At 71.3% G+C, this 57,063-nt stretch carries 49 protein-coding genes, 3 pseudogenes and 1 riboswitch (1 of these 53 only partly in view); of the genes and pseudogenes, 32 read left to right on the top strand and 20 right to left on the bottom strand.

What is annotated here, in order from left to right:
• From ACIRPU_RS33155 to ACIRPU_RS33135, 5 genes are all read left to right on the top strand, one after another.
• Window positions 1–73, top strand: the 3' end of a protein-coding gene (locus ACIRPU_RS33155) for a TetR/AcrR family transcriptional regulator (RefSeq protein ID WP_403874002.1). It extends 563 nt beyond the left edge of the window; only the last 73 of its 636 coding nucleotides appear in the window; the start codon falls outside the window, past its left edge; the stop codon is at window positions 71–73.
• A gap of 232 nt (window positions 74–305) precedes the next feature.
• On the top strand, window positions 306–482 hold the full coding sequence (locus ACIRPU_RS33150; protein WP_020126694.1) for a hypothetical protein: 177 nt from the start codon (window positions 306–308) through the stop codon (window positions 480–482).
• A 100-nt stretch (window positions 483–582) separates the two neighbouring features.
• A complete protein-coding gene (pgm, locus tag ACIRPU_RS33145) occupies window positions 583–2,223 on the top strand; it encodes a phosphoglucomutase (alpha-D-glucose-1,6-bisphosphate-dependent) (RefSeq protein ID WP_403873999.1) in 1,641 nt (546 codons plus the stop codon).
• Between the two features lie 26 nt (window positions 2,224–2,249).
• Window positions 2,250–2,381, top strand: a complete 132-nt coding sequence (locus tag ACIRPU_RS33140) for a hypothetical protein (protein WP_403873997.1) — start codon at window positions 2,250–2,252, stop codon at window positions 2,379–2,381.
• 92 nt (window positions 2,382–2,473) lie between these two features.
• Window positions 2,474–3,589 carry a substrate-binding domain-containing protein gene (locus ACIRPU_RS33135; RefSeq protein ID WP_403873995.1) on the top strand — a complete coding sequence of 372 codons (1,116 nt, stop codon included), beginning with the start codon at window positions 2,474–2,476 and terminating at the stop codon, window positions 3,587–3,589.
• Here ACIRPU_RS33135 and ACIRPU_RS33130 read toward each other — a convergent pair.
• Complete coding sequence (locus ACIRPU_RS33130; RefSeq protein WP_403873993.1) at window positions 3,546–4,022, bottom strand: MarR family winged helix-turn-helix transcriptional regulator; 477 nt, start codon at window positions 4,020–4,022, stop codon at window positions 3,546–3,548. The two genes, ACIRPU_RS33135 and ACIRPU_RS33130, sit on opposite strands and share 44 nt — an antisense overlap.
• Window positions 4,023–4,284: 262 nt before the next feature.
• Between ACIRPU_RS33130 and urtA the strand changes: the two genes are divergently transcribed.
• From urtA to ACIRPU_RS33090, 8 genes are all read left to right on the top strand, one after another.
• Window positions 4,285–5,541 (top strand): urea ABC transporter substrate-binding protein, encoded by a 1,257-nt coding sequence (urtA, locus tag ACIRPU_RS33125; protein ID WP_403873991.1) that lies wholly within the window; start codon window positions 4,285–4,287, stop codon window positions 5,539–5,541.
• Window positions 5,542–5,718: 177 nt separating this feature from the next.
• Complete coding sequence (urtB, locus tag ACIRPU_RS33120) at window positions 5,719–6,603, top strand: urea ABC transporter permease subunit UrtB (RefSeq protein WP_384118743.1); 885 nt, start codon at window positions 5,719–5,721, stop codon at window positions 6,601–6,603.
• The gene (gene urtC, locus ACIRPU_RS33115) at window positions 6,600–7,697 is read left to right on the top strand and encodes an urea ABC transporter permease subunit UrtC (protein ID WP_403873989.1); all 1,098 of its coding nucleotides are present in this window, start codon (window positions 6,600–6,602) and stop codon (window positions 7,695–7,697) included. Before urtB ends, urtC begins: the two co-directional genes overlap by 4 nt.
• Window positions 7,694–8,491 carry an urea ABC transporter ATP-binding protein UrtD gene (urtD, locus tag ACIRPU_RS33110; RefSeq protein WP_403873987.1) on the top strand — a complete coding sequence of 266 codons (798 nt, stop codon included), beginning with the start codon at window positions 7,694–7,696 and terminating at the stop codon, window positions 8,489–8,491. Before urtC ends, urtD begins: the two co-directional genes overlap by 4 nt.
• Before the next feature lie 5 nt (window positions 8,492–8,496).
• A complete protein-coding gene (gene urtE / locus ACIRPU_RS33105; protein WP_385562756.1) occupies window positions 8,497–9,219 on the top strand; it encodes an urea ABC transporter ATP-binding subunit UrtE in 723 nt (240 codons plus the stop codon).
• A 200-nt stretch (window positions 9,220–9,419) separates the two neighbouring features.
• Window positions 9,420–10,268, top strand: coding sequence for a PP2C family protein-serine/threonine phosphatase (locus ACIRPU_RS33100; RefSeq protein WP_403873985.1), 849 nt, complete (start codon window positions 9,420–9,422; stop codon window positions 10,266–10,268).
• A 99-nt stretch (window positions 10,269–10,367) separates the two neighbouring features.
• Entirely contained in the window at window positions 10,368–11,411 is a 1,044-nt protein-coding gene (locus tag ACIRPU_RS33095) for an MASE1 domain-containing protein (protein ID WP_403873983.1), read from the top strand.
• A 116-nt stretch (window positions 11,412–11,527) separates the two neighbouring features.
• A complete protein-coding gene (locus ACIRPU_RS33090; protein ID WP_403873981.1) occupies window positions 11,528–12,982 on the top strand; it encodes a WGR domain-containing protein in 1,455 nt (484 codons plus the stop codon).
• Window positions 12,983–13,098: 116 nt separating this feature from the next.
• Here the strand turns inward: ACIRPU_RS33090 and ACIRPU_RS33085 are convergent, their stop codons facing one another.
• The 8 genes from ACIRPU_RS33085 to ACIRPU_RS33050 form a co-directional block, all read right to left on the bottom strand.
• Entirely contained in the window at window positions 13,099–13,923 is an 825-nt protein-coding gene (locus tag ACIRPU_RS33085; RefSeq protein ID WP_403873979.1) for a DUF1684 domain-containing protein, read from the bottom strand.
• The gene (locus tag ACIRPU_RS33080; protein ID WP_403873977.1) at window positions 13,920–15,692 is read right to left on the bottom strand and encodes a dipeptide ABC transporter ATP-binding protein; all 1,773 of its coding nucleotides are present in this window, start codon (window positions 15,690–15,692) and stop codon (window positions 13,920–13,922) included. Before ACIRPU_RS33080 ends, ACIRPU_RS33085 begins: the two co-directional genes overlap by 4 nt.
• A complete protein-coding gene (locus tag ACIRPU_RS33075; RefSeq protein ID WP_403873975.1) occupies window positions 15,674–16,645 on the bottom strand; it encodes an ABC transporter permease in 972 nt (323 codons plus the stop codon). The genes ACIRPU_RS33080 and ACIRPU_RS33075 overlap by 19 nt, the downstream gene beginning before the upstream one ends.
• Window positions 16,642–17,601: an ABC transporter permease gene (locus ACIRPU_RS33070; protein ID WP_403873973.1), complete on the bottom strand. Its 960-nt coding sequence runs from the start codon at window positions 17,599–17,601 to the stop codon at window positions 16,642–16,644. The genes ACIRPU_RS33075 and ACIRPU_RS33070 overlap by 4 nt, the downstream gene beginning before the upstream one ends.
• Before the next feature lie 8 nt (window positions 17,602–17,609).
• On the bottom strand, window positions 17,610–19,232 hold the full coding sequence (locus ACIRPU_RS33065; protein ID WP_403873971.1) for an ABC transporter substrate-binding protein: 1,623 nt from the start codon (window positions 19,230–19,232) through the stop codon (window positions 17,610–17,612).
• A gap of 203 nt (window positions 19,233–19,435) precedes the next feature.
• The gene (locus ACIRPU_RS33060; RefSeq protein WP_020126662.1) at window positions 19,436–19,552 is read right to left on the bottom strand and encodes a putative leader peptide; all 117 of its coding nucleotides are present in this window, start codon (window positions 19,550–19,552) and stop codon (window positions 19,436–19,438) included.
• A gap of 34 nt (window positions 19,553–19,586) precedes the next feature.
• Window positions 19,587–19,696, bottom strand: a riboswitch (SAM riboswitch).
• Between the two features lie 155 nt (window positions 19,697–19,851).
• Entirely contained in the window at window positions 19,852–20,667 is an 816-nt protein-coding gene (locus ACIRPU_RS33055) for an SAM-dependent methyltransferase (RefSeq protein WP_403873969.1), read from the bottom strand.
• 200 nt (window positions 20,668–20,867) lie between these two features.
• Window positions 20,868–22,175: a PP2C family protein-serine/threonine phosphatase gene (locus ACIRPU_RS33050; protein WP_403873967.1), complete on the bottom strand. Its 1,308-nt coding sequence runs from the start codon at window positions 22,173–22,175 to the stop codon at window positions 20,868–20,870.
• A gap of 351 nt (window positions 22,176–22,526) precedes the next feature.
• Here ACIRPU_RS33050 and ACIRPU_RS33045 point away from each other — a divergent pair, with 351 nt between their 5' ends.
• Both ACIRPU_RS33045 and ACIRPU_RS33040 read left to right on the top strand, forming a co-directional pair.
• Window positions 22,527–23,084 (top strand): YciI family protein, encoded by a 558-nt coding sequence (locus ACIRPU_RS33045; RefSeq protein ID WP_403873965.1) that lies wholly within the window; start codon window positions 22,527–22,529, stop codon window positions 23,082–23,084.
• A gap of 48 nt (window positions 23,085–23,132) precedes the next feature.
• On the top strand, window positions 23,133–23,558 hold the full coding sequence (locus ACIRPU_RS33040; RefSeq protein ID WP_403873963.1) for a VOC family protein: 426 nt from the start codon (window positions 23,133–23,135) through the stop codon (window positions 23,556–23,558).
• Window positions 23,559–23,614: 56 nt separating this feature from the next.
• Here the strand turns inward: ACIRPU_RS33040 and ACIRPU_RS33035 are convergent, their stop codons facing one another.
• Window positions 23,615–23,938 carry an antibiotic biosynthesis monooxygenase gene (locus ACIRPU_RS33035; protein WP_355708032.1) on the bottom strand — a complete coding sequence of 108 codons (324 nt, stop codon included), beginning with the start codon at window positions 23,936–23,938 and terminating at the stop codon, window positions 23,615–23,617.
• Window positions 23,939–24,216: 278 nt separating this feature from the next.
• Between ACIRPU_RS33035 and ACIRPU_RS33030 the strand changes: the two genes are divergently transcribed.
• A complete protein-coding gene (locus ACIRPU_RS33030) occupies window positions 24,217–25,494 on the top strand; it encodes a ricin-type beta-trefoil lectin domain protein (protein WP_403873960.1) in 1,278 nt (425 codons plus the stop codon).
• Complete coding sequence (locus ACIRPU_RS33025) at window positions 25,395–27,692, top strand: RICIN domain-containing protein (protein ID WP_403873958.1); 2,298 nt, start codon at window positions 25,395–25,397, stop codon at window positions 27,690–27,692. Before ACIRPU_RS33030 ends, ACIRPU_RS33025 begins: the two co-directional genes overlap by 100 nt.
• Window positions 27,693–27,712: 20 nt before the next feature.
• On the opposite strand, the gene ACIRPU_RS33020 is transcribed toward ACIRPU_RS33025, so the two are convergent.
• The 3 genes from ACIRPU_RS33020 to ACIRPU_RS33010 form a co-directional block, all read right to left on the bottom strand.
• Window positions 27,713–28,633 (bottom strand): class I SAM-dependent methyltransferase, encoded by a 921-nt coding sequence (locus ACIRPU_RS33020; protein WP_403873956.1) that lies wholly within the window; start codon window positions 28,631–28,633, stop codon window positions 27,713–27,715.
• Window positions 28,634–28,730: 97 nt separating this feature from the next.
• A complete protein-coding gene (locus tag ACIRPU_RS33015) occupies window positions 28,731–29,336 on the bottom strand; it encodes a helix-turn-helix domain-containing protein (protein ID WP_403873954.1) in 606 nt (201 codons plus the stop codon).
• 183 nt (window positions 29,337–29,519) lie between these two features.
• Window positions 29,520–30,365: an oxidoreductase gene (locus tag ACIRPU_RS33010; RefSeq protein ID WP_403873952.1), complete on the bottom strand. Its 846-nt coding sequence runs from the start codon at window positions 30,363–30,365 to the stop codon at window positions 29,520–29,522.
• A 106-nt stretch (window positions 30,366–30,471) separates the two neighbouring features.
• Between ACIRPU_RS33010 and ACIRPU_RS33005 the strand changes: the two genes are divergently transcribed.
• Complete coding sequence (locus ACIRPU_RS33005) at window positions 30,472–31,407, top strand: LysR family transcriptional regulator (RefSeq protein ID WP_403873950.1); 936 nt, start codon at window positions 30,472–30,474, stop codon at window positions 31,405–31,407.
• 55 nt (window positions 31,408–31,462) lie between these two features.
• On the opposite strand, the gene ACIRPU_RS33000 is transcribed toward ACIRPU_RS33005, so the two are convergent.
• The 3 genes from ACIRPU_RS33000 to mmsA all read right to left on the bottom strand — a co-directional run bounded on the left by ACIRPU_RS33000 (window position 31,463) and on the right by mmsA (window position 35,504).
• Window positions 31,463–32,572 (bottom strand): substrate-binding domain-containing protein, encoded by a 1,110-nt coding sequence (locus ACIRPU_RS33000; protein WP_403873948.1) that lies wholly within the window; start codon window positions 32,570–32,572, stop codon window positions 31,463–31,465.
• Between the two features lie 86 nt (window positions 32,573–32,658).
• Window positions 32,659–33,957, bottom strand: a complete 1,299-nt coding sequence (gene mmsB / locus ACIRPU_RS32995; protein ID WP_403873946.1) for a multiple monosaccharide ABC transporter permease — start codon at window positions 33,955–33,957, stop codon at window positions 32,659–32,661.
• Window positions 33,954–35,504: a multiple monosaccharide ABC transporter ATP-binding protein gene (mmsA, locus tag ACIRPU_RS32990; protein WP_403873944.1), complete on the bottom strand. Its 1,551-nt coding sequence runs from the start codon at window positions 35,502–35,504 to the stop codon at window positions 33,954–33,956. The genes mmsB and mmsA overlap by 4 nt, the downstream gene beginning before the upstream one ends.
• A gap of 244 nt (window positions 35,505–35,748) precedes the next feature.
• On the opposite strand from mmsA, the gene ACIRPU_RS32985 reads away from it, so the two are divergent.
• From ACIRPU_RS32985 to ACIRPU_RS32965, 5 genes are all read left to right on the top strand, one after another.
• The gene (locus ACIRPU_RS32985; protein WP_403873942.1) at window positions 35,749–36,987 is read left to right on the top strand and encodes an ROK family transcriptional regulator; all 1,239 of its coding nucleotides are present in this window, start codon (window positions 35,749–35,751) and stop codon (window positions 36,985–36,987) included.
• Between the two features lie 51 nt (window positions 36,988–37,038).
• Window positions 37,039–37,797: an IclR family transcriptional regulator gene (locus ACIRPU_RS32980; protein ID WP_384123091.1), complete on the top strand. Its 759-nt coding sequence runs from the start codon at window positions 37,039–37,041 to the stop codon at window positions 37,795–37,797.
• Window positions 37,798–38,026: 229 nt separating this feature from the next.
• Window positions 38,027–39,070 carry a PP2C family protein-serine/threonine phosphatase gene (locus ACIRPU_RS32975; protein ID WP_403874155.1) on the top strand — a complete coding sequence of 348 codons (1,044 nt, stop codon included), beginning with the start codon at window positions 38,027–38,029 and terminating at the stop codon, window positions 39,068–39,070.
• Between the two features lie 395 nt (window positions 39,071–39,465).
• The gene (locus ACIRPU_RS32970; protein WP_403873940.1) at window positions 39,466–40,572 is read left to right on the top strand and encodes an NAD(P)/FAD-dependent oxidoreductase; all 1,107 of its coding nucleotides are present in this window, start codon (window positions 39,466–39,468) and stop codon (window positions 40,570–40,572) included.
• A gap of 212 nt (window positions 40,573–40,784) precedes the next feature.
• Window positions 40,785–41,606: an SAM-dependent methyltransferase gene (locus tag ACIRPU_RS32965; RefSeq protein ID WP_403873938.1), complete on the top strand. Its 822-nt coding sequence runs from the start codon at window positions 40,785–40,787 to the stop codon at window positions 41,604–41,606.
• 290 nt (window positions 41,607–41,896) lie between these two features.
• On the opposite strand, the gene ACIRPU_RS32960 is transcribed toward ACIRPU_RS32965, so the two are convergent.
• Window positions 41,897–42,295, bottom strand: a complete 399-nt coding sequence (locus ACIRPU_RS32960) for a hypothetical protein (protein WP_403873936.1) — start codon at window positions 42,293–42,295, stop codon at window positions 41,897–41,899.
• A gap of 50 nt (window positions 42,296–42,345) precedes the next feature.
• Window positions 42,346–43,599: a glycosyltransferase gene (locus ACIRPU_RS32955; protein ID WP_403873934.1), complete on the bottom strand. Its 1,254-nt coding sequence runs from the start codon at window positions 43,597–43,599 to the stop codon at window positions 42,346–42,348.
• Window positions 43,600–44,186: 587 nt separating this feature from the next.
• On the opposite strand from ACIRPU_RS32955, the gene ACIRPU_RS32950 reads away from it, so the two are divergent.
• Entirely contained in the window at window positions 44,187–46,010 is a 1,824-nt protein-coding gene (locus ACIRPU_RS32950; RefSeq protein WP_403873932.1) for a glycoside hydrolase family 15 protein, read from the top strand.
• Between the two features lie 12 nt (window positions 46,011–46,022).
• Here ACIRPU_RS32950 and ACIRPU_RS32945 read toward each other — a convergent pair whose 3' ends face one another.
• On the bottom strand, window positions 46,023–47,087 hold the full coding sequence (locus tag ACIRPU_RS32945) for an amidohydrolase family protein (RefSeq protein ID WP_403873930.1): 1,065 nt from the start codon (window positions 47,085–47,087) through the stop codon (window positions 46,023–46,025).
• 158 nt (window positions 47,088–47,245) lie between these two features.
• Between ACIRPU_RS32945 and ACIRPU_RS32940 the strand changes: the two are divergent.
• The 7 genes and pseudogenes from ACIRPU_RS32940 (at window position 47,246) to ACIRPU_RS32910 (ending at window position 55,479) form a co-directional block, all read left to right on the top strand.
• Window positions 47,246–48,857 (top strand): annotated as a pseudogene (locus ACIRPU_RS32940) (bifunctional 3-(3-hydroxy-phenyl)propionate/3-hydroxycinnamic acid hydroxylase).
• Window positions 48,858–48,868: 11 nt separating this feature from the next.
• Window positions 48,869–49,753 carry an alpha/beta fold hydrolase gene (locus ACIRPU_RS32935; RefSeq protein WP_403873928.1) on the top strand — a complete coding sequence of 295 codons (885 nt, stop codon included), beginning with the start codon at window positions 48,869–48,871 and terminating at the stop codon, window positions 49,751–49,753.
• Window positions 49,750–50,805 (top strand): annotated as a pseudogene (locus ACIRPU_RS32930) (VOC family protein). The gene ACIRPU_RS32935 and the pseudogene ACIRPU_RS32930 overlap by 4 nt, the downstream one beginning before the upstream one ends.
• Window positions 50,806–51,026: 221 nt before the next feature.
• The gene (locus ACIRPU_RS32925; RefSeq protein ID WP_403873926.1) at window positions 51,027–53,207 is read left to right on the top strand and encodes a SpoIIE family protein phosphatase; all 2,181 of its coding nucleotides are present in this window, start codon (window positions 51,027–51,029) and stop codon (window positions 53,205–53,207) included.
• Between the two features lie 150 nt (window positions 53,208–53,357).
• Complete coding sequence (locus tag ACIRPU_RS32920; RefSeq protein ID WP_403873924.1) at window positions 53,358–54,209, top strand: restriction endonuclease; 852 nt, start codon at window positions 53,358–53,360, stop codon at window positions 54,207–54,209.
• A gap of 141 nt (window positions 54,210–54,350) precedes the next feature.
• Window positions 54,351–55,016: an alpha/beta hydrolase gene (locus tag ACIRPU_RS32915; protein ID WP_403873922.1), complete on the top strand. Its 666-nt coding sequence runs from the start codon at window positions 54,351–54,353 to the stop codon at window positions 55,014–55,016.
• 223 nt (window positions 55,017–55,239) lie between these two features.
• A complete protein-coding gene (locus ACIRPU_RS32910) occupies window positions 55,240–55,479 on the top strand; it encodes a hypothetical protein (RefSeq protein WP_355708070.1) in 240 nt (79 codons plus the stop codon).
• A 186-nt stretch (window positions 55,480–55,665) separates the two neighbouring features.
• Here ACIRPU_RS32910 and ACIRPU_RS32905 read toward each other — a convergent pair whose 3' ends face one another.
• Window positions 55,666–56,571: a LysR family transcriptional regulator gene (locus ACIRPU_RS32905; RefSeq protein WP_403873919.1), complete on the bottom strand. Its 906-nt coding sequence runs from the start codon at window positions 56,569–56,571 to the stop codon at window positions 55,666–55,668.
• A gap of 139 nt (window positions 56,572–56,710) precedes the next feature.
• On the opposite strand from ACIRPU_RS32905, the pseudogene ACIRPU_RS32900 reads away from it, so the two are divergent.
• Window positions 56,711–57,063: pseudogene (locus ACIRPU_RS32900) on the top strand (3'(2'),5'-bisphosphate nucleotidase CysQ); the annotation flags it as partial.

Below are 57,063 nucleotides of genomic sequence, written 5' to 3'. Positions count from 1 at the left end.
GCTGCGCATGCTGGGCGTCCCCCCGGAGGACGCCCGCGACGTCGCCCGGCGCCCGCTGCCCGACCTCGGCTGACGACGGGACGCGCACCGCTGTCGTCCCGCCGTCGCGGTGGGGGTGTCCGTCGGCGCAACGGTCGGCCGCGGTCGACGACGACCCGGCGTCGGAACGCGCGCCGAACCCTCAGGGCCGAAGGCTCCGCCGCTCCGGCCATCAGGGTGAAAACCCCGTGGTGTTCACGGCCCGGTCGGGGGCATCCGGTGAGCAACGTCAACGAACGAGCCGACACCCCGAAGGGACGGACCCCTTGCTCGCCATCATCTCGGCAGTGCTGTTCTTCATCGCCTTCCTGATCAACGCGGCAGAGATCTCCACCAACGACACCTTCACCTCCACCAACCTCATGCTCCTCGGCCTGACCGTGCTCGCCCTGCACGTCGCGGGCATCGGCAGCGGCTGGTCGGTGCGCGGCCGCCGGCGCTGAGCGCGCCGGGCGGAAACCGGCCCGTACTCGCGGACGGCCGCCACCACAAGGGAAGATGGAAGGCGCAAGCCATGATCGACCGATGTGGAGGAGCGGGCACATGCAGCACGAGCGAGCGGGCAGGAAGGCCGGCCCCGAGGATCTCGTCGACGTCGCCCGGCTGGTAACGGCGTACTACGCGCTGCACCCGGACCCGGCCGACCCGGGTCAGCGCGTGGCGTTCGGCACCTCGGGTCACCGTGGATCCTCGCTGAACACGGCGTTCAACGAGGACCACATCGCCGCCACCAGCCAGGCCATCTGCGAGTACCGGGCCGCCCAGGGCACCGACGGGCCCCTCTTCCTCGGCGCCGACAGCCACGCCCTGTCCGAGCCCGCCCGGGTCACCGCCCTGGAGGTGTTCGCGGCCAACGGAGTGACGGTGCTCATCGACAGCGACGACGGCTACACGCCGACGCCCGCCGTCTCGCACGCGATCCTCACCCACAACCGCGGCCGAACCGCCGCCCTCGCCGACGGCGTGGTCGTCACCCCGTCGCACAACCCGCCCGCCGACGGCGGCTTCAAGTACAACCCGCCGAGCGGCGGCCCCGCCGGCTCCGACGCCACCTCCTGGATCCAGGACCGGGCCAACGAGATCATCGTGTCCGGCCTGAAGGACGTACGGCGCGTCCCCTACACCCGGGCCCTCGCCGCGCCCACGACCGCCCGCTACGACTTCCTCGGCACGTACGTCGCCGACCTCCCAGGCGTCCTCGACCTGGACGCGATCCGCGCCGCCGGTGTCCGTATCGGCGCCGATCCGCTGGGCGGGGCGTCCGTCGCCTACTGGGGCCGGATCGCCGAAGAGCACCGGCTCGACCTGACCGTCGTCAACCCGCTCACCGACCCGACCTGGCGTTTCATGACGCTCGACTGGGACGGCAAGATCCGCATGGACTGCTCGTCGCCGTACGCGATGGCCTCGCTGATCGACCAGCGCGACCGCTTCCAGATCGCGACCGGCAACGACGCCGACGCGGACCGGCACGGCATCGTCACGCCGGACGCCGGGCTGATGAACCCCAACCACTACCTGGCCGCCGCCATCGCCTACCTCTACGCGCACCGTGAGCAGTGGCCGGCCGACGCGGGGATCGGCAAGACGCTCGTGTCGTCCTCGATGATCGACCGGGTCGCCGCCGACCTCGGACGCCGCCTCGTGGAGGTGCCCGTCGGCTTCAAGTGGTTCGTGGACGGGCTGGTCGGCGGCTCCCTCGGCTTCGGCGGCGAGGAGTCGGCGGGCGCCTCCTTCCTGCGCCGCGACGGCTCCGTCTGGACCACGGACAAGGACGGCGTCATCCTGGCGCTGCTGGCCTCCGAGATCACGGCGGTCACCGGGAAGACCCCCTCCGAGCACTACGCCGCCCTGACGGACCGCTTCGGCTCACCCGCCTACGCGCGCATCGACGCCCCGGCCACCCGGGAGGAGAAGGCGCTCCTCGGCAAGCTCTCGCCCGCGCAGGTCACCGCCGACACCCTGGCAGGGGAGCCGGTCACCGGCGTGCTCACCGAGGCCCCGGGCAATGGCGCGTCCATCGGCGGCATCAAGGTGACCACCGCCAACGCCTGGTTCGCGGCCCGCCCCTCGGGCACCGAGGACGTCTACAAGATCTACGCCGAGTCCTTCCTCGGCCCCGACCACCTCGGCCGGGTCCAGGAGGAGGCCAAGGACGTGGTCGACGCCGCACTGGGCGGCTGAGCCGTCCGGGACGGACGGTCGTCCGTGTGACGCGCGCCAAGCCCATGCTCCGGAACCCGTTCGGCGGCCGCTCCGACCACGCCGACGGCGTCGTCCGCATCACCTACGCGGCCGAGCCCCTCGCCCAGGGCCGGGAGGCCGAGGCCGCCGAGCGGTGACGCGCGTCCGGCCCCGGCCCGCATGCGCACGAATGGGTCTCGATCCGGGCCGCGGCTTGGGCCGCGGGGGTGGGGCGGCAATCATGGGGGCCATGCACCGGCCCGTCCGTCTCCGTACCCATGAATGGTTCACGGTCGACGACTCGACCCTGAACGTCGCGCTCGTGTACCCGATGCAGGGGCCCGCCGGGGTGTTCGGGCCCACCTGCGAGAGCTGCGCCCGGCTGGCCGCGGAGGAGATCAACAAGACGGGAGGAGTGCTCGGCAAGGAGCTGCGGCTCATCGAGGTCGACGGGGGCGCCGAGCCGCGGCAGGTCGCGAAGGACGTGGAGGCCCTGGTGGCCACCGGCGCGGTGCAGGGGGTCACGGGCTGGCACATCTCCTCGGTGCGGCAGGCGATGGCCCCGCGGATCGCGCACCGGGTGCCGTACGTGTACACCGCGCTGTACGAGGGCGGCGAGCGCACCGACGGCGTCTACCTGACCAGTGAGACCCCCGCCGGGCAACTGCTGCCCGCCATGCGGCTGCTCACCGAGGCCCGGGGAGTGCGCCGCTGGTTCGTCGTCGGCAACAACTACGTCTGGCCCCGGCGCACCGCCCGGGCCGCCCGCCGCTACGCACGCGACTCCCGCGGCCGGGTGTGCGGCGAGGCGTACCTCCCGCTGGGCGCCGACGACTTCCAGGACGTGCTGGGCCGGATCGAGCGGGCCGACGCCGACGCCGTGCTGATGCTGCTGGTCGGCAGTGACGCGGTCCGCTTCAACCGGGCCTTCGCCGCCGCCGGGCTCGACCAGCGCTGTCTCAGGCTGAGCACGCTGATGGACGAGAACATGCTGCTGGGCAGCGGCCCGGAGGCCACCGTCGACCTCTACAGCACGGCCGGGTTCTTCGCCTCACTCGCCGACCAGAACACCATGGACTTCCACGGCCGGTACGCCGATCGCTTCGGGCTGGCGGCCCCGACTCCGGGCAGTCTCGGCGAGTCCTGCTACGAGGGCGTGTTGCTGCTCGCGGCGCTGATCGAACGGGCCCGCACTCTGGACGTGGCCGCCATCGGGGCCACCGCCGACACCGTTTCGTACGAGGGTCCGAGGGGTCTGCTCGGCCTCGAGGGCCGCCATGTACGCCAACGTATCTACCTCGCGCAGGCGGACGGTCTCGACTTCAACGTCCTCGCTCAACTGCGCGCTCCGCACCAGCTGTCGTGACACCGTTTCCGTCCGCGAGCACTTCCGCCAGCCGGTCCAGCAGGACTTCCAGCCGTTCTCCCCGCTCTTCCCCCAGCAGCGGCTCCCACTTTGCGCGGTCGGCCCGCACCTCGCGGTCCAGTCGCTGCCGGCGCTCCATGCCCCGCGGGGTGAGGTAGGCCAGGACGCGGCGCCGGTCGGCGGGGTCGACCCTGCGGAACACCAGGTTCTGGTCCACGAGTTGGTCGATCAGCTTGGTGGCGCTCGGGGCGGGCATGGAGGCGTGGTCGGCGAGGGCCGTCATGTGGTGTCCCTGCCCGTCCGCGAGCAGGTCCAGCACCCACCACGCCTCCACCGAGCAGTCGAACTCCGCCAGCACGGACTGAAGTCGGCGTACGGCGAAGCGCTCGGCCCGGGTCAGCAGACGGAGTAGTTCCTGCGGTCGCCTCGCCATCGCGCTCCTCCGCTCGAAGTCCTGGTTCCCCGTGCGGGGTTGGCCGGGAGCCTACCGCAAAAGGTCCTTTCCCCAGGAAGTATCGACGCCCGTTCTATTGCTTCCACCAGAAACTGTTCATCAATTGCGCGGAAACGCGGCGGAAACAGTTTCCTCGCAGGCTGTGCGCCAACGCCGCGGCTAGGGAAGCGCGTTGTATCCCCTTCCTCCCCAGAGTCCTTCCGCTCTCTTCGCACCGCCCCTCGGGGCATGGAGGTTTTGTATGTCAGGGCTCAGCATCAGCAGGCGTGGCCTGCTGGCCGGTATCTCGGCGGTCGGCGCCTCCGCCGCCCTCAGCGCCTGTGGCGCCAAGACCGGTGAAGGCTCCTCGACGGACGCGGCCGGCGCCTCCGCCGACACCTCCGGCAGCACGGTCAAGGTAGGTCTGCTGAACTCCCTGTCGGGCACCATGGCCATCAGTGAAGTCACCGTCCACAACGCGCTGTTGCTCGCCATCAAGGAGATCAACGCGGCCGGCGGGGTGCTCGGCAAGAAGCTCAAGGCCGTCAGCCAGGACGGCGCCTCCGACTGGCCCACCTTCGCGGAGAAGGCGGAGGCCCTGATCAAGGACGACAAGGTCGCGGCCACCTTCGGCTGCTGGACCTCGGCCAGCCGCAAGGCCGTCAAACCGGTCTTCGAGCGGTACAAGTCGCCGCTGTTCTACCCCGTGCAGTACGAGGGCCTGGAGGAGTCGCCGTACATCTTCTACATCGGCGCCACCACCAACCAGCAGATCGTCCCGGCCCTCGACTATCTCAAGAAGCAGGGCCTGACCAAGCTTTATCTGGTCGGCAGCGATTATGTGTTCCCGCGCACCGCCAACAAGATCATCAAGGCCTATGCGAAGGCCAAGGGAATGACGGTGGTCGGCGAGGACTACGCGCCGCTCGGTTCCACGGAGTTCGGCACCATCGTCAACAAGGTCAAGGACTCAGGCGCGGACGCCGTGTTCAACACCCTCAACGGCGACAGCAACGTGGCTTTCTTCAAGGAGTACAAGTCCTCCGGGCTGACCGCGAAGAGCATGCCCGTCCTGTCGGTCTCCATCGCCGAGGAAGAGGTGAAGAGCATCGGCACCCAGTACCTCCAGGACCAGCTGACCGCGTGGAACTACTACGAGACGACGCCCGGCGCGGCCAACACCACGTTCGTGGCGGCCTACCAGGCCGAGTACGGCAAGGACAAGCCGACCAGCGACCCGATGGAGGCCGCCTACATCTCCGTGTACCTGTGGAAGGCGATGGTGGAGAAGGCCGGCTCCTTCGACGTCGCCAAGGTCAAGGCGGCCTCGGACGGCATCACCTTCGACGCCCCCGAGGGCAAGGTCACCGTCGACGGCGCGAGCCAGCACGTCTACAAGACGGCCCGGATCGGCAAGGTCGGTGCGGACGGCCTGATCACCGAGGTCTGGAACTCGGGCGGCCCGATCAAGCCGGACCCGTACCTCAAGGGCTACGACTGGGCAGCCGGCCTTTCGTGAACCCCGGCCGGTCGTGACCGCCGGCCTGCCGTGACCCCCGGCCCCTGGCCTGTCCCGATCAGGCCCGCTCGCTTCCCGCTTCCCGCTTCCCGCTCCCGTGGTGGGACCCGGCCCCGTCCAGGGGCCGGGTCGCGCCCATGGGCCGCCCGCACCCCGTCCCCGACCAGGAGCCGCTTCATGACGGTCATCCTCAACCAGTCCTTCACCGGCATCAGCATCGGCGCAGTCCTCCTGCTCATCGCGCTCGGCCTGACCCTGACCTTCGGTCAGATGGGCGTGATCAACATGGCGCACGGCGAGTTCATCATGACCGGCGCCTACACCACGTACGTCGTCCAGAAGTCCATCAGCGGCGCGGGCGTCTCACTGCTCGTCGCCCTGCCGGTGGCCTTCCTGGTGGCCGGCGCCATGGGCGCGCTGCTGGAGTGGCTGCTCATCCGGCGCCTCTACACCCGCCCGTTGGACACCCTGCTGGTCACCTGGGGCGTCTCGCTGATGCTCCAGCAGCTCGCCCGGGACGTCTTCGGCGCCCCCAACGTCCAGACCCACGCCCCGGACCTGCTCACCGGGAACATCTCGATGGGCGGCGTCACCTTCGCCAGCAGCCGCCTGTTCATCCTCGGCCTGGCCCTGCTCAGCGTCCTCGTCCTCACGGTCGTCCTGCGGCTCACCCCGCTCGGCCGCCGGATCCGGGCCGTCGTGCAGAACCGCGACCTCGCCGAGGTGTCCGGCATCGCCACCGGCCGGGTCGACCGCGTGACCTTCTTCATCGGCTCGGGCCTCGCGGGCGTGGCGGGCGTCGCGCTCACCCTGGTCGGCCCGATCGGCCCGACGATGGGCACGAACTACATCGTCGACGCCTTCCTGGTCGTCGTCGTGGGCGGTATCGGACAGCTCAAGGGCAGCGTGCTCACCGCCTTCGCGCTCGGCGTGCTCCAGTCGGTCCTCGAGTACTCGACGACGGTCAGCGTCGCCAAGGTCATCGTGCTCGTGGCGATCGTCGCCTTCCTCCAGTGGCGACCCCAGGGCCTGTACACACTGCGCACCCGGAGCCTGGCATGACGACGATCACCGAGACCCCGTCCGCCCCGCTGTCGGCACGCCTGCGCGTCCCCGGCGCCTTCGTCCTCGGCGCCGTACTCCTCCTCGGCGTGGCCCCGCTCGCCCTCTCCGACTTCCGCCTCTCGCTGCTCGCGAAGTACCTGTGCTACGCGATCGTGGCCGTGGGCGTGAGCCTCGCCTGGGGCCGGGGCGGGCTCATGGTGCTCGGCCAGGGCGTCTTCTTCGGCCTGGGCGGCTACGCCATGGCCATGCACCTCAAGCTCGCCGACGCGGCCGCGACCGGCGAGACGCTGCCCGACTTCATGCAGCTGTACGGCACGGGCGACGCGCTGCCCTGGTGGTGGAGGCCCTTCGCCGACCCGGCCTTCGCGCTCGCCATGACCGTGCTGCTGCCGATGGCGGTCGCCGCGCTGCTCGGCTTCTTCGTGTTCCAACGACGGGTCAGGGGAGCCTACTTCGCGATCCTCAGTCAGGCCCTGGCCGCCGCCCTGTCCATCTGGCTGATCGGCCAGCAGGCCACCACCGGCGGCACCAACGGCCTCACCGACATGCAGGGCTTCTTCGGCTACTCGTTGGACGATCCCGTCAACCAGCGGATGGTGTACTTCGTCATCGCGGCCGTCCTGCTGCTGCTGATGGCGGGCGCCCGCCAGCTGTTCGTCAGCCGTTACGGCGAACTCCTCGTCGCCGTTCGCGACTCAGAGGAGCGGGTGCGCTTCCTCGGCTACAACCCGGCCAACGTCAAACTCGTCGCGTACGTCCTCGCCGCCGGCATGGCGGGCCTCGCCGGGGCCCTCTTCGTCCCGGCCGTGGGGATCATCTCGCCGGCGCTGATCGGGATCGTGCCGTCCATCGGCTTCGTGATCGGCGCCGCGGTCGGCGGCCGGGCCTCGCTGGTGGGCGCGGTGCTCGGAGCGATCGCCGTCGCCTGGGCGCAGAGCACGCTCTCCGACGCCTTCCCCGCCGCGTGGACGTATCTCCAGGGCCTGCTCTTCGTCCTGGCGGTCGGCTTCCTGCCCGGCGGTCTCGCCTCCCTCGGCGTCGTCCTGCGGCGGCGCCGTGCCCGTACCCCTGCGATCGGAGGGACAGCATGAGCGGCGAGGGACTGACCGTGCGCGACCTGCGGGTGACGTTCGACGGGTTCACCGCCGTCGACGGCGTCGACCTGGACATCCGCCCCGGCGACCTGCGTTTCCTCATCGGTCCGAACGGCGCGGGCAAGACCACCCTCGTCGACGCGGTCACCGGCCTCGTCAAGGCGACCGGTTCGGTCCGCTTCGGCGACCAGGACCTGCTGGGCAAGCCGGTACAGAAGATCGCCCGGCTGGGGATCGGCCGTACGTTCCAGACGGCGACGGTCTTCGAGCAGCTGACCGTCGTACAGAACCTGGACATCGCGGCGGGCGCCGGCCGGGGGCCGTGGACCATGCTGCGGCGCCGCAAGGACGTGCCCGAGCCGGTCGCCAGGGCCCTGGACACCATCGGCCTGGGCGACCTGCGCGACCGCCCCGCCGGGGCGCTGGCCCACGGGCAGAAGCAGTGGCTGGAGATCGGCATGCTGCTGGTCCAGGACGTGCGGCTGCTCCTGCTGGACGAGCCCGTCGCCGGCATGAGCCACGACGAACGCGAGGCCACCGGTGAGCTGTTGCGCCGGGTGAGCGAGGACCGCACGGTCGTCGTCATCGAACACGACATGGACTTCATGCGTTCGTACGCCCGCAGCGTCAGCGTCCTGCACGCCGGCAAGGTGCTCAGCGAGGGCTCCGTCGCCGAGGTCCAGGCCGACGCCAAGGTCCAGGAGGTCTACCTCGGGCGCGCCTCCGAACCCGAGCCCGTTTCCCGACCCGCGCCCGCCCCCGCGGCCGCGTCCGTCGCCGAGGAGGCGTGAAGCCCATGCTGGAGATCAACACCGTCCGGGCGGGTTACGACCGCACCACCGTGCTGCACGGGGTGAGCGTCGCGGTGCCCGAGGACGGCGTCGCGGCCGTGCTCGGGCACAACGGGGCCGGCAAGAGCACCCTGCTGCGCGCCGCCATGGGTCTGATCAAGCCGACCGGAGGGACCGTCCTGCTCGACGGCGAGGACATCACCCGGCTCTCCCCGCACCAGCGGGTCGCCCGCGGTATGGCGTACGTCCCGCAGGGCCAGCAGTCCTTCCCGCACCTCACCACCGCCGAGAACCTGCAGCTCGTCGCGGACGGCCGCCCGAGGGTGCCGCCGGGCCGGTCGGGCGGCGGGGGAGGAAAGGAGGCCATCGCCGAGGCCCTGGACCTGTTCCCCGTCCTGCGCGAGCTGTCCGGCCGCCGGGCCGGCCTGCTCTCCGGCGGACAGCGCCAGCAGCTCGCCATCGCCCGAGCCCTGGTCACCCGGCCGAGGCTGCTCCTGCTCGACGAGCCGACCGAGGGCATCCAGCCGTCCGTCGTCGCCGAGATCGAGGAGACGATCCTGGCGCTGGCCCGGCGCGGCGGACTCTCCGTCCTCCTCGTCGAACAGCACGTGGGCTTCGCGATGCGGGCGGCCCAGCGTTACTACGTGCTGGAGGCGGGCCGGGTGACCTCCTCCGGCGACGGAGGTACGGGCGCCGAGCAGACGGTGCGGGCGGCGCTCAGCGTGTGAGCCGGGAGCGCCGCGTCGGCCCGCCCGCCAGTCAGGCGGGCCCACGGGGGTGCATGTCGCGCGCCGGGCGTCGAAGATGCGTGCGATGCCGACCCCGTCGGACCGGGCATGGAGGCCGCTATCATCTTATAAAGATAAAATGTGAGGTTTGCCCGATGGGGCTGCCCTCCCGACGAGCTGCCGTCCCGCCGGAGTGATCGATGTCCCGCAAGCGCCCCACGGACGACGGCGACGAGCTGCTGGCCAGACTCGGTTCGCTGACCGCCCAGGCGCGCGAGCGCGCGGAGCTGCAACGCTCCCGCGTGGAGCTGGCCCTCGCCCTCCAGCGCGGCATGCTGCCCCGGCACCTGCCCGCGGCGCCCGGCTTCCGGCTGGCCGTGAAGTACGCGCCCGCCTGCTACGGCCTCAACGTGGGCGGCGACTGGTACGACGCCTTCGCGATGCCGGACGGGCGCATCGGCCTGTCCATCGGCGACGTCCAGGGCCACAACATAGAGGCGACCGCGTTCATGGGTCAGGTGCGGGTCGGTCTGCGTGCCCTCGCCTCCGTCACCGGCGAGCCCGGCGAGCTCCTCGCCCGGACCAACGACCTGCTCCTCTCCCTCGGCAGCGACCTCTTCGCCACCTGCACCTTCATGCGGCTGGACCCCGCCACCGGAGTCCTGGAGAGCGCCAGGGCCGGGCACATCCCGTGCGTATGGGCCACGGCGGACGGCAAGTCCGGCGTCGCCGAGGACGAAGGCGGGCCGCCATTGGGGGTCCAGGAGGGCATGGACTACCCCGTCACCCGCTACCGGCTCACCAAGGGCGGAGTGTTCATCCTCCTCACGGACGGCGTGGTGGAGGGGCCGACGCTGAGCGTCGAGGAGGGCCTCGACCAGGTCGTACGGCTCGCCGGCATCGCCGCCGTCGCGGGCATGACAGCGGACTCCCTCGCCGGGGCCGTGATCCAGGGCGCCGAGCGCGTGGGACACGAGGACGACGCGGCCGTGCTGGTGGTGAGACACGACGGGCTGACGGCGCCGGACGTCCCCCTGGTTCAGCCATAGGGCGGACACGCGGTTCAGCCATAGGGCCGGACACCTGGTTGAGCCATAGGGCCGGACACCGCGCGTCTCGCGTCGCCGACAGCGTCGCACCGGTGTCTGATGACTGCTGTGGTGGGTACCCCGGATCTGCGACGACCAGCCGTCTTCGCCGTGCAGACACTGGCGGTCGCCCTGGGCTACTACGCGGCCGGGCGGCTGGGACTCGTACGCGAGCTCGTCGTCGAGGGCGCGGTGTTCACCCCCATCTGGCCGCCCACGGGGGTGGCGGTGGCCTGTCTGCTGATCCTCGGGCTCCGCGCCTGGCCGGGCATCGCGCTCGGCGCCCTCTTCGTCATCATGTCCATCACCTCGCTACGGCCCGTGGTGATCGGCAACCTGATCGGCAACACCGCCGCCCCCGTCTGCGCGTACCTCATGCTGCGCAAGGTGGGCTTCCGCAACGAACTCGACCGGCTACGGGACGGCCTCGCACTGGTCTTCCTGGGCGCCCTCACCGCCATGCTGCTGAGCTCGACCATCGGCGTCGGGCTCCTCGTCCTCACCGACAAGCTCGCCGCGCACAGCTTCTGGCCCGTCTGGCTGGCCTGGTGGGTCGGCGACGCGATGGGCGTTCTGATCGTCACTCCGGTCCTGCTCCTGCTGCACACGATCACCCGGCCCCTCCGGCTGTCCCGCTGGAAAGAGGCCGTGGGGTTCGCCCTCATCTCCTGCGCCCTCGTCCCCCTGGCCACCCACAGCCGCATCAGCCTGCTCTTTCTCGTCTATCCCCTGCTGATCTGGGCGGCCCTGCGCTTCCAGCTCGCCGGCAGCATGCTGTGTGCCCTCTTCGCGTCGGTCATGGCCACCATCGCCGCGACGGACAGCGTCGGACCCTTCGAACGGCTGAACCGCGTCGAAGTGATGATCAAGCTCCAGGCCTTCAACGGCACGATGGCCCTGACCGCCCTGCTGCTGTCCGCGGTCATCACCGAACAGCGCAACACCAGACGCTCCGTGGAACGCGCCTGCCAGGAACTGGTGGAGGTCCTGGAACACCTCACCGCGGGCGACCCCCCACCCGGCCGACCGACGAAGGACACCCAGGACCCGACGACCACGAAGCGCACGGAGGACACGAAGAGCCCGAAGAGCCCGAACGGCTGACGGCTCCGACCGAGGCGCCGGGCACCGTCCGACGTGAATGTCAGTGCCTGCGCCTACGGTTCGTGGAGTGGGACTCGCCGGAACGGCCGCGGGTCCACCCTGGGGAGGGTTCTGTCATGGCTACCGGGTCCAGCACCGTGTCGACGACGTATCTGGAGCTGTCGCAGGACGGCGACGGCGCGCACAAGTTCTACGAAGTGGCCGTCGACGGCCTGGTGGTGACGGTGCGGTACGGGCGGATCGGCGCCTCCGGGCAGATGCAGACGACGACGTTCCCCACCGCCGAGAAGGCCCGGGCCGCCGCCGCGCGGAAGGTGGGGGAGAAGGTCCGCAAGGGGTACGCCCCGGCCGTCGCCGGGCAGCGTCCCCCACGGTCGGTGACCCGCCGTCAGGTGGCCTCGGCGCCGTCCACCGCGCGCGCCGTGGCCCCGGTGCTCTGGCGGTTCCGTACCGGTTCCTCGGCGTTCGGCATCCACGTGGACGACGACCGCTGCTGGGTCGGCAACCAGTCCGGCGACGTCTACACCCTGGACCACGAGGGTGGCGTCCTGGCCCGCTTCAGCCTGCCGGACGGCGTGAAGTGCCTGGTCGCCGACGACTTCTGGATCTACGCGGGCTGCGACGACGGCAAGGTCTACGACCTGTCCTCGAAGCTGCCGTTCGCGGCGTACGACATCGCGGCGGACGTCGACATCTTCTGGCTGGACATCCACGAGGGCCTGCTGAACGTCTCGGACCGCGACGGCCGGCTCACCGTCATCGACCACGAGGACGAGCATCAGTGGGCCCGCCGCAGCCAGGGCGAGCACGCCTGGATGGTCCGTGCGGACGACCGGGCCGTCTACCACGGTCACCACCGGGGCGTCACCGCCTACGCGCCCGACGGCGGCGGCGAACTCTGGCACACCCCCACCCGCGGCGGCGTCCTGTTCGGCTGGCAGGAGGAGGACGCCGTGTACGCGGGCACCGCGCACAAGGTGGTGCAGCGGCTGTCGAAGGCGACCGGCGCGGTCGAGGCCACCTACGGTTGCGACAGCGCGGTGTACTCGTGCGCCACCTCGCCCAACGGGCGCTTCGTGTTCGCCGGTGACGCGTCGTCGTCCGTCTACTGCTTCGACCGGGACGGCACACGCCTGTGGAAGCTCGGCACGGGCGGCGGCTCGGCCCTGTCCATGCAGTACCGCGACGAGCGGCTGTACCTGGTCACCACCGACGGCTCGCTGGTGTGCGTGGACGCGAGCGAGACGGCCGTCACCGCGGCCCAGCAGGGCACGGTGCCGGTCGCGCGGGACGTCAAACTCGCCGAGGCGCTGCCGACGTACGTCCCCGCCACGGCCGCGGCCACGGTGGCCACCGTGGCCCACGCCCCTGCCGGCACGGTCGTCGTCGAGTGCGTCCAGGAATCCGGCCGGGTCCGGGTGCACGTGGTGTCCGACGGCTACGACACCTCCTGGAACGTCCAGTTCCCGCGCGAGATACGGGAGCCCGGCGCACGGTACGTGGTGGACGCCCTGCACACGGCGGCCGGCGGCTTCTACCGGGTCCGCGGTGACATCCGACGGCTGATCTGACCGACCGGCTCCCGCCCGGCCTCGCTCATCGCCCGGCCCCGCCCCGGGCGGCGACCGGCCGCGTGGCCGGGGCGGCGGGGGAGGCCGGTGGGGGTCGGCTCAGCGGCGCCCGGTGGTCAGGACCCGCCGCGCTCGCGGGGGATCTTCTGCCCGGCCTTCACCGGCACCGGCAGCCGGTTCTCCGCGGGCGGCAGCGGGCAGGTGGCCAGATCGGTGTAGGCGCACGGCAGGTTCGCCGCCCGGTTGAAGTCCAGAACGACCGTGCCGTCGGCGGCGGGTGCGTCCAGCGCGAGGGCCCGGTTGGCCGCGTACGTGGTGACCCCGGAGGTCGCGTCGGTGAACAGCACGAGCAGACTCCCCGGCCCGTGACCGGGGAACGCGGTCAGCGCCAGCGGGCGCCCGTCCAGCTCGAACTCGACCCGGCCCGGCGCGTCGTACACGTGCTCCAGTCCCTCGACCGCCGCGCCCACGGTCGTCGGCCGGGGCTCGTCGAACGCCGTGTAACGGCCGGTCACCACCCAGCGGGGGTGCGGGGCGTAGGCCGGGGTGCCGGTGAAGCCGGTGCGCAGGGGTGTGTCCGGGTGCCGCGGGCGGATGATGTCCTGCCCGCCGCGCTTGGCCACCTCGATGACGGCGTCGCCCCACACGGCGGCCACCCCGCCGCGCTCCGGGATCACCCCGAAGCGGTGCTCGCCCCGGACGGCCGTCCCGTCGACGACCAGTTCCTCGCCCTCGTCGAGCACCACGACGATTCCGTCGGCGTCGGTCGACCACGCTCCCGGCGCGTCCGGGAAGCGTTCCGGCCGGTCGCTCAGCCAGTGCAGGCCGGTGATCGCCAGAAAGCCGTGCGGGTCGGCGAGTCGTGTCTCCTGCCCGCGATGCCACTCCTGCCAGTCGTCGACGAAGGCGTCGAGGTCTGCCGAGGTGTCGTGAACGGTCATTGGTGCTCCTTCGGTTCGGGCGAGCCGGCCCCGGCCGACGCGTGGCGGCCGCCGGGGATCGCCGCGAGCAGTTCGCGGGTGTAGTCGTGGCGCGGGTGGGTGAACAGGTCCTCGGCGGTACCCGTCTCGACGATGCGGCCGGACCGCATGACGGCGACCTGGTGCGCGATCTGGCGTACGACGGCGAGGTCGTGGGAGATGAACAGGTACGCCACTCCGGTGTCGGCCTGGAGCTCGGCGAGCAGGTCGAGCACCTGGGCCTGGACGGACACGTCGAGCGCCGACACGGGTTCGTCGCAGACCACCAGGTCGGGCGAGAGCGCGAGGGCGCGGGCGATCGCGACGCGCTGCCGCTGCCCGCCGGACAGTTCCGCCGGGCGACGGTCCAGCACCGAGCCGGGCAGCGCCACCCGGTCGAGCAGCTCCCGGGCCCGGGCGAGCCGGGAGGCGCGGTCGCCGACCCGGAACGCGCGCAGCGGTTCGGTGATCACCTCGCCGATCGAGAACCGGGGATCCAGCGAGGCGTACGGGTTCTGGTAGACGAGCTGGGCCCGTCGGCGCAGCTGCCGGGCCCCCGCCCCGCGGGCGGTCGTGACGTCGGCGCCGTCGAACAGGACGCTCCCGGAGGTCGGATCGACCAGCCGCAGCACCAGGCGGGCGGTGGTGGACTTTCCCGAGCCGGATTCGCCGACCAGGGCCAGCGTCCGGCCGCGGTGCAGGGTGAGACTGACGTCGTCGACCGCGCGCAGGGTGCGGGCCGCGCCTGCGGCGGCGGGCAGCCGGAACTCCTTGACCAGGTTGCGCGCCTCCACCAGCGGCGTCCGGCCGGGAGCGGGCGCGGTGGCCGCGGCCGTGGCGCGCGGCCGGGCCGTGGCGAGGCTGGGCGCGCTGGCCAGCAACCGCCGGGTGTAGGCGTGCTGCGGGTTCTCCAGGACGTCCCGGGTGAGACCGGCCTCGACGACCAGGCCCCCGGCCATGACCACGATCCGCTGCGCCCGGTCGGCGGCCACGCCGAGATCGTGCGTCACCAGCAGCACGGCGGCGCCGGACTCCTCGGTGAGGTGCTGGAGGTGGTCGAGAATGACGCGCTGCACGGTGACGTCGAGCGCGCTGGTCGGCTCGTCGGCGATGATCAGCCGCGGTTTCGCGGCGATGGCGACCGCGATCAGGGCCCGTTGGCGCATCCCGCCCGACAGTTCGTGCGGGTACTGCCGGGCGCGGGTGGCCGCGTCGGGCAGTCCCGCCTGGTCCAGGATCGCGATCGCGGCCGACGGAGCGGTGCGGCGGGTCGCCAGCCCGTGGATGCGCAGCACCTCGGCGACCTGCTCGCCGATGCGTTTGACGGGGTTGAGCGACACCGTCGGGTCCTGCGGCACCAGACCGATCTGTGCGCCGCGTACGGTACGCAGTTCGCGTTCCGACAGCGCGGTGAGGTCGTGCCGGCCGAAGCGGACGGTACCGGCGTCGATACCGCCGTTGGCCGCCAGCAGCCGGGTGATCGCGTGCGCGGTCGTGCTCTTCCCGGAACCCGACTCGCCGACCACCGCGGTGACCTGCCCCGGCCATACGTCGAGGTCCACGCCCCGCACCGCGCGCACGGTGCCGCCACGGGTGCGGTACGACACGGACAGGCCTCGCACCTCCAGCAGCGCGGGCTCATCCGCCGAAGCCGCGTCGGTCGCGGCCTCGTGGGTCACGGTCTCTTCCGTCACGGGTACGTCCGTCTCGGGTTCGTTCGTCGTGGGGCCGGTCATCGCTGTCGGGACCATTCGCCGTCCAGCGCCCGCGCGATGCGGTTGGTGGCGAGGCCCGTCGCCGCGATCGCCAGTCCGGGCAGCGCGGTGAGCCACCAGGCGTTGGCCAGGTAGTTGCGCCCGTCGGAGATCAACGTGCCCCATTCCGGCGCCGGTGGGGGCGCCCCGTAGCCGAGGAAGCTGAGCGAGGACACGGCGAGGATGGCGGCGCCGAACTCGAGGGTGGCGAGCACGATCACCGGGCCCGCCGCGTTGGGCAGGACGTGACGGCCGAGCACCGAGTACCAGCGGGCTCCGCAGGAGCGCGACGCCTCGACGAAGACCGCCTGCCGCACCCGCAGCACCTCCGCGCGGGTCACCCGGGCGAAGCCGGCCACGCTGGCGATGCCGACCGCGACGGCCACCTTCACCGTTCCGTAGCCCAGCGCGGTGACCAGGGCCAGGGACAGGAACAGCGACGGGATCGACAGCAGTACGTCGACGAAGCGCATCAGCACGTCCTCGACCCAGCGGCCCACGAACCCGGCGACCAGGCCGATGAGGCCGCCGACCACGAACGCGAACCCCACCGCGATCAGGGTCGCCTTCAGCGACAGCTGGGCACCGTGCACCACCCGGGAGAACACGTCACGGCCCAGTTCGTCGGTGCCGAACCAGTGCCCGCCGCCGGGGCTCCGGAAGTTCTCCGCGGGCACCCCGTGCAGCGGGTCCTGCGAGGTGAACAGTCCTGGCCAGAACGCGGCCAGCACCACCAGCACCAGCACCAGGACCGAGGCCAGCAGGCCGGGCCTGCGCAGCAGGAACCGCAGGAACAGCGGGAACCGTCGTGGCCCGGCTTCGCGCCCGGAGCTCACGGGGCCCGGGTCGGCGCCGGGATCCACCGGCAGGGCCAGGCCGGCCGCGGCTCCGGCGGCTTCCACCGCTCCCGGCGTTCCGGCGGTGACATCGTCGGCAAGTGTCCGGCTCATGCGGGACGCACCTTCCTGCTCGCCGCCACCACGATCCGCGGGTCGAGCAGCGGGTAGACGAGATCGACGATCAGATTGGCCGCCACGAAGATCAGCGCCCCGAACACCACGACCCCCTGGACCAGCGGGATGTCCTGCACGGTGACCGCGGCTGCGGTCACCCGGCCCAGACCGTCGCGGGAGAACACCGTCTCGACGACGACCGAACCGGCGATCAGCTGACCGGCCAGCAGTCCGACGACCGTCAAGGCCGGCAGCGAGGCGTTGCGCAGCGCGTGCCGCAGATGGATGCGCAGCCGGCCGGCGCCCTTGGCCCGGGCGGTCTCCACATAGGCCTGGTCCAGCGCCGTGAGCAGGCTCTTGGCCAGCACCTGCGCCACCAGGGCGCCGGTGGGGATCGCCAGCGTCACCGCGGGCAGCACCAGGCCCCGCGGCCCGTCGTTGCCGAACGCGGGAAACAGCCTCGTGCGGAAGGAGAACAGCTCGACGAGCACCAGCCCGACCCAGAACGTCGGCACCGACACCCCCAGCGGCGGCAACGACAGCAACAGCTGCCGCAACCACCGCTGGGTGGTGTAGGTCGCCAGGACCGCCAGACCGCCGCCGAGGACCACCGCGAGCAGCAGCGCCGCCCCGGTCAGCTGGAGGGTTTGCGGTAGCGCGTCGGCCAGCGTCGAGGTCACCGGTCGGCCGGTGGACACCGAGTCGCCGAAGTCGCCGCGCACCGCCCTGCCGAGATAGTCGGCGTACTGCGCGAGAATCGGCTTGTCGAAGCCGTACTCGTGCCGCAGCGCGGCGAGTTGGGCCGGATCCACCTGCCCGGTGTCCGCTCCCGCGCCGGCCATCGCCGAGACGGGGTCACCGGGCAGGTAGTCCAGCACGAGGAAGGACACCGTGTAGGCCGCCCACAGCACTCCGAGGGCCTGCGCGAGACGCTTGACCACATAGAGACGCATACCGGCCGCTACCCGATCCAGGTGTCGTGCAGCTGGATCCGGCTGGAGGCCTCGAAGTCGAGGTCGTGCACCTTCTTCGCCACGCCCAGCTGGGTCTGCAGCTCCACCACGGGTACGACGTAGGCGTTCCGCACGATCAACTGCTGTGCCTGGGTGACGAGTTGCTTGCGCTTCGCCGCGTCGGTCGTCGCGGCCTGCTGGGTCAGCGCGGAGTCCAGCGGAGTGGCCGGCAGGTGGTAGAAGTTGGCCAGCTGGGTGGAGTACGAGCTGCGCAGGATGTCCGGGTCGGCACGGGTCACGTTGCCCCACACCGCGTCGAAGTCGCCGGACTGGAGGGTGGGGGAGAACTGGGCGATCTGTAGCTGCTTGAGCGCCACCTCGACACCGACGGCCTTGAGCTGCTGCTGGATCAGCTCCAGCGCGGGCTGGTTGGTGGCCGCGTTGGCGAACCACTTGACGGTCAGGCTCAGCTTCTTGCCGTCCTTGACCCGGACGCCGTCGCTGCCCGCCTTCCAGCCGGCCGAGTCCAGCAGGGACTTCGCCTTGGCGGCGTCGAAGGCCAGGTCGGAGCCGAGGTCGGTGTAGTCCGGTGTGGTGTGCGCCAGGATGCTGGTCGCCGGCTCGGTGCCGGTCGGGAAGACGGCGTCGACGATCTGCTGCCGGTCGATGGCGAACAGGACGGCCTGGCGTACCTTGGCGTCCTTGAAGAGCGGCCGGGAGTTGTTGAGCCCCAGGTTGAACGCCACGCCTGGGTTGGCCCGTTGCTGGAGGTTCACCGCGCCGCCCTCGAGCGCCGCCTCGTTGGCCCTGCCGACGCTGCCGATCGCGTCCACCTGGCCGGACTGGAGGCTGCCGGTGCGCACGCCCGCCTCGGGCACCACCTTGAACACCACCTTGTCCAGGTACGCCTCGCCCTGCTTGGTCCACAGCGAGGAACCCCAGGCGTATTCGGCGCGCTTGGTCAGGGTGATCGACTGGTTCTGCACATAGCCGTCCAGCACGAACGGCCCGGATCCGACCACTCCCTTGCTGCACTTCTCCTGCGGGGTCCTGCGCACGCTCGCCGACGACTCGATCCCCAGCGAGTGGGTGGCCGTGGCCTGGAGGAACTGCGCGTTGGGCAGCTTGAACCTGACCCGCACCGTGAGCGCGTCCACTGCGGTGGTGCTCTCCACACCGCTCAGGTATCCCTGGGCGAGAGTGCCGAGGGCGCCCAGCTTCGGCACCGCGTCGAAGTTGTCCTTGACCACCTGCGCGGTCAGCGGCGTCCCGTCGCTGAAGGTGACACCCGATCTCAGGTGGAACGTGAACGTCGTGGTGTCCGAGCTGATGTCCCAGCTCTTCGCGAGCCACGGCACGATCTTGCCGGTCTTGGGGTCCTGGTCGGTCAGCGAGTCCACGACCTGGCGCAGTGAGTAGATGGTGTCGTTGCTGCCCACCTGCTGCGGATCCACGCAGCCGGCGTCGGAACCCACCGCGAAGGTCAGGGTGCCACCGGACTTCGGGCGACCGCCCTCGCCGCTCGAACTGCCGCTGCCGCTCGACGAGCAGGCGGTGAGCAGAAGGCTGCCGGTCACGAGTGCGGCGAGCGCCGCCCACCGGGGGGTACGGGAATCCGGATGCGCTGTCACGGGATGGTTCTCCTACTCCAAGGTCACCGCGCACAGGCCGGTGCGGAATGAGGCCATGGCGATGCGCGGAGGGTGCCGCCCCGCGCGGGGCGGCACTGCTCAGAACTGTTCAGGGGGAGGGGACGCCGACGACGTGTCGAGGCCGAGGGCGATGACGGCGTGACCGCGCTGTGGCGAGGGTCAGCCTGCGAGGTGGGGCGTGATCAGCCCTGACACAGACAGCTGGCGGAACGCCGCAGGTCGATGTGGCGGCGGCGCGAGAATCCGGAGAACAGCGCCGCGGTCGCGATCGAGGCACTCAGGTTGCCGCTGTGCCGCACGCTGGTCCTCCCCGTCTCAGGCCCCTGAACCGGGGCCACGCGCTTGCGGGGTCGGTGATCCCGCCGGGCTTTCACCTGGAGCACCCCACCGCGGAGGAGGGTTGCCGGTCAGCTAGCCAGGGCTTGACGCTGACACTCAATGCCGGGGTCGATCTTACGGAGTACTGACATTATCCGTCAATATCGGTAGGAGAGTTGAACGAGTTGAACGGCTCCGCCGCACCGGCCGTGACGGCGGGTGCGGCGGAGTGTCATCGGCGCCGGCCGTCCGTCCGGTGCGGCGGAGCCGGTGTGGACGGCTACGGCTTGCGGGCGAGGCCGCCGTGCTCGGCGATGACGTCCGGGGCGGGGGAGGTCGCCTCCGGGCGCCACAGGGGGACCGGGACGACCCCGGGCTCCAGGAGCTCCAGGCCGTCGAAGTACGCCGTGATCTCGTCGACGGAGCGCAGGTTGTACGGGACGGCGCCGCTTTCGTTGTAGGCGTCCTGGGCCGCTTCGAAGACCGGGTCGATGCCCCGCGAGCCGTCGTTGATGGAGAGATGGCTGCCGGAGGGCAGGGCCGCCATCAGAGTGGTCACGATGGAGCGGGCCTGGTCGTAGTCGGCGACGTGGCCCAGGATGTTGCTGAGGATGAGCGCGGTGGGACGGCTGAGGTCCAGTGTCTCGGCGGCGCTCGCCAGGATGCGCTCCGGGTCCAGCACGTCGGCGTCGACATAGGAGGTCGCGCCCTCCGCGGTGGAGTAGAGGAGGGCGCGGGCGTGGGCCAGGACCAGCGGGTCGTTGTCCACGTAGACGATCCGGGTCTCCGGGGCGAGACGCTGGGCGACCTCATGGGTGTTCTCGGCCGTCGGCAGGCCGGTGCCGACGTCCAGGAACTGCCGGATGCCCGCCTCGGCGACCAGGTAGGTGATGTTGCGGCGCAGGAACGCGCGGCTGCTGCGGGCGATGGTGACGATGCCGGGGAAGACGGCGGTGTAGGCGTCGCCGGCCTCCTCGTCGACGGGGTAGTTGTCCTTCCCGCCCAGCCAGTAGTTCCAGATACGGGCCGAGTGCGGCACCGAGGTGTCGATCTTCTGAGGTGCCGCTGAACCGGGCGTGGTCACATGGTCGGTCATGAGGGGCGTCCGTCTTTCGGCCGAGGCGTGGGCAGTTCGAGCCACAACTTACGTCCCAACGACCCCGGCACGTACACCCGTTCACATTTTCGGTCGGTTCGAACAGTGTCCGCACAGGGAAATCCCGGTTCACGTCCCCTCGGAGGCCATGACGGACTGAGCGGGCGCGGGCACCCGGCACGTCGGCCGGTCCCGGCGACTCAGCACCCGGCAGGGGTCAGTTCGGCCAGCAGCAGGGTGCGGTCGTCGGCTCCGGCCGCGCCGGAAGGAGCGTGCAGGAGCCGACGGCACAGGGACGGCAGCGCGTCCTGCTCGTCGCCGTCCGCGGGCTCGGCGGCGGCCGCCGCGTCCACGGTGCGCGCGAGGCGGGTGATCTCCTGGTCGATGTCGGCGTCGCGGGACTCGACCAGACCGTCGCTGTAGAGCACCAGCAGGGCCGGATCCGGCACGCTCAGCACGGTCTCCTCGTAGCTGCCCGCCCCGAGCCCCAGGGGCAGGCCCGCCCCGGTCAGCCGGACCGGGGCGGTACGGCCGTCCGGGCCGCGCAGCAACGGGGGAGGGTGGCCCGCCCCCACCAGGGTGCAGGTGCGCCGCCGGGCATCCCACTCGGCGTATATGCAGGTCGCGAAGGAGACGCCGGGGGAGTCCCCGGCGAGTGCGTCGAGCCGGCCGATGAGGTCGGCCGCGGGGATGTCGAGCGCCGCCAGGGTGCGGACGGCGGTGCGCAGCTGGATCATCGCGACGGCGGACTCCGGACCGTGCCCCATGGCGTCCCCGACGATCAGACTGACCCGGTCACCCGGCCGCTTCAGCACGTCGAACCAGTCACCGCCGACGAGGTTGCCCTGCCCGGCCGGCAGACAGCCGTGCGCGGTGCGGCAGCCGCCGAACTCCTGGGCCGTGCCGGGCGGCAGACTGTTGCGGATCGCCAGGGAGGTTCGCCGCTCGCGCTCGTAGCGGCGCGCGTTGTCGAGGGCCACGGCGGCCCGCGCGGCCAGTGCCTCCACCGCGGCCACGTCGGCCGGGCCGAACGGCGCACGGCCCGGTCCTCGCGTGCACGTGACGAAGCCGATCGGCAGGTCCCGCAGCCGCAGCGGCACGACCAGGAAGGCCGCCACGCTCAGCAGGTCACCGACGCGGGCCTCGCCGTCGCCGGAGGCGATGAGCCGCTCGGAGGTGTGCGGGTCCACCGCGTCGAGCACCTGCGCCTGCCCGGCGGCGAGCGCGCGGGCGTACGGCGTGTCCTGGGGGAAGGCGATCACCTCGCCGACCGGCAGCACGCCCTCCCAGTCCTCCCGAGCGCCGGGCCCGACGCGCAGCGCCATCCGGCGCGCCTCGATCCTGGGCGCGTCCACGCCGACGTGCGCGTTCTCCTCGACGCGCCACCGCTCCAGCAGGTAGACGGAGGCCGCGTCGCAGAATCCGGGGGTCAGCGCGTGCACGACATGGCTGCCGGTCATCAGCAGATCGAGTTCCGAGCCGATGACGTCGGCGGCGGGGGAGAACACCGACCGACGGGGCGAGGGCAGGGCGGCGGAGACGTCGTCGGTGCGGCTGCGCGGTTGGTTCCGCAGGGTCGTGCCTTTCCAGTGGGTGCGGCCGCGCGGCGGAGGACTGGGGAGCGCCGCGCGCCGGTCGCAACTATATGATGGCGCGTCAAGTCACCGGGACGGAAACCAAGTTGCGGCAGGATTCTCACCGCGGCCCGGCCGGACCACCGCCAGCAGGCGGCCGGTGGATCGGGCGGAACGGCCGAAACCCGCTCCACCCTCCGAAGCCCGCGCCCGCGCCCGTGCCTGCGGTCGTCCACGCCGAAAGCCAGTTGAGATACCGGGCCGCGTTGGGAAGGGTCTGCCGGTATGGAGTTCTTCTGCTATCACCGTGATCGGCCCGCCTCAGCCGCCCTGCGCGACGCACTGCTGGAGAAGCACTGGTCCTACATGGACCGGTACGCGGAGCGGATGATCGCCCGGGGCCCGACCTTCGCCGCCGACGGCGACACGCCCACCGGCAGCGTGCACATCGTCGACCTGCCGGATGCCGCCGCCGCCCGCGCGTTCGCCTTCGACGAGCCCAACTACCAGGCCGGTGTGTACCGGGACGTGCTGCTGCGCCGGTGGCGCGACATGCTGGGGCGCACCATGTGGGACTTCCCCGGTGGCCGCGATGGCGGCGACCGGTACCTGGTGCTCGGCCTCGGCCTCGAACCGGGAACGGACGACGGCCTCGTCGTGCCGCCCGACGCGGACGAGCTGATCGCGTACGGGCCGCTGCTGTCCGACGACGGCGTCACCCGGGTGGGCGCCGCGGTGCTGCTCAGGGCCCCCGACCCGGACTCGGCGCGCGCCGTCCTGGCCCCGGACCGGTACGCCGACGTCGAAGTCCACCTCTGGCAGTTCGGCGGACGGCCGTCATGAACCCGGTGTCGCCCTCCGTTCGGCGCGGACCTGAGTGACAGTGGAGGCATGAACGCGAACGACAGGAACATGCTGGCCAGGGGACGCGTGGCGACCAGGCTTCCCACCCAGGACCTGGACCGGGCGCGGCGCTTCTATGCCGAGCGGCTCGGTCTGGAGCCCGTCGACGAACGGCCCGGCGGGCTCCTGTACCGATGCGGAGGGACGGAGTTCGCCCTGTTCAGGTCGACGGGAGCCGCGCCCGGCACCTTCACCCAGATGGGCTGGGAGGTCGACGACCTCGACGCGGTCGTGGCGGAGCTCAAGCGCCGGGGCGTGGTGTTCGAAGAGGTCGACGGGCCCGGCTTCGGAACGAGGGACGGCATCGCCGAGATCGACGGGAACTACCCGAGCAAGGGCGCGCGGGGAGAACGCGCGGCCTGGTTCCGGGACAGCGAGGGAAATCTCCTGGGCATCGGCGAGCCGGTCGTCTGAGCGGCCGTAGCCCCGGGTCGGGTGGACGGCACGGCGTCCACCCGACCCGTGAGCGACTACTCGCCCTTCGGCGCCGCCTGTTGCACCACCTCGAAGGACCAGAGGGTGGAGCCCGATGCCGCCGGCTTGGGTCGGTCCCCCTCCGTGTCGCCCCGGTGGGCGGCCTTCATCGGGCCCTCGAGCCATGCCTGGAACGACGCCTCGTCACGCCACCGCGTGTAGACGAGGTAGGTGTCGGTGCCCTCGACCGGGCGGAGCAGCTCGAACCACTCGAAGCCGTCCGAGTTCTCGACGGCGTGGGCTCGTGCGGCGAACCGCTTCTCGAGGGTCTCCCGCTGTTCCGCCGGGACGGTCAGTACGTTGATCTTGACTACGCTCATGTTCCCATCCTGCCCTCCCGCGACGCCCGGGCGGCGGACCGCCCCCTCCGTGGGACCCGGCTCCGGCCCCGGAGAGCCCCCGCTCCCGAATCTGGTCCAGACCAAACTCTTGACACGGTCATTACTCACTTCTTAAATCACGTAGTGAACTAAGCCCCCGCCAGGGCCGGTTCGCACCCCCCACCCAATAGGCGCGGCCGGCGGCGAGCCGCCCGGTCGCGCCCACGGATGTCATGACCATGTCGTGACTGTCCGTCATGTGCCATGAAGGGAGAGCCATGGCCTCTCCGCGCCCCCGGCGCCTGCTGTTGTCGCTGGCCTCGCTCCTCGTCCTCGCGTCGCTGTCCACCGGACCGGCGCTGGGCGTGTCTCCATCCGCGGCGGAACCCTCCGCAAGCGCCGTCGCTGCGCCCCGGGCGGCCGCCGTCACGTTCTCCGAGGAGTTCGACGGGGCCGCCGGTTCCGCCGTGGACGGCTCCCGATGGCAGGTCGAGACGGGTGACAACGTCAACAACCACGAGCGGCAGTACTACACCGCGGGCAACCACAACGCCGCTCTCGACGGCCAGGGCCATCTGGTGATCACCGCCCGCCGGGAGAACCCGGGCAACTACCAGTGCTGGTACGGCCGGTGCGAGTACACCTCCGCCCGGCTGAACACGTCCGGCAGGTTCACCACGACCTACGGCCGCGTCGAAGCCCGGATGAAGGTCCCGCGCGGGCAGGGCATGTGGCCCGCGTTCTGGATGCTGGGCAACGACATCGGCCAGGTCGGCTGGCCCGCCTCGGGCGAGATCGACGTCATGGAGAACGTGGGCTTCGAGCCGGCCACCGTCCACGGCACCCTGCACGGTCCGGGATACTCCGGCTCCGCCGGCATCGGGGCCGGGTACACCCTGCCCGGCGGACAGGCGTTCGCCGACGCCTACCACACCTTCGCCGTCGACTGGAGCCCGAACGCGATCACCTGGTCCGTCGACGGCACCGTCTACCAGCGGCGCACCCCGGCCGATCTCGGCGGCCGGCAGTGGGTCTTCGACAAGCCCTTCTTCCTGATCCTCAACCTCGCGGTCGGCGGCTACTGGCCCGGAGACCCCGACGGCAGCACCGCCTTCCCCCAGCAGCTCCTGGTCGACTACGTCCGCGTGAGCACCGACACCGCCCAGCCGGGCGTCGCCGGCCCCATCACCGGCATCGGCGGCAAGTGCGTGGACGTGGCCGGGGCCGCCAGCGCCAACGGCACCGCCGTGCAGCTGTACGACTGCAACGGCACCGCCGCCCAGCAGTGGTCCGTGGGCGCCGACGGCACGATCCGCGCGCTCGGCAAATGCCTGGACGTCGCCTCGGGCGGCACGGCGGACGGCACCGTCGTCCAACTGTGGGACTGCAACGGCTCCGCGGCCCAGCAGTGGGCCGTCCCCGCCGCCCGGGACATCGTCAACCCGCAGGCGAACAAATGCCTCGACGCCGCGGGCGGCAGCTCCGCGAACGGCACCCGGCTGCAGATCTGGACCTGTACCGGCGTCTCTCAGCAGAAGTGGACGGTGACCCGGTGACCAGGAGGTTCCCGCACAGCCGCGCGGGACGCGGCGCGCTGGGCGCGGCGGCCGTGGCCGCCCTGCTCACCGGCCTGACCGGCACGCCGGCGAGCGGTGCCGCGGCGGCCGCCGCTCTCCCCGCCGGCTGGTCCACGGCGGTGAACTCCGGCAGCGGCAAATGCCTGGACGCCCGGTCCGCCGCGACCGTGAACGGCACCGCCGTGCAGCAGTACGCCTGCAACGGCAGCACCGCCCAGCAGTGGAGGTTCACCCCGACCGGCGACGGCTTCGTGCGGATCGACAACCGCAACGACGCCCAGCAGGTCGTGGACGTGAGCGATGTGTCCACCGCCGACAACGCGGCCGTGCACCTGTGGACGTACGGCGGCGGCGCCAACCAGCAGTGGCAGGCCGTCGACGAGGGCGGCGGCGCCTACCGCTTCGTCAACCGCAACAGCGGCAAGTGCCTCGACGTCCCGTCCGCCTCGACGGCCGACAGCGTCCAACTGGTCCAGTACACCTGCAACGGTACGGCCGCCCAGCGCTTCCAGGTCGCGCCGGTGAGCACCGCCCCCACAGACGTCGACCTCGGCCCGAACGTCGTCGTCTTCGACCCGTCGATGTCGTCGGCCACGATCCAGAGCCGACTGAACTCGATCTTCCAGCAGCAGGAGACGAACCAGTTCGGCTCCCAGCGCTACGCGGTCATGTTCAAGCCCGGCACGTACAGCAACGACGTCAACGTCGGCTTCTACACCCAGGTCCTGGGCCTCGGCCAGTCGCCCGACTCGGTCACGATCAACGGCGCCGTGCATGTGGAGGCCGACTGGTTCCCGCCGCAGAACGCCACCCAGAACTTCTGGCGCGGCGCCGAGAACCTGTCGGTCAACCCGACCGGCGGCACCGACCGCTGGGCGGTCTCCCAGGCGTCCGGCTATCGCCGTATGCATGTCCGCGGCAACCTGGAGCTGAGCGACGGCGGCTGGTCCAGCGGCGGGTTCATGGCCGACAGCAAGATCGACGGCCAGGTGCGGTCCGGCACCCAGCAGCAATGGCTGACCCGCAACTCCCAACTCGGCAGCTGGACCGGCTCCAACTGGAACATGGTCTTCGTCGGCAGCCAGGGCGTCCCCGGCAACAGCTTCCCCAACCCGCCCTACACCACGGTCGCTCAGACCCCCACCGTGCGGGAGAAGCCCTTCCTGTACGTGGACGCGGCCGGCGCCTACAAGGTGTTCGTCCCCTCCGTGCGGACCAATTCCTCGGCGACCAGCTGGGCGAACGGCACCGCCGCCGGCAGCTCGCTCGGCATCGACCAGTTCTTCGTCGTCAAGCCGGGCGCGACCGCCGCGCAGATCGACGCCGCTCTCGACGCGGGCAAGAACCTGCTGGTCACCCCGGGCGTGTACCACCTGAACCAGACCCTGCGGGTGACCCGCCCCGACACCGTCGTGCTCGGTCTCGGCCTGGCCACGTTCGTCCCGGACAACGGGATCACCGCCATGACCGTCGCCGACGTCGACGGAGTGAAGGTCGCCGGCGTGCTCTTCGACGCCGGCACCACCAACTCGCAGACGCTCATGGAGATCGGCCCGTCCGGCGCCGCCGCGGACCACACGGCGAACCCCACCTCCCTCCACGACGTCTACTTCCGGGTCGGCGGCGCAGCCGTGGGCAAGGCGACCACCAGCCTGGTCGTCAACAGCGACGACGTCATCGGCGACCACATGTGGATCTGGCGCGCCGACCACGGCAGCGGGGTGGGCTGGACCACCAACACCGCGGACACCGGACTGGTCGTCAACGGCGACGACGTCACCCTGTACGGCCTGTTCGTCGAGCACTACCAGAAGCACCAGACCCTCTGGAACGGCAACGGCGGCCGGACGTACTTCTACCAGAACGAGATGCCCTACGACCCGCCCGGCCAGGCCGCCTGGATGAACGGCTCCACGCAGGGCTACGCCGCCTACAAGGTCGCCAACTCGGTCACCAGCCACCAGGCGTACGGACTCGGCAGCTACTGCTACTTCAACGTCGACCCGAGCGTCACCGCCGAGCACGCCTTCGAGGTGCCGGCCAACCCGAACGTGCGCTTCCAGAACATGGTGACGGTCTCGCTCGGCGGCACCGGAACCATCCGGCACGTCATCAACGACCGGGGCGGCCCGTCCAACTCCGGTACCAACGTGGCCAACCTGGTGAACTATCCGTGAGGTGAACCGCCCACGAGCCGTCAGCTGCGGCGCGCGGCCCACACCGTGCGTTCGGTGCGCACGGTCAGGTCGGTTCGGCGCAGCACGCTGTGCGGGCCGTCGGTGTCGAGCAGTCGGTCGAGGGCGGTCAGGTCCTCGGCCGACAGGGTGGAGGCGACGCCGCCGCGCATGCGCCGCAGACTGCTCAGGGCGTAGCGGCCCACCGCGTCGGTGGGGGACGGGCCGATGTCGACGGTGACGGTGCGTTCGCCTTCGACGGTGAAGCCGGCCTTCGCCAGACCGGCACCCCAGTCGGCATCGCGGCGGGGGAGTTGCTCGGTGTGGTGGCGCTCGAGCGCGGCATGGCAGCGCTCCTCGAGCCCGGGAGCGTCCTTCGGGGCGCTTGCGGGCAGGAACCGGGGGAAGCCGGCCAGCTCGACGACGGCGAACAGCCCGCCCGGTGCGAGCAGGTCGTGGACCTGGCGCAGGGCGCGGTCGGGGTCGGCCATGTGGTGCAGGGAGGCCGACGCCCAGACCAGCTCCGGAGTGCCGAGTCCGGACCACACCGTCGCGTCGAGGTCGGCCCGCACGAGGCGCACGCGGTCGGCCGCCCCGGCCGCGGCGGCCTTCTCGCGCAGGCGGCGCAGGTGGGTGTCCGAGACGTCGACGGCCGTCACCTCGGCCTCCGGAAAGCGTTCGAGCAGAGCGAAGGTGCCGACTCCGGTCCCGCAGCCCAGGTCCACGATGTGGGAGGGGCTCGTCTCGACGGGCAGCCAGGCGGTGATGGACGCGATGTGTTCGGCGAGCACTTCCGCGTCCAGGTCGAGGATCTCCGACTGGTCGTCGGCGCGGTGCTCGTTCACCTGCCCGTGCTCGTGCCCGTGCTCGTGCCGGTGCTCCTGCTCCTGCCCGTGGAGAGGGTGCGTGGCGTGGTGCGTCGTGTGCGGGGAGGGGTGGTTCATGCGCCCACGCTAAGCGGGCCGACGGCGACTGGCCGGGTCGCTTGCGGAATGCGCAAGACGATGGCCCGCCGGGTTGCGTGACACGCAAGAAATGCGGTCACGGGGACGGGCGGTCCGCCTTCCCGGCGTCCTGCTCGGCGTCCTTGCCGCGCTGGTGGCCGCGGCGGGCGTCGCGGTCGAAGATGCCCAGCAGTTCGCACGGTCCGCCCTCGGCGCCGATCGCGTGCGGCAGCATCGTGGGGAACTCCGCCGCCTGGTTCGTCTCGATCCGGAAGCGTCGGTCGCCCAGCAGCAGGATCGCGGTGCCGGAGAGGACGACGAGCCATTCGCGGCCCGGGTGGGCGCGCATCCGCGAGGGATTGTCGGGCGGCGGGTCCGTCATGCGCTGGCGTACGACGGTCACGCCGGGTTCCGCCTTGACGGGCCAGCGCAGCTGCCCGTGGGCCGCGTCGATCATCGGGTTGGTGACGACGTCGTCCGTGTCGGTCTCGACCAGTTGGTCGAGGGAGGTCTCCAGGGCCCGGGCGAGGGTCACGAGTTGGTCCAGGGCCAGGCGGCGCCTGCCGTTCTCGATACGGCTGAGCGTGGACTGGCTGATCTTGGCGCGGGCGGCCAGCTCCTCCAGCGACCAGCCCTGGGCCAGACGCAGCGCGCGGATGCGTTGGCGTACCAGACTCTCCAGCTCACCGGGTTCTTGCGTCATGGGCAAAATTCTATGCTCTTTCGGCAAGGCGTACGCCGCTTTCCGGACCCGTCCGATCCCCGCCCCCCGACACCTGACCCCCGCCCGCCGACCCCCGACACTCGACGGACGGTGAACCGGCGGGCCGGGCGAGCGGTGATGCCGCCGGTCACGCCGATCGCGCCGGCCACGCCGGGCACGCTGTCACTCCGTGTCGAAGTCCGTGCCCCGGGAGACCTTCTCCCACTCGGTGAGCTCCGCCCGTACGGCATCCAGGTGCCGGGTCAGGAAGTCGACCGCGTCGCCGCCGAGGGCGAGACGGAGCGGGGTGTTCTCGGCGTCCAGGGCCAGCCGGATCGCCGCCGCGGCCTTCGCCGGGTCACCGGGCTGATCGCCGTCGCCGCCCCGCACCAGCTGCCGGGTCGCGCCGACCTTCTCCGCGTACGCCGGGTTCTCCTCGGAGAAGTACGCGGCACCCTTGCCGAACAGGTTGGTCCGGAACGCGCCGGGCTCCACGATCAGTACCTTGATGCCGAACGGCGCCACCTCGTCGGCCAGGCCCTCCGACAGCTGCTCCAAGGCCGCCTTGGTCGCGCTGTACGCGGAGAATCCGGCGAAGGACAGCTGCCCGCCGAAGCTGCTGATGTTCACGACCGACCCACTGCCCCGCTCCCTCATCTGCGGCAGCAGCGCCCGGGTCAGCCGCGCCGGGCCGAACACGTGCAGCTCGAACAGATCGCGCAGCTCCTGGTCGGTGGTCTCCTCGAACGCCCCGACCTGGGTGCGGCCGGCGTTGTTCACCACCACGTCCACCCTGCCGTAACGGGCCAGGACGTCGGCGGCCACCGCGTCGACGCGCTCGCCGTCGGTGACGTCCAGGCTGATCGCCTCCGCGCGGTCCGGGTGGGCGGCGACCAGGTCGTCCAGCGCCTCGATCCGGCGGGCCGTGCCGATCACCGTGTCACCGGCGGCGACCGCGGCCTCCGCGATGGCCCGCCCGAAACCGCTGCTCGCGCCGGTGACCAGCCAGACCTTGGCGTTCTCGCTCATCTTCGTCTCCCTCGTCGACTGCCGTTCGGGGCTCCCCGTCCGGCAGCTCCCATCTTTCGGCGGGCAGCGGGGTGGCGTCCAAGACCCGTTGTGATAGCCATGTGGCATGGACATCCATGGACGCGATCTGCGCTACTTCGTGGCGGTCGCCGAGGAGTTGGGCTTCACCCGCGCCGCCGAGCGGCTGTTCGTCTCCCAGCCCGCGCTGAGCAAGCAGATACGCATGCTGGAGAAGCAACTCGGCGTGGTCCTGTTCGAACGGGACCGCCGGACGGTGCGGTTGACCTCCGTGGGGGAAGCCCTGTTACCGCACGCCCGTGAGGTGCTGGCCGCCTGGCAGGGCGCGGAGGCGGCGGTACGGGAGGCGAACTCCGCCGAGCGGCGCACGCTGGTGATCGGCATGTCCACCAGCCCCGGCCGCGGGCTGCTGCCCGCCCTGCGGACCCGTCTGGTCTCCCGGCACCCGGACGTTCAGCCCGTCCTGCGTCAGGTCAACTGGGCCGATCCCAGCGCCGGGTTGGCGGACGGGTCCAGCGACGTGGCCTTCGTCTGGCTGCCGCTGCCGGACGAGGACCGTTATCAGTGTGCGGTGGTGGCCCTGGAGCCCCGCGTGGTCGCGCTGCCGAAGGGGCACCCCCTGGCGGTGCGGGCCGCGTCCGACCCCGAGGGACAGGTGGACTTCGCCGACCTGCTGGACGAGCCCTTCCTCGCCCTCCCCGCGGAGGCCGGGCCGCTGCGCGACCACTGGCTCGCCGTCGACGCCCGGGACGGCCGCCCGCCGCGGATCGGCGGGGTGGTGGCCAGCGCCGAGGAGACCTACGAGGCGGTGTCCGGCGGACAGGGGATCGCGCTGCTGGCCACCGGCAACGCCCCGCTGATCGTCCGGGACAAGGTGATCGCCGTACCGGTCCGGGGTCTCTCCCCGTCCCGACTGGCGGTGGCCGCCGCGCACGACGACAGACGGCCCCTGGTGCTCGCCTACCTGGCCGCCGCGCGCGAGCTGGGGGCCACCACCTGCTGTGACCCGGTTCCTGGCGCGTGACCGCCTTCGCCCGCCCCGAACGGCTCTCCGGGGCGGGCGAAGGCGGTGGCCGGCGCTACTTGGTGAGCGCCGCCAGCTTGGGGTCGTTCGCGTAGGCCTCGGCCGCGTTCTCCTTCGTCACGATGACCGGCGGCAGGAGGTAGGACGGGACGACCTTCTTGCCGTTGTCGTACGACTTGGTGTCATTGATGGTCGGCTTGTCGCCCTTCTGGAGGGCCTTGACCATGTTGACGGTCTCCGCGACGAGCTTGCGGGTGTCCTTGTTGATGGTCGAGTACTGCTCGCCAGCCATGATCGACTTCACCGACTCGACCTCCGAGTCCTGACCGGTGACGACCGGGACCGCCTTGCCGGCGCCCTTGACCGAGGTGAGGATCGCGCGGGCGAGGGTGTCGTTGGGGGACAGGACGCCGTCGAGGGTCTTCTTGCCGCCGTAGGCCGAGGTCAGCAGCGAGTCCATGCGCTGCTGCGCGTTCTCCGCCTTCCAGCCCTGGGTGGCGGTCTGCTTGATGTCGGTCTGCCCCGAGCCGACAACGATGTCGCCCTTGTCGATCAAGGGCTTGAGCACCTCCATGGCGCCGTCGAAGAAGACCTTGGAGTTGTTGTCGTCCGGCGAGCCGGAGAACAGCTCGATCGTCCAGGGACCCGTCGGCTTCTTCGCCTTCATGCCGTCGATCAGGGCCTGGCCCTGGAGCTGGCCGACCTTGAAGTTGTCGAAGGCGATGTAGTAGTCGACGTCGGGGGTGTTGGTGATGAGCCGGTCATAGGCGACGACGACGGCGCCCTCGTCCTTGGCCTGCTTCACCTGGGTCGCGAGCTGCGAGGCGTCGGTCGCGCCGATGACGATGACCTTCGCGCCCTTGGTGACCATGGAGGAGATCTGCGCCTGCTGGTCGGCGACCGTGGTCGAGGCGCCCGCGTACTGGACGTCGGCCTTGAAACCGGAGTCCTTCAGGCCGTCGGTGAACAGGTCGCCGGCGAGCACCCAGTTCTCCGAGGTCTTGGCGGGCAGGGCGACGCCGATCAGCGAGTCCTTCGCGAAGCCCTTGCCGTCGGCGCTGTCGCTGCTGGTGGAGCCCTCGCGTTCGTTGGAACAGGCCGTGCCCAGGGTGAGCAGGGCGGCGGCGCCGACGGCGGCGATGCTTCTGGTGACGAGTGTGCGCATGGTGGAGTTGGCCCCTTCGTACGGTGTGCTGGTTGCCGGAGTGTGGTGTGCCGTCGAGCGCGGCGGATGCGGTGCGGGCCTCACGGTCAGCCCGCGATCGTGGCCTTGTCGGCGTCGGAGTTCGGTGCCGCCGGGGGAGCCGGCGCCGCCGGATCGTCCCGCCGGAACGGGCGCGTCAGCGCGCCGATGATCGAGAAGCGTCCCTGGCTCTTGTTGTAGACGTCGAAGGCGACGGCGAGCAGGAGGACCAGCCCCTTGATGATCTGGACCATGTCGGATCCGACGCCCTCCAGTTGGAGGCCGTTGTTGAGCAGTGCCATGACCAGACCGCCGACGATCGAGCCGCTGACGGTGCCCAGACCGCCGGAGACCGCCGCGCCGCCGATGAACACGGCCGCGATGGCGTCCAGTTCCCAGCTCAGGCCGTCCTGTGGCCCGGAGGCCGAGGAACGGGCGACGAAGATCATGCCGGCCAGTGCGGCCAGGACCGACATGTTCATCATGACGAGGAAGTTGACCCGCTTGAGCTTCACGCCGGACAGCTCGGCCGCTCGCGCGTTGCCGCCGACGGCGTAGATGTGCCGGCCGCCGATGGTGTTGCGGGTGTAGTGCGAGTACACGAGGACGAGGACGATCAGGATGATCCCGGAGATCGGCAGACTGGTGCCGATCCGGCCGCCGGCGAAGCGGAGCGTCGCGAAGACGATCACGCCGAACATGACGGCCAGGCGGATGCCCGTGACCCACAGCGGTGCCAGGTCGGCCTTCATCTCGCGGCGGGTCCGGCGCGCCGTCCACTCACGCCACAGCACGCCCGCGCAGGCGGCCACCCCGAGCAGCAGCGTCAGGTTGTTGTACCCGGTGTCCGGCCCGACCTCGGGCAGGAAGCCCGCGCCGATCTTGCGGAAGCCCTCGGGCACCGGAACCGTGTCCGCGTTGCCGATGTACTGGTTGCCGCCGCGGAACAGCAGCATCCCGGCGAGGGTCACGATGAAGGCCGGCACGCCGATGTAGGCGACCCAGAAGCCCTGCCAGGCGCCGATCGCCGCGCCCACGAGCAGGCCGAGCGCGATGCCGAGGGGCCACGGCAGGTCGTACTCCTGCATCGCCTTGGCGACGACGATGCCGGTGAAGGCGGCGACGGAGCCGACCGACAGGTCGATGTGCCCGGCGACGATCACCATCAGCATCCCGATGGCCAGGATCAGGATGTAGGAGTACTGGCTGACGACCGCGATGAGGTTGCCGGACGTGAGCGTCAGGCCGTCGGTCCAGATCTGGAACAGCAGGACGATCGCCACCAGGGTGGAGATCATGCCGAACTGGCGGGCGTTGGAGGTCGTGCCTCCGAAGAGGTTCTTCTGAAGGTCGGATATTCGGCTCATGGAGTGGGGCTCTTCTTGGTAGCGGTCATCTGCTTCATCAGGAGTTCCGGGTCGGCGTCGCCACGCGCCACATCGCCGGTGATGGTGCCCTCGAACACCGTGTAGATGCGGTCGCACAGGCCGATCAGCTCGGGCAGCTCGGAGGAGATGACGACGACCCCCTTGCCCTGGGCGACGAGCCGCTGGATGATCCCGTAGATCTCGAACTTGGCGCCCACGTCGATGCCGCGGGTCGGCTCGTCGAGGATCAGCAGGTCCGGGTCGGTGAACATCCACTTCGCCAGGACGACCTTCTGCTGGTTGCCGCCGGAGAGCTTGACGACGCCCTCGTCGACGCTGGGGGTCTTGATCCGCAGGCTCCGGCGGTACTCCTCGGCGATCCGGTGCTCGCGCACCGGGTCGATGACGCGGCGCCGGGCGATCTTCGACAGCTTGGCGGCCACCATCGAGGTCTTGATGTCGTCCAGCAGGTTGAGGCCGATCGACTTGCGGTCCTCGCTGACGTAGGCCAGCCCGTGCCGGATGGCGTCCGACACGGTCTTCAGCCGGACCTCCTCGCCGTCCTTGAAGACCTGCCCCGACAGCCACGTGCCGTAGGAGCGGCCGAAGAGGCTCATCGCGAGTTCGGTGCGGCCCGCCCCCATGAGCCCCGCGAAGCCGACGATCTCCCCGCGGCGGACATGGAACGTCGAGCCCTTGCACACCATCCGCTCGTCCGAACTGGGGTGCCGTACCGTCCAGTCGCGGACCTCGAAGAAGACCTCGCCGATGTCGGGCGTGCGGTCGGGGAAGCGGCTGTCGAGTTCCCGGCCGACCATGCCCCGCACGATGCGGTCCTCGTTGACGCCGTCGGCCCGCACGTCGAGGCTCTCGATGGTGCGGCCGTCCCGCAGGATCGTGATGGTGTCGGCGACCGCCTCGATCTCGTTCAGCTTGTGCGAGATGATGATCGAGGTGATGCCCCGCTCGCGGAAGCCGCGCAGCAGGTCGAGCAGGTGCTGCGAGTCGGTCTCGTTGAGGGCCGCGGTCGGCTCGTCGAGGATCAGCAGCTTCACGTCCTTCGCGAACGCCTTGGCGATCTCGACGAGTTGCTGCTTGCCGACGCCGATGTCCTTGATCAGGGTGTCCGGGTCCTCCCGGAGCCCGACCTGCTCCATCAGCTCCAGGGCACGGCGCTGGGCCGTCTTCCAGTCGATGGAGCCGCGGCGGCGCGGCTCGTTCCCGAGGAAGAGGTTCTCGGTGATCGACATGCCGGGCACCAGGGCCAGTTCCTGATGGATGATCGCGATACCGGCCTGCTCGCTGGCCCGGATGCCGTGGAACCGGACCTGCTCGCCGCGGTAGACGATCTCGCCGGTGTAGCTGCCGTACGGGTGCACCCCGCTGAGCACCTTCATGAGGGTGGACTTGCCGGCGCCGTTCTCGCCGCAGATCGCGTGGATCTCGCCGTCCCGCACGACGAGGCTGACGTCGGCGAGCGCGGTGACGCCGGGGAAGGTCTTGGTGATCGACCGCATCTCCAGGAGGGTCGGCGCGGTGGGCGTCATGACTGACGCTCCCCACCGCCGGGAACGCGCGGAGGCGTTCCCGACCCTTCGGGCCTGCGGCATTGCATGGACATCAACTTGCCTCCGATGGCACTGCCCTGTGCCTTCGTGTCCGAGATTTCGTCTGCGGGACCGGACACTAAATCCATTTGTTTTACTAAGTCAATGGGCTGGCGAGAGATAGGTTGTAGGGGGAAACGAGAGAGGACCGTGCGTGCGGCAGGCAGGAACGAACCTTCCCAGGGTGGGGCGATACAACCGGGCCGTCGTCCTGGACCAGATCCAGCTCGCCGACGGCATCAGCCGGGTCGAGATCGCCCAGCACACGGGCCTCACCCCGCAGACGGTCTCGGGCATCGTGCGGCGGCTGCTCGACGAGGGCATCGTGCGGGAGGACGGCGCGAGCAGGGTGTCCAGCGGTGGGAAGCCCCGCACCACCCTGCGGATCAACGCCGAGGCGGGCAACGCGGTCGGCCTGCACTTCGATCCCGTGGAGCTCAGCTGCACCGTGGTCGACCTGCTCGGCCGCCCGCTGGTCGTCAAGAAGCGCCCCACCGACCCCGGCACCGACCCGGCCCAGGTCGTCAAGGACATGGCGGAACTGGTCGCCGACGTGCTGGCCGAGACGGGCGTCGACCGCGACAAGGTCCTCGGGCTGGGCCTCGCCACTCCCGGGCCGATCGACCTCGAGGCGGGCGCGATCGTCGGCGCCCCCCAGCTCGCCCGCTGGACCCGGGTGCCGGTGCAGCGCATGCTGAGCGAGGCGACCGGCCTGCCGGTGACCCTCGACAACGACGCCACCGCCGCCGCGGTCGCCGAACGCTGGTCGGGCAAGGGCAAGGGCGTGGCGGACTTCGCCTACTTCTTCTTCGGCACCGGCATCGGCGGCGGCCTCATCCTCAACCACCAGGTGTACCGGGGCGGTTCACTCAACGCGGGCGAGTTCGGGCACTCCTCCGTGCTGCCGGACGGCCCGGAGTGCTACTGCGGCAACCGAGGCTGCCTGGAACGGCTCGTGAACCCCACGGCGATCGTGACCGAGGTGCACCGCAGGCTCGCCGCGGGACCCCATCCGGACAGTGCGCTGGCGAAGCTGTTCGCCGAGCACCCCGAGGCGGTCGACCACGCCGCCATCGGGGTGGCCGCGGCGGCCGGCGACCCGGTCGCGGCGGCGGTCATCGACGAGACGGCGGAGCATGTCGCCTCCGTCGCGGTCGACATCGCGAACTTCATCGACGTGGACCTGATCGTCCTGGGGGGCCACGGCATCCAGCACGTCGAGTCGCGATACGTCGAGGTCGTCGCCGCCGCGCTGGCCAGCCGGCCGTTGTCCCGCCACATCCGGGTCGTCGAGGTCGAGGCGTCCTGGCTCGGCACGGACGCGGCGGTGGTGGGCAGCGCGGCCCTCGTCCTGCACGCCACGTACTCGCCGCAGCTGTCGGCCCTGCTGGGCACGTCCGCGGCCCCCGAGGGGACGCGCTAGCCGGGCCCCGCGCGCCTTGCCGCGGCCCGGTGTCGGGCGCAGGCTGGTCCTATGGGTGAGCGGGACGGCCCCACGCTCATCACCTCCGTGCAGCGGGCCTTCCGCTTGCTGGAGGCGGCGAGCGCGCACGAGAACGGCGCGCCGGCGAAACAGCTGGCGCGCGAGACGGAGCTGCCCCTGGCCACCGCCTACCACCTGCTGCGGACCCTGGTGAACGACGGCTACCTGCGCAAACTCCCGGACGGCGGGTTCATCCTGGGGGACCGGCTCCAGACGCTGCACACGGCGGGCCGCGGGCAGGCGCTCCTCAGCCGGGTCCGGCCCGCCCTCGCCGCGCTGCGGGACGAGCTCGCCACCGCCGCCTACCTCACCTTCTACGAGGAGGGGGAGATCCGGGTCGCCGAGATCGTCGACGGTCCCCGGGCGCCCCGCGTGGACCTGTGGGTCGGGTTCGAGGACGCGGGACACGCCACCGCGCTCGGCAAGTCGGTGCTGCGGGAACTGGACGAGGAAGCCCGCAAGGAGTACCTCTCCCGCCACCACCTCGCCGATCTCACGCCCAGGACCATCACCAGCGCCCCCGAGCTGCTCCGGCAACTGGACTCCTCACCCGTGGCCCCGGCCGTCACCGACATGGAGGAGTACGCGCTCGGCACGGTCTGCGTGGCGGTGCCCGTCTACAGCGGCGACATCCTCGGCTCGCTCGGCGTCTCGCTGCCGGTCGACCGGCTGTCCCGGCTCGAACAGGTGCGGGCCCGGCTGCTCCCGACCGCGAGCCGCGTGACCAGGGGTCTTTCGCTCACCATGTGATCGTTCACTATCTGAAAATCTGATTCTTGTGAGGAGTCGGGTCGAACCCGTTTCCTAGAGGAAACGGATATTTCCGAAGTGCCCCGGCGCACGCACAGATGAGGATTGCGGACGAAGCATGAGTCATGCGCGCAACCAAGGCGGCGATCCCTGCCCGACACTGCTGCTGAAATCGTTCAGACACCGGGTGGCGGGACCTCTGCTGCCGGTCCTGATCCTCCTGGCCATCATGCTCGTCGGCCTCTTCGGCGACGCGGGGATGGTCTGGCTGCCCCTGCTGTCGGCAGGGCCCGCGCTGGCCGCCACGACCAACGGTCCACGCGGTGTCCTCTGCGTCGGCCTCCTCGCCGCGGTGGTCGGCGCGACGCTCGGCGCCCGGGTCGGCGCCCCCGGCCGCGAGGTGGCCGCCGTACTGGCCGCCCTGGTGGCCGTCACCCTGGCGAGTGGCCTGGCCAGCGCGCTGCGCGGGCGCCGTGAGCGGGTGCTCGCCGACGTCCGGTCGGTCGCGGAGGCCGCCCAGCACGCGCTGCTCAGGCCGGTGCCGGCGACCGTTGGTCCGTTCGAGGTCGCCGTCCGTTACAGCGCGGCGGCCGCGGAGGCCAGGATCGGCGGCGATCTCTACGCGCTGGTGCCCACCCCCTACGGCGTACGGCTGATCGTCGGTGATGTGCGGGGCAAGGGACTGCCCGCCGTGGGGACCGCCGCACTCGTCCTCGGCGTCTTCCGGGAGGCCGCCTACGACGAACCCGATCTGCTCGCCGTCGTGGACAGGATCGAGCGGAGCCTCGCACGCAACCTCGGCACCGACGACTTCGTGACCGCCGTGGTCGCCGGATATCCGCGCCCCGGCCAGCTGGAGCTGGTGAACTGCGGACACGCGTCACCGCTGCTGGTGGGCGCCTCCCGAGGCGTCGTGGCGGTGGAGCCCACGCAGCCCGCCCCGCCCCTCGGGCTGCGCGCCCTCACCGACCAGAGCCCGAGCCTTCAGGTCCTGCCCTTCGCCGACGGCGACCAACTGCTGCTCTACACGGACGGCGTCATCGAGGCCCGGGACCGCGACCGGGAGTTCTACCCGCTCGTCGAGGGCCTCGAGCGCCACCTCTGCGACGATCCGGCGAGCACGGTCGGCGCGATCCACGACGAACTGCTGGCGCACGTCGGCGGACGACTGCACGACGACGCGGCGCTGCTCCTGATCCGCAAGCCTGCCGCCGCCCCCTCGATTCCCCAACCGGCTCCCCCCGGACAGCTGTTGGGGGACCGGGCGGTGTGACCGTCGTTACCGCTGTGACGGCTGTGACGGCTGTGACGGCTGTGCCGTCCGGACGCCGGGGCCGGCTACTCGCCCCGACGGGAGCGCATGCCGCCCGACCCGCGCGACCCGCTGCGGGATCCCGCCCGCACCGCCGGAAGAATCGCCACGCTCCTGCGTGCCGCCGACGCCCTGGCCGCCAGCCGCCTGAACCCCGCACGGCTCCACGGCTTGTGGCTCCACTGCCTCACGGCTTCGTGGCTTCGTGGCTTCGTGGCTTCACCGAACGTGCACACAGCTGCACACGGCTCCACGGGAACTTAAAAGTTCAAACGCTACGCTCGTCGGCAGTTCGAGTGGCAGAAGAAGCCCCTACGGCGCGCCGCTCGCTTCCCCCCCTGTAACAGGAGACGCGCGTGCGCGACGGCGACATTGTGGTGATCGGCGGCGGCTACGCGGGCGTCCGGCTGGCGAAGCGACTCGACACGACGGCCCGGGTCACCTTGGTCGACCGCAAAGAGGTGTTCTTCCACCGCATCGCCTCGCTTCGGGCCGGCGTGCGTCCGGAGTGGTCGGTCACTCCCTTCATTCCGTACGACCGGCTGCTGCGCGACGGCCGGGTGGTCGTGGGCAAGGCGGTCCGCATCGACACCGCCGAACGGCAGGTCGTCCTGGCGACCGGCGAACGGCTTCCCTACGACGTCGTCGTGATCGCCACCGGCGCCGACTACCCCGAACCGGCCCGCTTCACCGGCACCACCACCGAGGAGACGATCAAGTCCTTCGCCGGCCACCAGCGCAAGATCGCCGCCGCCGAACACGTCCTCGTCGTCGGCGGTGGGCCCTCCGGCGTCGAGCTCAGCGCGGAGATACGCCTGGCCCGGCCGGACGCCCGGGTCACCCTCGCCCACGCGGGGGCTGCGCTGCTCGACTCCGCCACCGGCGAGCGGGCCGGACGCCGAGCGCTGGCCTGGCTGGAGTCCCACGACGTGGAGGTGCGCCTCGACTCGTTCATGTCCCCCGGAAACGACTTCGGCACCTATCGCGACGCACGCGGCAACGTCGTCGACGCGGACCTCTCCTTCTGGGCGACGGGCACCACCCCCAACACCCTCTGGCTGCGGCTGGCCGGACACGGCGACTGGCTGAACGCGGCCGGGCACATCAAGGTCGACCGGAGGCTCAGGGTCGAGGGGCGCCCGGACGTGTTCGCGGTCGGCGACGTGAACGACGCCACCGAACTCAAGATCACCCCGGCCGCGCTGGCCCAGGCAGATCTCGCCGCGCACAACATCCGCGTGCAGCTGAAGAGTTCCGGCAGGCACCGCAAGGAGCCCCGCCTCTACCGGCCGGTCCAACGCACCCCGCTCATCGTGCCCTTCGGCCCCGCCGACGGACTGACCGTGCTGCCCGTGCCGGGCGGCGAGAGCGCCGTGCTCGGCAGCCGCACCTCCGTACTGGCGAAGGCGAAGACCCTCATGACCCCGTACATGAGGCGCCAACTCGGCTACAGCGCCGGCTGACCCGCCCGCCCCGGGCCGCCCCGGCCGTCGGACACGGCCGTCGGCCACCGCCGGGAAACCGCTTACCGGGCTCGACTCGCCGCACGGAGCTGCCGAAATGGCCGAAACGGCATGGCAGGCGACAGCAAGCGCTCTCAACTTCCCTGCCAGGGAGAAACGTTCGCCTACGTTGGTGCCTTGATCAGCTACGTAGCCGTGCAGGAGGCTTTGCCGTGTCGGACCCCACCACCCAGACCACCGCGACCGCCGGAGCACCCGGCCGGATCGACACGTCCAAGCCGCACTCGGCCCGGTTCTGGAACTACTTCGTCGGCGGCAAGGACAACTACGAGGTCGACCGGGAGATCGGCGACCACATCAAGGAGATCTTCCCCGGCCTCGTCGACGTGGCGGTCACCAGCCGGCACTTCCTGGGGCGGGCGGTGCGTCACCTCGTCGGCGAGCAGGGCATCCGCCAGTTCCTGGACGTGGGCACCGGTCTGCCCACCGCCGACAACACGCACCAGGTGGCACAGGGCGTGGCCCCGGACGCCAGGATCGTGTACGTCGACAATGATCCCGTCGTCCTGGCTCACGCACACGCCCTGCTGACGAGCACGCCGGAAGGCAGGACCGCCTATCTGAACGCGGACCTGTACGACCCGGAAGCCGTGCTGGAAGCCGCCGAGGCGACGCTCGACCTCTCCCGGCCGGTCGCCCTGATGATCCTCAACACGCTCGGCCATGTCGGCGACTACGAGCAGGCACGCGACCTCGTCCGGCGGCTCATGGCGGGTCTCCCCTCGGGCAGCCACCTGGTGATCAGCGACAGCACGGCCACCAGCGAGGGCATGATCGCCGCGTCGGAGGCGTACAACGCGAGCGGTGCCGTGCCCTACTACGTGCGCGCCGTCGAGGAGATCGGCGGTTTCTTCGACGGGCTGGAACTGGTGGAACCAGGGATCGTCCAGGTGACGAAGTGGCGTGCGCACCCGGACGATCCGGCCAACTTCGCCGCCGTGGACGCCTACTGCGGAGTGGGACGCAAGCCGTAGCCGCACGTCCGGCCCCGGATCATCACCCTCGGGTTCCCGCCCCCCACCCCGGATTCCCGCCGCCGGCTCACCGGGGCCGGGAACTCACCCAGCGGATGGTGCCGGCCCCTGCTGCGGCCCCGGCCGGCGACTCGATCGGCTTAGGCGGGACTGTTCTTGCCGTTGGACAGAAGGTGTTGTGGATCAGCTGGTTCCCTGAGTCGCAATTTTTTCCGCGACCCGGAGTCCGCTGAGTATGGCGGCGTCCATGTTGATGTACGAGTAGGTAGCCAAGCGACCGGCTGGATGGATCAGGTTTCGATGTCCCTGTCCACGGCGCGTGCGAGGTCGTCCACGGTGGATCCGTCACCGAAGCACTTCAGCAACAGGAACGACATGCTCGGACCGGCGTGGCCCGTGATGAAGAGGTGTGCCGGCAGGCCCCTTCGTGCCGCGTTGCGATACCACTGGATCTCGTCCCGCAGCGTCTGCGCGTGCCCGAATTCCACCTTCACCACATACGTCTCGCCGTCGGCGAGAACGTAATACAGGGTGGAGGGTGTGTTGTGCGAGTGCAATTCCGAAAGGAGTCGGTCGCCCAGTATCTTGGTCAGTGCGGATTCCGCTCCGAGGGCCGGATGTTTCGTCTGCTCCAGCAGTTGCCGGGCCAGAACATGCAGTTCCCCATGAGGACGAAGCACGCGAGACACCCCCGTTTCCCCAACCGGCCCGCAGGCTGAACGGCCATCGGTAACTCGTCCTAGCAGCCGGCGCTTCGCACGAGGTCGACGAGATCGAAGCGGTTCCGGGCCGCCGACAGTTGCTCCCCCAGATCAGCGGCGGCACTTCGGTGGCCCGGCTCATCGAGGATCTGCCGCACACTGTGCAAGAGCTCCGCCGCAGTGATCTGCAAGGACCAGTGTCCGGCCAGAGGTATCGATGGATGGACGGCGTCGTCGACCCGCCATTCGAGCGGACGGTAGTAGGCGGGGTACAGCAACCCCGCACCGTACTGCTCGACCCGTACCGCCCAGGCGGCCTCCGACGACGTCCAGGGCAGACACAGCACCGGAACGGAACGCTCCAACGCGTGTACGAGAGTGGTTCCCCCGTGTGTGATCACCAGATCCGCCTCGTCCAGGAGAGCCAGATACTGCTGCGCCGGGACCATGCCCAGGAACGTGTCACCGTCGCGGAAACAGCGTGAGTATCGCTCGCCCCCCAGGACGGCGAACTCGACGTCGTGTTCGGCCCGCACCATCGCGGCGAGTGCCCGCGGGTAGGCCGAGGCCGGCCGGTTGTTCCCCTCCGCCAGGTACGAAACCACAAGCGGCCTGCGGCGTCGTCGCCGATTCGGTCGGGCCGGCGGTGTCATGATGGGGCCCACATGGACGCTGTTCGTGGATTGCTCCACCGGGTCCAGCAGCGGGCAACTCGGTATGAGGACGAGGTCTCCCTCGAATGTCTCCCGTTCGTCTTCGTAGGGGGGCAATCCCCACCCCTCACGAGTGCGGTTGAAGCTGTCCAGACACTCCGGAAGCGGACGGTCAACCAATTCGTGGCGTTTCCACGAACCGAGTGCGGGCCCTGAACGCAGACCGTGTGCCATCGCCAGGGAGACCACCGGTACGTGAGCCGCGTCGGCAGCGGTCCGGAGGGTGTCGTGGTAGTCGTTGATCACTACGTGGGGTCGGAACGCGCGCAAGACCTCGAGCATCTGGCTGGTGTTCGCCGTGATGAAGCCCGGGTCGCCGAAGCCCAGAGCGAGGCGGCGCTGCGCGTGTCGGAAGGCATGCGAGTACATGGGCATCGGCTGAGGGGTTCGCGACACTTCCGGCCGGTTGTCCACCTCGGCGATGTCCGCCTGAGGAGCGAGCGCGCGTACTCGGGCTGCTTTGGCCCTGCTCGAGATGATCAGGCAACGGTCGCCCCGTTCGTGCAGGAGCGTGGACAGATGGGCCACCCGTGCCAGGTGGCCTTCCCCGCCATCCCAAAAGGACAGCACTATCCGCAAGGCTCTTCCCCCCGACGGTGCTCGCTGACTGGCTGCCCATGATTCTGCCCAGTTGTCACGCGATGCGTACGCGAGTCGGGTCTCAATTGCTGAGGTTCCCGCGCGTATCCGCGACGGGCTCGGCCTTTGTGTGTCGCGCTGTCGCCCACCAGCGCCAGTCCAGCGATGGCTCCTGAGGGGGGCCGGAGAAGCGATCAGGCTCCAGCCTGCGGTGAATCGTCGCACCGGGCGGCGTTACGGCACGGTCGTGATGAACATCGCCAACACCGCGGTCGCGCGCGGCATGATCGGCCACGCACGGGGAGGCGGTGAGCCGATCTCCGACGACCGGGCCGCCGACGCGGGCGGCGCGCAGACCACCGACCCGCGCCGCGTGATCGGGGGTCCGATCCTGCCAAGGAGACCCCCGCCGCGCCGGGCATGTCGCGCTGACCGTGTCCCTCCAGGTCGTCCCCGCCTGCCGGGACGGCTTCACAAGCCCATCGACCGGTGGCCCCGGCCCGACGTGCCGGGGCGTGGGGGCGGCGTGATCCTTGGGGTGGCGGACCGGTTCGGCCGGAACGTCGGAGCAGGCCGAAAGGATCACCATGCGCCGCTATCCCCCCATCGCGGACCACGGGCTGGTCGGAGATCTCCAGACGGCCGCGCTCATCTCGTCCGACGGGGTGGTCGACTGGTTCTGCGCTCCGCGCTTCGACTCGCCGAGCCTGTTCGCCGCGTTGCTGGACCACGAGCGGGGCGGTCACTTCGCCATCACGGTCGACGGGGCGGACGTCACCACCCGCCAGCTGTACCTGGCAGACACCGCCGTCCTGATCACCCGCTTCCTCACCCCCGACGGGGTCGGCGAGGTCGTCGACTTCATGCCGGTCGAGCGTCCGGAGACCGCGACGGACCGGCACCGTCTCGTCCGGGTCATGCGGGTGACCCGTGGCCGGGTCCGGTTCGCGCTGGCCTGCCGCCCGCGCTTCGACTACGGCCGTGCCGTCCACCGCCTGGACCTGCACCCGGACATCGCGCACTTCTCGGGTCCGGGCACCGACGCGTTCCTGCGGAGCGCGGGGCCGGGGACCCTGCGACGGGACGCCGAGGACGTCCAGGGCGTCGTCGAGCTGGGCCACGGTGAGCGGGCCGCCGTGGTCCTGACCGTGTGCGCAACGGGAGCCGAGCCGCCCGCCCCGCCGACCGTCGAGAGCCTGCGGGCGGATTTCGACGGGACCCGGGGCTTCTGGTACCGCTGGCTCCGCCGCAGCCGCTACCGGGGCCGCTGGCAGGACACGGTCAACCGGTCCGCGATCACGCTGAAGCTGCTCACCTACGCCCCCACCGGAGCCCCCGTCGCGGCGGCGACGGCCGGCCTGCCCGAACAGCCCGGCGGCGAACGCAACTGGGACTACCGCTACACCTGGGTGCGTGACGCCTCCCTCTCGATGCAGGCCCTGCTCGGACTGGGCTTCACCGACGAGGCGGTCGCCTTCCGGCACTGGCTCGGGGAGCGTGTGCGGGCCGGCCACACGGTCACCGGCGAACCCCTCCAGATCATGTACCGGATCGACGGCGACCCCCACCTCGCCGAGGAGACCCTCGATCACCTGGAGGGCTACCGCGGTTCGGCCCCCGTCCGTGTCGGCAACGGCGCCGCCGACCAGCTCCAGCTCGACATCTACGGCGAGGCGGTGCACGCCCTCACCCGCACCGACGACCTCGCCCACGGCGCGGGCTACGACGGGTGGCTGGGCCTGGCCGGGCTGCTGGACTGGCTCATGGAGAACTGGGACCGCCCCGACGAGGGCATCTGGGAGACCCGGGGCGGCCGGCAGGACTTCACCTACAGCCGCGTGATGTGCTGGACGGCCTTCGACCGCGGCATCCGCCTGGCCAGGGACTTCGCCCGCCCCGCCGACCTGTCCGGCTGGACCGCCGCCCGGGACGCCATCCTGCGCCAGGTGATGGACCGCGGCTGGAGCCCGCGGCGCGAGGCGTTCGTCCAGCACTACGGCAGCGAGGTCCTGGACGCCTCCCTGCTGCTGATGCCGGCGGTCGGCTTCATCACTCCGCGCGACCCGCGCTGGCTGTCCACCCTCGACGCCATGGAACGGGAACTCGTCTCCGACAGCCTCGTCTACCGCTACGACCCGGCCGCCTCGCCCGACGGACTGCGCGGCAGCGAGGGCACCTTCTCCCTGTGCAGCTTCCTGTACGTCGACGCCCTCGCCCGGGCGGGCCGCGTCGACCAGGCCCGCTACGCCTTCGACAAGATGCTCACGTACGCCAACCATGTCGGCCTCTTCGCCGAGGAGATCGGCCCCACCGGCGAACAGCTGGGCAACTTCCCGCAGGCGTTCACCCACCTCGCCCTGATCGGTTCCGCCCTCGCGCTCGACGAGGAACTGGCGCGCACGCAGCGCTGAACCGCCGTGCGCTCACCGGGAGTTCCTCAGTCGGTTCCGGGTTGGACGAGCTTGAAGAAGAGGCGGGCGGCGGCGCGCCGGGCGGAGCGGCGCAGGCGCACCGGGAGCGGGCGGGCGGCCGCCGGCGCGGGGGGCGGTGCCGGCCAGCCGGGGGAACAGCGCCTCCGCGTTGGCGCGGTTGACGGCCGCGCGGGTGCCGGGGTCGACGCCGCTGTCGAGGCCGTTGGCGAAGTACTGGCCGGCGGGCACCGGCGCGAAGGGCCAGTCGCTGCCGAACAGGACGTGTCCGGGGCGGGCGAACGCGAGCAGGGTGGGCAGGGCGGCGGGGCTGGAGGACAGCGCGGTGTCGAAGTAGAAGCCACGTAGGTCGTCGAGGATGTCGAGTGGGCTGCGTCCGGTGTCGGCGGCGAGGGCGACGGCCATGGGGTGGGAGGCGTAGGGGACGAATCCGCCGGCGTGGCTGAGGACGAACCGGATGTTCGGGTAGCGGCGCGGGACACCGCCTCGGACGAGGAGGTAGGCGGCGCGGGTGGTGTCCAGGAGGAAGTCGGCGGCGAAGGGCGGGATGCCGTCGACGGCGGGGGCCGGGAGGTCGGCTGGGTGGACGAACACGACGGCGCCGTGTTCGTCGAGGATCCGCCACAGCGCGTCCTGGCCGTCGGCGCCCAGGTAGCTGCCCCGGTTGTTGGCGAGCAGGGTGACCCCGTCCGCCCCGAGCTCGGTCAGGGCCCGCGCGGCCTCCGCCGCCGACGCGTGAACGTCGGGCATGGGCAGTGTGGCGAACCAGCCGAAGCGGCCTGGGTGTGCGGCGGGGAGGGCGGCGGAGAAGTCGTTGAGGCGTCTGGCCAGGTCCATGGCCTCGCCGGGGTCGGTGAGGAAGCCCGTCCCGGGAGTGGAGACGGAGAGGATCGCCGTTTCGGTGCCCAGCAGGTCCATCAGGTCCAGGGCTGCCTCGGGGCTCCAGTCGGGCAGGGCTCGGCCGCCCGCCTCGGCGATCCCGGCCGCGGCGAGGGCGTCCCGGTAGAGGGGCGGGACGAGGTGCTGGTGCACGTCGATCCGACGGGGCGTGGTGGCCATGGGGCGACCTCTCGGCTTTCTCGGGTGCGCGGTTCACCTGCCGTACCGGCACTTGACCGTCTCTGGCGTCGAGCTTAGCGTAGCGACTGTTCCAATTGGAGTAAACGCTACATCAAGGGCCGCAAGAGCCGCGGGACGGACGACAGTGAGGTGGCCTGGTGAACGGAATCAGGGCCGATGAAAGAGCCGAGGACAGCGCGTACGACGTGGCCGTGATCGGGTACGGGCCCACGGGGGTGACCGCGGCGAACCTGCTGGGCGGGATGGGCCTGCGGGTCGTCGTGGTGGAGCGCGACGCGGAGGTCTTCTCCCGGGCCCGGGCGATCTCCACGGACGAGGAGGTCATCCGCATCTGGCAGCGCATCGGCCTGGCCGACCGGCTGAAGCAGGACATGCTGGCCGGGCGGGCCCTCGACTTCGTCGACGCGCGGCCGCGCCTTCCTCGGCGCGAAGCCCACCCCGCGCGGCCACGGGCACCCGCCGCAGCTGTTCATCTACCAGCTGGAGCAGGTGCTGCGTGACGGCGTCGACCGCTACCCCGACGTCGAGGTGCTGCTGCGGCACGAGTGCCTGCGGCTGCGCCGGTCCGCGGACGGGGACGGGGACGGGGACGGGGTCGAACTGACGGTGGTCGGCGCCGACGACTCGATACGCCGGCTGCGCGCCAGGTACGTGATCGCGGCCGACGGCGGTTCCAGCCTGACCCGGGCGCAGCTGAACATCGGCTACGAGGGGCAGACGTACGAGGACCGCTGGGTGGTCATCGACACCGAGATGCTCAAACCGTGGCCGGACCACGACCGGTTGCGTTTCCGCTGCGACCCGGCCCGGCCGGCCGTGGACTGCCCGACCCCGCTGGGCCATCACCGGTGGGAGTTCCCGATCCTGCCGGGGGACGACGAACGGCGGCTGACGACGGACGAGGCCATCCACGCCATGGTGGCCCGGTACGGGATCGACCGCGACAGCGTCAGGATCGTCCGGGCCACCGTCTGCAGCCACCACGTCCGCTTCGCCGCGCGGTTCCGGGCGGGCAGGGTCTTCCTCGCCGGAGACGCGGCGCACGCGATGCCCCCGTGGATCGGACAGGGCATGGCCGCCGGGGTGCGGGACGCGGCCAACCTGTGCTGGAAGCTCGCCGCCGTGCTGCGCGGCGAACTGCCGGAGTCGGTGCTCGACTCCTACGAGGCGGAGCGCAAGCCGCACGTCAAGGAGGTCACCCGGCGGGCGGTGCTCACCGGGCGGATGATCACCGAACGACGTCTCGCCGTGGCCGGCGCCCGCAACGTGGCGCTGCGGGCCGGGTCCCGGGCGCCGGGCCTCAGCGGCCGGCTGGTGGACTCGAACTGGATACCCGTAGCCCGTTACGCCAAGGGCCTCCAGGCCCGTCCGCGCACCAAGGCGTCCGGGCGCCAGATCCCGCAGCCCTGGGTGACCGGCCCGGACGGCGTCCGAGTCCGCCTGGACGATGTGCTGGCCGGCCGCTGGCTGCTCCTGCACGGCGCAGTCCCCGCCCCGCAGCCGGCCTGGGACGGCGCCGGCGTCCCCTCCCTGACCGTCCTGCCGGCGGGCTCACACCCGGCCGAGGGCGCGGTCGTCGACAGCGACGGTGCGCTGACGGCCTGGCTGGCCGCACACCGCGTGGCCACCCTCGCCCTGCGCCCGGACGCCTACGTCTACGCCGCCGCCCCGGCCGGCGCCCCGCTCCCGCCGCCGCCGACCGGATTCGCTCCGGCGACGCGCGCCACCACCGTCTCGATCACCCCGTGAGGACCACCCTCATGACCACCCCCATCACCACCCACACCGAACCGCCCGCCCTGCGGGAGTCCCTGCTCGACGTCGGCGGCAAGAAGATCTTCGTCGCGGAGACCGGCGACGGCCCGCCCGTCCTGCTGCTGCACGGCGGCGGCCCCGGCGCCTCCGGAGTCTCCAGCTACCACCGCAACATCGCGCGATTGGCGAAGGAGTACCGGGTCGTCGTGCCCGACCTGCCCGGCTACGGGCACAGCACCAAGGGCATGGACGCCGCCGACCCCTTCGGCCGTCTCGCCGACGGCATCCGCGGCCTGCTGGACCGGCTCGGCATCGAGCGCGCCCACCTGGTCGGCAACTCCTACGGCGGCGCCTGCGCCCTGCGCCTGGCCCTGGACACCCCCGACCGCGTCGACCGCATGGTCCTGATGGGGCCCGGAGGCATCGGCACCACCCGCGCCCTGCCCACCCCCGGTCTCAACAGTCTGCTCAACTACTACTCCGGGGACGGGCCTTCGCGGCTCAAGCTGGAGAAGTTCATCCGCAACCATCTCGTCTTCAACGCCGCCGACGTCCCGGACAGGGTCATCGACGCGCGCTACCGGGACAGCATCGACCCGGAGGTCGTCGCGGCCCCGCCGCTGCGCCGCCCGTCCGGTCCGAACGCGCTGCGCACCCTCTTGAAGATGGACTTCACCCGGGACGCGCGGCTGGCCCGGCTGTCCGTGCCGACGCTGGTGCTGTGGAGCGCGGCCGACAAGGTCAACCGGCCGTCCGGCGGCCGGATGCCGGCCGCCCGCATGCCCAACTGCGACCTGTACGAGGTCGCCAACACCGGCCACTGGGTCCAGTTCGAACGCGCCGAGCAGTTCAACCGGCTCTGCGCCGACTTCCTGGCGGGCCGCCGATGAGCAAACACGCGTACGCCCACCCACACCCACACCCGCACCCGCACCCGCACCCGAACGCGTCCGTCTTCGGCGCGGTCCACCTCGGCTACCTCGTCGTCGAGACCGACCGGTTCGCCGACTGGCGTCGCTTCGGCGCCGACGCCGTCGGCATGCACCACGACGACCTCGACACCGATCTGATGCGCTTCCGCCTCGACGACCAGGAATGCCGGTTCCTGCTGCGGCGCGGACCCGCCGAGGACGTCGTCGCCATCGGCTGGCACCTCGACGACCACACCACCTTCGAGGAGATCGAGGCCCGGGTCCGCGCCCACGGCGTCCCCGTCCTCCACGGCACCGCCGGAGAGGCGGCGCAACGCGGCGTCGAACGCCTGCTGCGCTTGCCCGGGCCCAAGGGCATCACCCAGGAGATCTGCACGACACCGCTGAAGTCGGCGCGGCCGCTGCGGATGCTCGCCTCCGGCTGGGTCACCGGTGACGGCGGGCTGGGCCATGTCGCGATCACCTCCACCAAGCCGACCCTGATGCGCGGCTACCGCAACACGGTCTTCGACGCCCGTCTCACCGACTACATCGACGAGACGATCAGCGGCGTCAAGCTGAAGATCCGGTTCCTGCGCGTCAACGAGCGCCATCATTCCCTCGCGATCGCCGCCGTCCGGGGCCTGCCGGTCGACCCGGTCCGCACCCGGGTGCAGCACCTCAACACCCAGGCCGCCACGCTCGACGACCTCGCCCGCAGCTACCAGCGGACGCACGAACTCGGTTTCGAGATGGCGCTGTCGGTGGGCCGGCACACCAACGACAGGGAACTCTCCTACTACGCCCGCACCCCCTCGGGCTTCGAGTGGGAGGTCGGCTGGAACCCGGTCGTCGTCGACGAGAGCACCTGGCAGCCCACCACCCACCAGGGGATCAGCGTCTGAGGCCACACCCCGGTCGGTCAGACGATCGTCGACGGACTCGACCGGTTCCGTCTCGGCGCGCTCTCCCTCGCCCATCCGGAGAGGACCGTCCCGGCGCTCAGCGGTGGGGGCATCCCCGACGACTGACCCGTGCGGCCGAACCCGCCGTCCCGGGCCGGACGAAAGCGTCCGGGCCGGGCGGAGGCGGGGTCCCCGCGTCCACGCGTACGTCTGGAACGACCGCTACGGGAGACGTGGTCACCACTTCCGTCGGTCCTTCGGCCGACCAGGTCCGGCAGGCGTCGCCGCACCCGGGTGGAACGCCTCCCGACGAGGCCTGCGCTCCCGTACGGCGTAACGTCGTCCTTGTGGACCTGACGGCTGCCGGTCTCGTGTCCCGTGTCGTACGCGAGCTCGGTTCGCGAGCTGACGAGCTGATCGCCGAGGTGGAGCGTGGCCTGCGGCGGGAGCTTCCCGAGCTGTGGGACGACCCCGACATCGCGCGCATGGCGGCGGAGAACGTCGCCGATCACATCGCCGCCGGACTGTTCGGCCTCGAACACGCCATCGAGCCGAGCCTGATCGAACCACCACCCGCCGACGTGGACCGCTCCCGCCGGCTGGCCCGGCACGGCACCCCGCTCGGCACGATGCTGCGGGCCTTCCGGCTGGCGCAGGCCATCGTCCTCGACCGGCTGCTCGCGGAGATGCCCCGGTTCACCGACGACGCCGAGCTGGTCAGCGCGGCCACCCGGCATGTGATCGCGACGTCGGCCGCGTACGTGGACCGCACCTCGGAGCAGGGCGTCGTCGCGTTCCAGGAGGAGCGGGACCGCCGGCTGCGATGGCGGCTGTCGATGGTGAACGAGGCGGGCGTGCGCATCGGCACCACCCTGGACATCGGCCGCACCACGCAGGAGCTGGCCGATCACGCGGTCGAGCACTTCGCCGACCTCGTCACCGTCGACCTGCTCGACGCCGCGCTGCACGGCGACGAATTCCCCGACGAAGGCCCCCTCCTGCTCCGCCGGACCGCGTGGGCATCAGTGACCGACGGCGATCCGGAACCGGGCGCCGCACCGCAGCAGCTCCACATCTGCCCGGAGGGCTCGCCCGAGGCCCGCGCCCTGGCCACCGGGCAGCCCGCCAAGCACCACGGCGACCCGGCCGACGCCGACGCCCCCCGCATCCACTCCACCCTGGTCGTGCCGCTGCGCGCCCGCGGCGCCACACTCGGCGTCGCCCGGTTCTCCCGGCACCACAACCCCGACCGCTACGACGACGAGGACCTGCTCCTCGCCCAGGAGATCGCCGCCCGGGCGGCCGTGGCCGTCGACAACGCCCGCCGCTACAGCTACGCCCACGCCACCGCCCTCGCCCTCCAGCGCAGCCTGCTTCCGCACGGCGCGCCGCGGCAGTCCGCGGTCGAGGTCGCCTACCGCTACCTTCCCGCGGGCGACCGGGTCGGCGTGGGCGGCGACTGGTACGACGTCATCCCGCTGTCCGGCGCCCGGGTCGCCCTCGTGGTGGGCGACGTGGTCGGCCACGGCATCCACGCCGCCGCCACCATGGGCCGCCTGCGGACCGCCGTCCGCACCCTGGCCGACATCGACCTGCCGCCCGACGAACTCCTCACGCACCTCGACGACATCGTCCTGCGTCTGTCCGAAGAAGCCGCCGGCGACGTGGACGGCGACGGTTCCGACGACGTGGGCGGCGCAGTCCCCGACGACGTGGACGGCGAAGCCACCGGGGACATGGGCGCCACCTGCCTGTACGCCGTCTACGACCCCGTCTCCCGGCGCTTCACCCTGGCCCGCGCGGGACATGTCCCGCCCGCCCTGGTGACCCCGGACGGAACGGCCGAGATCCTGGATCTGCCGCCCGGCCCGCCGCTCGGCCTGGGCGGCCTGCCGTTCGAGGCGACGGAGGTCGAGCTCCCGGAAGGCAGCCTCCTCGCCCTGTACACCGACGGCCTGGTCGAGCCCCATGACCACGACGTCGACGCCGGTCTCGCCCGGCTGCGCCACGCCCTCGCCCAGCCGGCTCCCTCCCTGGAGGCGATCTGCGACAACGTGATCGAGACCCTGCTGCCGGCCCGGCCGGACGACGACGTCGCCCTGCTCCTGGCCCGCACCCGCGCCCTGGGCGCCGACCAGGTCGCCACCTGGGACGTGGCCGCCGAACCGGCCGCGGTCGCCCGCGCCCGCTCGGACGTGGCCCGGCAGCTGAGCGACTGGGGCCTGGAGGGACTCGTCTTCACCGCCGAACTGGTCGTCAGCGAACTGGTCACCAACGCGATCCGCTACGGCCAACCTCCCATCCGGCTGCGTCTCATCCGCGACCACGCCCTCCTCTGCGAGGTCTCCGACGGCAGCAGCACCACCCCCCACCCGCGCCGGGCCCGCGTGTTCGACGAAGGCGGCCGGGGCCTGCTGCTGGTCGCCCAGCTCGCCGAACACTGGGGAACCCGTCACGCCCGCCGCGGCAAGACGGTCTGGGCCGAACTGAGCGACTCCGCCGAACTCCCGCTGTCGGCGTTCGCCTGAGGCGGGCAGCAGCGGCGGCGCGCCCGGAACAGAGCGTGACCGCCCTCGCCTCGGGCACGGAATCCTCCTGCTCGCCTTCCCGATAGAACCCCCGGGCCTGGGCACACGCTCGATGATCTTCGATTTGCGTACCCGGGAGGAAGCACCGCCATGGCCGTACCCCCGCACGTTCCGCAGCCCGCGCGTAGTCCGCGACGGTTCGAACTCCGTTCCACGGCCGTGTACTTCGTGCTGCTCGCCATCCTGCTGACGCTGCTGGGCACGGTCGCCCGCACCGCCATGGCCGCGGCGGAGAGCCGCCCCGGCTGGGCTGTCGCGCTCGTTCTCGTCGGTGCCGCCAGTGTCGTCGCCGGCCGTCGCGGACGGCGCGGGATCTCGGCGAGGAGGCTCGCGCGCCGCACCGCGAAATCCCTGGAGGCGGCCACGGAGACGGTGGTCGAGGCGCTCGAGACCGCGCCGCCTGCCGTTGCCTCGGGCCCGGCCGTGTCGCGGACGGAGTTCGTCGGCGGGGGACCCGACGTGGAACCGACGATCCCGCTCGATCACCCCCTCGACCAGCTCTCCGGCCTTCCTCTCGACGACGGCCCGGCCGCCACCGAGGAGATCGGTTACGAGGAGCTGGACCCCTATGAGTTCGAGGAGGCGATAGCCGAGCTGTGCCGTCGCGACGGCTGCACCGAGGTGGAGGTCGTCGGCGGGGCCGGCGATCTGGGCGCGGACGTCGTGGCGAGGACGCCGGACGGTCGTGTGCTCGTCATCCAGTGCAAGCGGTACAGCGACACCAACCGCGTCGGCTCCCAGGACATGCAGCGCTTCGGCGGAACGTGCTTCCCCGTGCACGGGGCCGAGGTCGCGGCGGTCGTCACCACCGGCGACTTCACGGCGCCCGCCGTCGAGTACGCGGAGCAATGCGGCATCGTGTGCGTGGACGGCGAGGACCTCGTGCGTTGGCAGGACGCGACGGGCCCGAGGCCGTGGGAGCGGGAGTTCGTGGCGGGCTGAACCGGTGACGGTCCAGAAGATCCGGGTGTACGGCGAGAGAGGCGGCGAGCGGTGCGCGGAGAAGCCGGAGGGGAAGCGGGCGGAGAAGCAGGCGAGGAAGCGGGCGGCGGCGGAAGGGGCGTTGCGGAGAGCGCGCCCGCCTTGGTGGTGCGGCACCGGCCGGCCGGCTCGCCGGGCGCCGCGGTCGTGGTCCTGCACGGCGGCCGGGAGCACAGCCGGGAGGCGTCGCGGGGGTGGCACCTGGCCGCCCTGCGCATGCGTCCCGTGCTCCGCGCGGCCGTGGCCGCGACGGACCGCCAGGACGTGCTCGTCGGCGAGGTGCGCTACCGCTACCGGGGCTGGAACGCGACCGCCGACCCCGTGCACGACACCGTAAGGGCCCTCGACGAACTCCGCCGGACGGTCGGCGAGGTGCCCGTGACCCTGGTAGGGCACTCGATGGGAGGCCGGGCGGCGCTACGGGCGGCGGCCGACCCCGCGGTGCGCGGCGTCCTCGCGCTGGCGCCGTGGTGTCCGCCCGGCGAACCCGTCGAACAGCTCGGCGGGAAGCGGATCGTCGTCCTGCACGGAGATAATGACCGGGTGACCGATCCGGGGGAGTCCGCGGACTACGTCCGGCGGGCCCGGCGGACGGCGGCGCAGGCAGGTCTCGTCCTGGTCCGACGCGGTGACCACGCCATGCTCCGGCGCTGCGCCGACTGGCACCGGGCCACCGCCGCGATCGTCGCCCAACTCCTGCGACCGGAGCGGGTGATGGAGGGCCTCGCCGGCGAGGCCTGCGCGGCGGACGGCCCCCTGCCGTGGTGACAGCAGCGGGACGTGACTCCGTCCGGAAACGGGTCGCGCCGAGGGCGGCCGGGACACGTCCAGGCCACTTCGTCGCGGCCCACCGTGACCGCTATGGGCCCCCCATGGTCACCCGCGCCCGGGCCATCGGGGACAATACGATGACGTCACCGCGGGCGGTTCCGCTGTCGAACCGTCAGGAGACGTCGCAAAAACGCCGGTTCGCCCTGTCGGATCGTCGGCCGTGTCCGAAGCAAGTCCTGCCGTGTCGGCCTGCCCGACCGTCCACGAAAGCAGAGCCACCTCGGTGATCCCCGTCTTCGACGACACCCCGATCTACCACCGCCTCATCACCGAACGCGGCGACGTGCCCGCACAGGTGAAGGGCGAGGCCGAACGCATCAAGCGAGACCTGGACCGGGTCATGAGCGCCCCGTCCTCCTTCACCCCCGGCCTGCCCGCGCAGCGGTCGTTCTTCTCTTGAAGCTCTGAGACCTGGCCCGCTGACCAATGAGCAGCGGGCACGCCTGGTGCCCTGTCTTCCATGCAACGCGGGGAAGACAGGGCGTCCGTTCGTTGACCACCCGGTGTCCACGCGCGGCGGCGGGACCGAAGACGCCGGATCAAGCACACGATCCCGGGTGTGAGTAGTGCGGCCGGACGGCGCCGACTACGACGCTCCGCACCTGGCCAGCGCGGTTCGCGCCAGCCCGCGCAGCCAGGCGTGGGCGTGGTCGGTGTCGTAGCGCTGATGCCATGACAGGTATATCGGTGCCGACGGCAGTTCGAGCGGGAGGGGGAGCACGACCAGGCCGAGGTCGGCGACCGCTGACCTCGTGGTGGCCTCGGGGACGCTGATCAGGATGTCGGAGTCGCGCGCGAACTCCAGCGCGGCCGCTTCCGTGGGCGCGGTCGCCACCACGCGGCGGGTGAGGCCGAGCCGGGCGAGGGCGTCGTCGATGGCGTTGCTGAGGTTTCCACGTCGCGAGACGGTGACGTGCTCAGCGGCGGCGTACCGCTTTGCGGTGACGGTGCTGACGCCGGTGAGGGGGTGCCCCTGCCTCACGACGATGACGAGGCGGGTCTCGCCCACGTTCTCGGCACGGATGTCCGGTGCGCTCGGGCGGTTGGCGTTCGCCTCCAGGTCGACCTCGCCGCGCCGCAACTCGGGGGTGTCGGTGCTCGATTCCGCGACGAAGCGCAGTCGCACGCCCGGCGCCTGTCCGCGCACGGCCGCGAGCAGTGCGGGGCCGCTCAAGGCGACCAGGGAATCGTGCCAGCGGAGTGTGAACGTGCGCTCCAACGTGGCCAGATCGAGTTCGCGGCTCGGTGCCAGCACCCCCTGGACCTGGTGCAACAGCTCATGCACCTGTTCCCGGACGGCGATCGCATACGGCGTCGGGGTCATCGTGCGGCCGGTGCGCACCAGGATCTGATCCCCGGTCGTGCGCCGAATCCGGCCCAGACTCCGGCTCATCGCGGGGGCGGTGACATGCAGGCGCGCCGCCGCTCCGGCCACACTGCCCTCTTCCAGCAGCGCGTCGAGGGCGGCGAGCAGGTTCAAATCCAATTGCATTTGAGTAATCCTAGCCGTGCCTGACATGCATTTGAAGTTAATCGCAGCGCTGCATACCGTTGAGGCGAAAGCGCAGGAAAAACCGCGCAGTTGGGCCCTCGACCGGCCTCAGCACCCCTCCTCAGACGGGAACGCCACCATGTCCGAAACGCTCCAGACCACCGACGTCGCCGTCTCCGACGCCTACCTGCTCGCCCAGACCGCGATCGCCGTGCGTGAGGCGGGTTCGGCGCTGCGCGAGCGCTTCGGCGAGGTGGTCCGTTACCAGAGCCGCGAAGAGCTGATGCGCGCGCTCGCCGTCAACGACGACACGGCTCTCGGCATCCTGCGCCCCGCCCTGACGCGCCTTCGCCCGGAGGCCGGCTGGGTGGAGGACGAGCTGGACGGCGGGGCGCTGCCGGCCGGCGAGTGGTGGGTCGTGGATCCGTCCGAGGGCAACGTCAACCACCTGCACGCCCTGCCGGAGTGGGCGGTGACCGCCACCCTCGTGCG

Source organism: Streptomyces sp. NPDC102259, assembly GCF_044766465.1.
In the GTDB taxonomy this organism is placed as follows: Bacteria; Actinomycetota; Actinomycetes; order Streptomycetales; family Streptomycetaceae; genus Streptomyces.
This window is presented reverse-complemented; position numbering and strand designations above follow the sequence as displayed.

Bases quoted from the DNA above. Each gene is read 5' to 3' on its own strand.
- ACIRPU_RS33135 (WP_403873995.1), top strand. From the start codon at position 2,474: ATGCACCGGCCCGTCCGTCTCCGTACCCATGAATGGTTCACGGTCGAC.
- ACIRPU_RS33100 (WP_403873985.1), top strand. From the start codon at position 9,420: ATGTCCCGCAAGCGCCCCACGGACGACGGCGACGAGCTGCTGGCCAGA.
- urtC (WP_403873989.1), top strand. From the start codon at position 6,600: ATGACGACGATCACCGAGACCCCGTCCGCCCCGCTGTCGGCACGCCTG.
- mmsA (WP_403873944.1), bottom strand. From the start codon at position 35,504: ATGACGCCCACCGCGCCGACCCTCCTGGAGATGCGGTCGATCACCAAG.
- ACIRPU_RS32935 (WP_403873928.1), top strand. From the start codon at position 48,869: ATGACCACCCCCATCACCACCCACACCGAACCGCCCGCCCTGCGGGAG.
- ACIRPU_RS33025 (WP_403873958.1), top strand. From the start codon at position 25,395: ATGCCTCGACGCCGCGGGCGGCAGCTCCGCGAACGGCACCCGGCTGCA.
- ACIRPU_RS33055 (WP_403873969.1), bottom strand. From the start codon at position 20,667: ATGACCGACCATGTGACCACGCCCGGTTCAGCGGCACCTCAGAAGATC.
- ACIRPU_RS33130 (WP_403873993.1), bottom strand. From the start codon at position 4,022: ATGGCGAGGCGACCGCAGGAACTACTCCGTCTGCTGACCCGGGCCGAG.
- ACIRPU_RS33045 (WP_403873965.1), top strand. From the start codon at position 22,527: ATGGAGTTCTTCTGCTATCACCGTGATCGGCCCGCCTCAGCCGCCCTG.
- ACIRPU_RS33005 (WP_403873950.1), top strand. From the start codon at position 30,472: ATGGACATCCATGGACGCGATCTGCGCTACTTCGTGGCGGTCGCCGAG.
- ACIRPU_RS32950 (WP_403873932.1), top strand. From the start codon at position 44,187: ATGCGCCGCTATCCCCCCATCGCGGACCACGGGCTGGTCGGAGATCTC.
- ACIRPU_RS33000 (WP_403873948.1), bottom strand. From the start codon at position 32,572: ATGCGCACACTCGTCACCAGAAGCATCGCCGCCGTCGGCGCCGCCGCC.
- ACIRPU_RS32945 (WP_403873930.1), bottom strand. From the start codon at position 47,087: ATGGCCACCACGCCCCGTCGGATCGACGTGCACCAGCACCTCGTCCCG.
- ACIRPU_RS33010 (WP_403873952.1), bottom strand. From the start codon at position 30,365: ATGAGCGAGAACGCCAAGGTCTGGCTGGTCACCGGCGCGAGCAGCGGT.
- ACIRPU_RS33040 (WP_403873963.1), top strand. From the start codon at position 23,133: ATGAACGCGAACGACAGGAACATGCTGGCCAGGGGACGCGTGGCGACC.
- urtA (WP_403873991.1), top strand. From the start codon at position 4,285: ATGTCAGGGCTCAGCATCAGCAGGCGTGGCCTGCTGGCCGGTATCTCG.
- urtB (WP_384118743.1), top strand. From the start codon at position 5,719: ATGACGGTCATCCTCAACCAGTCCTTCACCGGCATCAGCATCGGCGCA.
- ACIRPU_RS33095 (WP_403873983.1), top strand. From the start codon at position 10,368: ATGACTGCTGTGGTGGGTACCCCGGATCTGCGACGACCAGCCGTCTTC.
- ACIRPU_RS33085 (WP_403873979.1), bottom strand. From the start codon at position 13,923: ATGACCGTTCACGACACCTCGGCAGACCTCGACGCCTTCGTCGACGAC.
- ACIRPU_RS32920 (WP_403873924.1), top strand. From the start codon at position 53,358: ATGGCCGTACCCCCGCACGTTCCGCAGCCCGCGCGTAGTCCGCGACGG.
- ACIRPU_RS33015 (WP_403873954.1), bottom strand. From the start codon at position 29,336: ATGACGCAAGAACCCGGTGAGCTGGAGAGTCTGGTACGCCAACGCATC.
- ACIRPU_RS32905 (WP_403873919.1), bottom strand. From the start codon at position 56,571: ATGCAATTGGATTTGAACCTGCTCGCCGCCCTCGACGCGCTGCTGGAA.
- ACIRPU_RS33075 (WP_403873975.1), bottom strand. From the start codon at position 16,645: ATGAGCCGGACACTTGCCGACGATGTCACCGCCGGAACGCCGGGAGCG.
- ACIRPU_RS33090 (WP_403873981.1), top strand. From the start codon at position 11,528: ATGGCTACCGGGTCCAGCACCGTGTCGACGACGTATCTGGAGCTGTCG.
- ACIRPU_RS33035 (WP_355708032.1), bottom strand. From the start codon at position 23,938: ATGAGCGTAGTCAAGATCAACGTACTGACCGTCCCGGCGGAACAGCGG.
- ACIRPU_RS33070 (WP_403873973.1), bottom strand. From the start codon at position 17,601: ATGCGTCTCTATGTGGTCAAGCGTCTCGCGCAGGCCCTCGGAGTGCTG.
- ACIRPU_RS33020 (WP_403873956.1), bottom strand. From the start codon at position 28,633: ATGAACCACCCCTCCCCGCACACGACGCACCACGCCACGCACCCTCTC.
- ACIRPU_RS32980 (WP_384123091.1), top strand. From the start codon at position 37,039: ATGGGTGAGCGGGACGGCCCCACGCTCATCACCTCCGTGCAGCGGGCC.
- pgm (WP_403873999.1), top strand. From the start codon at position 583: ATGCAGCACGAGCGAGCGGGCAGGAAGGCCGGCCCCGAGGATCTCGTC.
- ACIRPU_RS33080 (WP_403873977.1), bottom strand. From the start codon at position 15,692: ATGGTCCCGACAGCGATGACCGGCCCCACGACGAACGAACCCGAGACG.
- urtD (WP_403873987.1), top strand. From the start codon at position 7,694: ATGAGCGGCGAGGGACTGACCGTGCGCGACCTGCGGGTGACGTTCGAC.
- urtE (WP_385562756.1), top strand. From the start codon at position 8,497: ATGCTGGAGATCAACACCGTCCGGGCGGGTTACGACCGCACCACCGTG.
- ACIRPU_RS32975 (WP_403874155.1), top strand. From the start codon at position 38,027: ATGCTCGTCGGCCTCTTCGGCGACGCGGGGATGGTCTGGCTGCCCCTG.
- mmsB (WP_403873946.1), bottom strand. From the start codon at position 33,957: ATGAGCCGAATATCCGACCTTCAGAAGAACCTCTTCGGAGGCACGACC.
- ACIRPU_RS33030 (WP_403873960.1), top strand. From the start codon at position 24,217: ATGGCCTCTCCGCGCCCCCGGCGCCTGCTGTTGTCGCTGGCCTCGCTC.